The sequence below is a fragment of the Bradyrhizobium sp. BR 1432 genome (assembly GCF_051547705.1).
Classification (GTDB): domain Bacteria; phylum Pseudomonadota; class Alphaproteobacteria; order Rhizobiales; family Xanthobacteraceae; genus Bradyrhizobium; species Bradyrhizobium zhanjiangense.
On record NZ_JBPUGF010000004.1, the window covers coordinates 284,530 to 342,200 of the forward strand.

At 59.1% G+C, this 57,671-nt stretch carries 38 protein-coding genes (1 of these 38 running past the window's edge); 19 read left to right on the forward strand and 19 right to left on the reverse strand.

Annotated features, from left to right (window positions below; translation table 11 throughout):
• Positions 1-553: 553 nt before the first annotated feature.
• Positions 554-1,396: a helix-turn-helix transcriptional regulator gene (locus tag ACSKB8_RS42325; RefSeq protein WP_438111298.1), complete on the reverse strand. Its 843-nt coding sequence runs from the start codon at positions 1,394-1,396 to the stop codon at positions 554-556.
• 36 nt (positions 1,397-1,432) lie between these two features.
• On the reverse strand, positions 1,433-1,879 hold the full coding sequence (locus ACSKB8_RS42330) for a hypothetical protein (RefSeq protein WP_438111300.1): 447 nt from the start codon (positions 1,877-1,879) through the stop codon (positions 1,433-1,435).
• A 786-nt stretch (positions 1,880-2,665) separates the two neighbouring features.
• Between ACSKB8_RS42330 and ACSKB8_RS42335 the strand changes: the two genes are divergently transcribed.
• Complete coding sequence (locus ACSKB8_RS42335) at positions 2,666-13,582, forward strand: VCBS domain-containing protein (protein ID WP_438111301.1); 10,917 nt, start codon at positions 2,666-2,668, stop codon at positions 13,580-13,582.
• Positions 13,583-13,736: 154 nt separating this feature from the next.
• Here the strand turns inward: ACSKB8_RS42335 and ACSKB8_RS42340 are convergent, their stop codons facing one another.
• Positions 13,737-13,991, reverse strand: a complete 255-nt coding sequence (locus ACSKB8_RS42340; RefSeq protein WP_438111303.1) for a hypothetical protein — start codon at positions 13,989-13,991, stop codon at positions 13,737-13,739.
• Between the two features lie 610 nt (positions 13,992-14,601).
• Here ACSKB8_RS42340 and ACSKB8_RS42345 point away from each other — a divergent pair.
• Positions 14,602-14,880 (forward strand): hypothetical protein, encoded by a 279-nt coding sequence (locus ACSKB8_RS42345; protein ID WP_370988180.1) that lies wholly within the window; start codon positions 14,602-14,604, stop codon positions 14,878-14,880.
• Between the two features lie 101 nt (positions 14,881-14,981).
• Here ACSKB8_RS42345 and ACSKB8_RS42350 read toward each other — a convergent pair whose 3' ends face one another.
• Positions 14,982-15,719 carry a metallophosphoesterase gene (locus ACSKB8_RS42350; protein WP_438111789.1) on the reverse strand — a complete coding sequence of 246 codons (738 nt, stop codon included), beginning with the start codon at positions 15,717-15,719 and terminating at the stop codon, positions 14,982-14,984.
• Positions 15,720-16,319: 600 nt separating this feature from the next.
• On the opposite strand from ACSKB8_RS42350, the gene ACSKB8_RS42355 reads away from it, so the two are divergent.
• Entirely contained in the window at positions 16,320-17,750 is a 1,431-nt protein-coding gene (locus ACSKB8_RS42355) for an undecaprenyl-phosphate glucose phosphotransferase (protein ID WP_370988182.1), read from the forward strand.
• 955 nt (positions 17,751-18,705) lie between these two features.
• Here ACSKB8_RS42355 and ACSKB8_RS42360 read toward each other — a convergent pair.
• The 4 genes from ACSKB8_RS42360 to ACSKB8_RS42375 form a co-directional block, all read right to left on the reverse strand.
• The gene (locus ACSKB8_RS42360) at positions 18,706-19,341 is read right to left on the reverse strand and encodes a hypothetical protein (protein ID WP_438111305.1); all 636 of its coding nucleotides are present in this window, start codon (positions 19,339-19,341) and stop codon (positions 18,706-18,708) included.
• A 395-nt stretch (positions 19,342-19,736) separates the two neighbouring features.
• Entirely contained in the window at positions 19,737-20,789 is a 1,053-nt protein-coding gene (locus tag ACSKB8_RS42365; RefSeq protein ID WP_438111307.1) for a hypothetical protein, read from the reverse strand.
• 137 nt (positions 20,790-20,926) lie between these two features.
• Positions 20,927-21,568 carry a hypothetical protein gene (locus ACSKB8_RS42370; RefSeq protein WP_438111309.1) on the reverse strand — a complete coding sequence of 214 codons (642 nt, stop codon included), beginning with the start codon at positions 21,566-21,568 and terminating at the stop codon, positions 20,927-20,929.
• A 55-nt stretch (positions 21,569-21,623) separates the two neighbouring features.
• Entirely contained in the window at positions 21,624-22,526 is a 903-nt protein-coding gene (locus ACSKB8_RS42375; RefSeq protein ID WP_438111311.1) for a CpsD/CapB family tyrosine-protein kinase, read from the reverse strand.
• Between the two features lie 581 nt (positions 22,527-23,107).
• Here ACSKB8_RS42375 and ACSKB8_RS42380 point away from each other — a divergent pair.
• Entirely contained in the window at positions 23,108-23,419 is a 312-nt protein-coding gene (locus tag ACSKB8_RS42380; RefSeq protein ID WP_438111312.1) for a hypothetical protein, read from the forward strand.
• Positions 23,420-23,635: 216 nt separating this feature from the next.
• On the opposite strand, the gene ACSKB8_RS42385 is transcribed toward ACSKB8_RS42380, so the two are convergent.
• The 3 genes from ACSKB8_RS42385 to ACSKB8_RS42395 form a co-directional block, all read right to left on the reverse strand.
• Positions 23,636-24,040 (reverse strand): Wzz/FepE/Etk N-terminal domain-containing protein, encoded by a 405-nt coding sequence (locus tag ACSKB8_RS42385; protein ID WP_438111314.1) that lies wholly within the window; start codon positions 24,038-24,040, stop codon positions 23,636-23,638.
• A 642-nt stretch (positions 24,041-24,682) separates the two neighbouring features.
• Positions 24,683-25,666: an NAD-dependent epimerase/dehydratase family protein gene (locus ACSKB8_RS42390; protein ID WP_370988188.1), complete on the reverse strand. Its 984-nt coding sequence runs from the start codon at positions 25,664-25,666 to the stop codon at positions 24,683-24,685.
• Positions 25,667-25,891: 225 nt separating this feature from the next.
• The gene (locus tag ACSKB8_RS42395; RefSeq protein ID WP_438111316.1) at positions 25,892-26,341 is read right to left on the reverse strand and encodes a hypothetical protein; all 450 of its coding nucleotides are present in this window, start codon (positions 26,339-26,341) and stop codon (positions 25,892-25,894) included.
• Between the two features lie 443 nt (positions 26,342-26,784).
• Between ACSKB8_RS42395 and ACSKB8_RS42400 the strand changes: the two genes are divergently transcribed.
• A complete protein-coding gene (locus tag ACSKB8_RS42400) occupies positions 26,785-27,885 on the forward strand; it encodes a glycosyltransferase family 2 protein (RefSeq protein ID WP_438111318.1) in 1,101 nt (366 codons plus the stop codon).
• Between the two features lie 25 nt (positions 27,886-27,910).
• On the opposite strand, the gene ACSKB8_RS42405 is transcribed toward ACSKB8_RS42400, so the two are convergent.
• Complete coding sequence (locus tag ACSKB8_RS42405) at positions 27,911-29,191, reverse strand: hypothetical protein (protein ID WP_438111320.1); 1,281 nt, start codon at positions 29,189-29,191, stop codon at positions 27,911-27,913.
• A 138-nt stretch (positions 29,192-29,329) separates the two neighbouring features.
• On the opposite strand from ACSKB8_RS42405, the gene ACSKB8_RS42410 reads away from it, so the two are divergent.
• The 6 genes from ACSKB8_RS42410 (at position 29,330) to fcl (ending at position 36,868) form a co-directional block, all read left to right on the forward strand.
• A complete protein-coding gene (locus tag ACSKB8_RS42410; protein ID WP_438111322.1) occupies positions 29,330-30,559 on the forward strand; it encodes an acyltransferase family protein in 1,230 nt (409 codons plus the stop codon).
• Between the two features lie 108 nt (positions 30,560-30,667).
• Entirely contained in the window at positions 30,668-32,077 is a 1,410-nt protein-coding gene (locus tag ACSKB8_RS42415) for a glycoside hydrolase family 16 protein (RefSeq protein WP_438111324.1), read from the forward strand.
• 104 nt (positions 32,078-32,181) lie between these two features.
• Complete coding sequence (locus tag ACSKB8_RS42420; protein ID WP_438111326.1) at positions 32,182-33,282, forward strand: glycosyltransferase family 61 protein; 1,101 nt, start codon at positions 32,182-32,184, stop codon at positions 33,280-33,282.
• 13 nt (positions 33,283-33,295) lie between these two features.
• Complete coding sequence (locus ACSKB8_RS42425; protein WP_438111328.1) at positions 33,296-34,843, forward strand: lipopolysaccharide biosynthesis protein; 1,548 nt, start codon at positions 33,296-33,298, stop codon at positions 34,841-34,843.
• Between the two features lie 5 nt (positions 34,844-34,848).
• The gene (gene gmd, locus ACSKB8_RS42430) at positions 34,849-35,931 is read left to right on the forward strand and encodes a GDP-mannose 4,6-dehydratase (protein WP_438111329.1); all 1,083 of its coding nucleotides are present in this window, start codon (positions 34,849-34,851) and stop codon (positions 35,929-35,931) included.
• Positions 35,912-36,868 carry a GDP-L-fucose synthase gene (gene fcl, locus ACSKB8_RS42435; RefSeq protein WP_438111331.1) on the forward strand — a complete coding sequence of 319 codons (957 nt, stop codon included), beginning with the start codon at positions 35,912-35,914 and terminating at the stop codon, positions 36,866-36,868. The genes gmd and fcl overlap by 20 nt, the downstream gene beginning before the upstream one ends.
• A gap of 94 nt (positions 36,869-36,962) precedes the next feature.
• On the opposite strand, the gene ACSKB8_RS42440 is transcribed toward fcl, so the two are convergent.
• Positions 36,963-37,763: an FkbM family methyltransferase gene (locus tag ACSKB8_RS42440; protein ID WP_438111333.1), complete on the reverse strand. Its 801-nt coding sequence runs from the start codon at positions 37,761-37,763 to the stop codon at positions 36,963-36,965.
• A gap of 427 nt (positions 37,764-38,190) precedes the next feature.
• Here ACSKB8_RS42440 and ACSKB8_RS42445 point away from each other — a divergent pair, with 427 nt between their 5' ends.
• Together ACSKB8_RS42445 and ACSKB8_RS42450 are read left to right on the forward strand one after the other, a co-directional pair.
• Positions 38,191-39,168 (forward strand): polysaccharide pyruvyl transferase family protein, encoded by a 978-nt coding sequence (locus tag ACSKB8_RS42445; RefSeq protein ID WP_438111335.1) that lies wholly within the window; start codon positions 38,191-38,193, stop codon positions 39,166-39,168.
• On the forward strand, positions 39,074-39,319 hold the full coding sequence (locus tag ACSKB8_RS42450; protein ID WP_438111337.1) for a polysaccharide pyruvyl transferase family protein: 246 nt from the start codon (positions 39,074-39,076) through the stop codon (positions 39,317-39,319). The genes ACSKB8_RS42445 and ACSKB8_RS42450 overlap by 95 nt, the downstream gene beginning before the upstream one ends.
• 10 nt (positions 39,320-39,329) lie before the next feature.
• Here the strand turns inward: ACSKB8_RS42450 and ACSKB8_RS42455 are convergent, their stop codons facing one another.
• A complete protein-coding gene (locus tag ACSKB8_RS42455) occupies positions 39,330-41,045 on the reverse strand; it encodes a putative Ig domain-containing protein (RefSeq protein ID WP_438111339.1) in 1,716 nt (571 codons plus the stop codon).
• 228 nt (positions 41,046-41,273) lie between these two features.
• On the opposite strand from ACSKB8_RS42455, the gene ACSKB8_RS42460 reads away from it, so the two are divergent.
• The gene (locus ACSKB8_RS42460) at positions 41,274-41,867 is read left to right on the forward strand and encodes a glycosyltransferase family 25 protein (protein ID WP_438111341.1); all 594 of its coding nucleotides are present in this window, start codon (positions 41,274-41,276) and stop codon (positions 41,865-41,867) included.
• Between the two features lie 288 nt (positions 41,868-42,155).
• On the opposite strand, the gene ACSKB8_RS42465 is transcribed toward ACSKB8_RS42460, so the two are convergent.
• The gene (locus tag ACSKB8_RS42465) at positions 42,156-43,205 is read right to left on the reverse strand and encodes a glycosyltransferase family 2 protein (protein ID WP_438111343.1); all 1,050 of its coding nucleotides are present in this window, start codon (positions 43,203-43,205) and stop codon (positions 42,156-42,158) included.
• A gap of 107 nt (positions 43,206-43,312) precedes the next feature.
• On the opposite strand from ACSKB8_RS42465, the gene ACSKB8_RS42470 reads away from it, so the two are divergent.
• Entirely contained in the window at positions 43,313-44,509 is a 1,197-nt protein-coding gene (locus ACSKB8_RS42470; protein ID WP_438111345.1) for a glycosyltransferase, read from the forward strand.
• Here the strand turns inward: ACSKB8_RS42470 and ACSKB8_RS42475 are convergent.
• Positions 44,498-45,496 carry a glycosyltransferase family 2 protein gene (locus ACSKB8_RS42475; RefSeq protein WP_438111347.1) on the reverse strand — a complete coding sequence of 333 codons (999 nt, stop codon included), beginning with the start codon at positions 45,494-45,496 and terminating at the stop codon, positions 44,498-44,500. The genes ACSKB8_RS42470 and ACSKB8_RS42475 overlap by 12 nt on opposite strands.
• A 251-nt stretch (positions 45,497-45,747) precedes the next feature.
• Between ACSKB8_RS42475 and ACSKB8_RS42480 the strand changes: the two genes are divergently transcribed.
• On the forward strand, positions 45,748-46,137 hold the full coding sequence (locus ACSKB8_RS42480) for a hypothetical protein (protein ID WP_438111349.1): 390 nt from the start codon (positions 45,748-45,750) through the stop codon (positions 46,135-46,137).
• A gap of 409 nt (positions 46,138-46,546) precedes the next feature.
• Positions 46,547-51,784: an Ig-like domain-containing protein gene (locus ACSKB8_RS42485; protein WP_438111351.1), complete on the forward strand. Its 5,238-nt coding sequence runs from the start codon at positions 46,547-46,549 to the stop codon at positions 51,782-51,784.
• Here ACSKB8_RS42485 and ACSKB8_RS42490 read toward each other — a convergent pair.
• The gene (locus ACSKB8_RS42490; RefSeq protein ID WP_438111352.1) at positions 51,771-53,240 is read right to left on the reverse strand and encodes a lipopolysaccharide biosynthesis protein; all 1,470 of its coding nucleotides are present in this window, start codon (positions 53,238-53,240) and stop codon (positions 51,771-51,773) included. The two genes, ACSKB8_RS42485 and ACSKB8_RS42490, sit on opposite strands and share 14 nt — an antisense overlap.
• Before the next feature lie 425 nt (positions 53,241-53,665).
• Between ACSKB8_RS42490 and ACSKB8_RS42495 the strand changes: the two genes are divergently transcribed.
• Both ACSKB8_RS42495 and ACSKB8_RS42500 read left to right on the forward strand, forming a co-directional pair.
• Positions 53,666-55,303, forward strand: coding sequence for a hypothetical protein (locus tag ACSKB8_RS42495; protein ID WP_438111354.1), 1,638 nt, complete (start codon positions 53,666-53,668; stop codon positions 55,301-55,303).
• Positions 55,293-55,751 (forward strand): thiol-disulfide oxidoreductase DCC family protein, encoded by a 459-nt coding sequence (locus ACSKB8_RS42500; protein WP_244551273.1) that lies wholly within the window; start codon positions 55,293-55,295, stop codon positions 55,749-55,751. The genes ACSKB8_RS42495 and ACSKB8_RS42500 overlap by 11 nt, the downstream gene beginning before the upstream one ends.
• A gap of 54 nt (positions 55,752-55,805) precedes the next feature.
• Here the strand turns inward: ACSKB8_RS42500 and ACSKB8_RS42505 are convergent, their stop codons facing one another.
• A complete protein-coding gene (locus ACSKB8_RS42505) occupies positions 55,806-56,960 on the reverse strand; it encodes a glycosyltransferase family 2 protein (protein ID WP_438111356.1) in 1,155 nt (384 codons plus the stop codon).
• A gap of 633 nt (positions 56,961-57,593) precedes the next feature.
• Positions 57,594-57,671, reverse strand: the 3' portion of a protein-coding gene (locus tag ACSKB8_RS42510; RefSeq protein ID WP_438111358.1) for a hypothetical protein. 213 nt of this gene lie beyond the right edge of the window; the window shows 78 of its 291 coding nt (coding positions 214-291); the start codon falls outside the window, past its right edge; the stop codon is at positions 57,594-57,596.

Consider the following 57,671-nt stretch of genomic DNA (forward strand, 5'->3'; position numbering starts at 1 on the left):
CACCGATCACCCTTCACTTTGCATACGTTGCAATCGTAAGCGAATGATTCTGGACAATGCTACGGCAGCTTAGAGTGACGCGTTCATCAGCAGGCGGCCTATACAGGCCCGGCTTGTTGATCGTTCGGGCCAAGGATTGACGCAGAGAGAGCCACGCCGACCACACAACTTTAAATAAGATGGAGGGGATCATCCGTGGGGAGAGAAGGCCTATTGATCGCCGCACCGATAGCGTCAAAGATCAAAAGTGGGCTAGAGGCAGAGCCGAGGGAACGGCTGATGCCAAGAACTCTTCGAGAGCAACTTGACCAAGTTGAGTGCGATATCAAACTGTACATGGAATTTGATAAGGCAGAGAAAGACCGATTCAATCGCGAGTCTTACTTGTGGACCGCGGAGGATCGCATCGAGTGGCAGGAGATGCAATCCGACAATGCTCAGCGACTCCGAGAACTCTTCGAAGAGCGTGACGCATTGCGTAACCAGCTGGACCTGTAGCGACCTTTGTTTGAGGACGCCGAAGAGTCTTGCAGCGTTGATAGTAACGTTCCGCTCACGCCAGTTGAGAAACGAGAGTGACCAGCTCCGACTGGCGGTGCGCTCCCGTCTTCGAGAAGATCGCTTTCAGGTGATTGCGAGCCGTTTCGCGCGAAATGCCGAGGTGTTCGGAGGCGCTGTCGATCGATGCGCCGGTTGCAAGCAGCGCGGCCAATCGAGATTCGGCTCGTGTGAGGTCGAAGGCTTGGCCGATGAGCGCCGGGTCTGGCGCTGCGCGTGGGACGAGGTTGGATAGGATCAGCACGGCACGCGCTCCGAGGAAGACGGAACGCGCCGCGCCGTCCACTGGCAAGATGCGCAAGACAACCGGCGGCTTTGTCGTCCGACGAATGAGGATCGGAGAGGCGGGGATAGCGATGGCGTCAGGCGTAGACCGGATCAAGCTGATCAGCTGATCGAGTTTCGTCATCGCCTGCTTGTCGCGCAGAACGAGACGCCGCTCCCTGATGCGGATCTCATCGTCAAAGCCACAGTCGGCCACCTCGTTCGTGCGCAGGACCATTCCCTCTCGGTTGAGGACCAATGCAGGTTGACGAACACGGCTGAGGACGTCGGTCATCGACGTCAGCGCGACCCTGCCGACGGCGGTCGCGAGCGTGGCGGTCTCGGTGAGGCGCGGCGCCAATTGCGCGAGCAATTGCTTGTCGCGGGCCTCGAACATGCCCTCGGGTCCCGTTCGCTGGATCGTCAATGCCCATGCTGCGGTATCGGCCCAGAAGCCTATGCCGGCGAACCAACGGTATCCGAACGGAAATAGCACCTCGTTGTACATGGGATCGGAGCGGATCTGCTCCAGGGTCATCACGTCGAGGTCGGTCACGACCTCGCCCGCCATCATGCGCGGAAACCCCCTGGCGCGGGGATCCCTGAGATGCTAGTTATTCCTGAAGTAGAATTGGGTCCCTTCGTCGATCGATTCGGTGCGTGGGACGTCTGGGGTCCTGATGTCGCTCTGAAGCAGGAGTGCCGCCGACGCCCCGACCGCCTTGCAGATGTCATCCATGATGTCGCGCCACGCATCCGGATTCACCGCGGCTTCGCCAAGCCGATCGATGACTTTCGACAATTCCTGATCGTCTATCTTATTGGTCCTCAAGAGCGGCCCCCCTCCGCCGTGCCCAAGCATTCGTTGCAGCCGGCGAGCTTCGTTGCACGCCGTGCAGAAGGTCCACAACCGACCCTGGGCCCCCTCGAACGCGCTTCCCTGGTCCAGGATGTTCGTGAGGCGGCAGCTCGAAGCAAGCCCTGCTGCCTGCTTTTCCTGAAGAATCGCGGTCGACGAAAGTCTAATGAGATCGGCGCCGTGAGGCGGCGCCAGCAAGCTCTCAATGACCCATTCGGGTCATGCGTCGAGACGTGCCAACGCTATTCCATTGGCGAGGAATAGCCTTTGATCGAGGAATTAAGGCCTTGAGCCAGTTTGTTGCAGGTTTTCGGTTTCCGCTCATGCTCTGTTTCTGTGGGGACGCCTCGGCGCGTCAGAGTGTCGCAGTGCGGTCTGCAGCACGCGACGCGGCCCGGGGGCCGGCGCTGTCAACGGTAGCAATTCGTTTTATCAGCAGCTTGAGCGATCTGGCCCGATCGCGACAGGTGGAGAGCGCGCACATTTCATTTCGGTGCGGATTGCGCCGTGGCCCAGCGATGCGTCGATGCTTTGGCTCGGTGAGATGGCCGGTCGTTGCAAATCGGAAACGCATAATTTCGCAGCTGCACCGTTCGGTTCGCGTCCTGCTTAAGGTTAGCAGCTGTGCTGCCTTGACGCCGTCGCGCAACAATGGAAACAATTTGCAATTGTCAAAAATCGTTTGACGCTCCGCGATACGAATTCGACGTTCGACGCAGTATCACGATGCCTCGTCGAGCGGTACTTCAGTAGAACAATAACAAGACCAGTTCATTTCCAACTCGCGCCGTTGGGCTGACGGCGAACTTGAAAAATCAAAGAGGTTACGAAGGGGCTCACCATGAGGGACCGCACGACGTTACGCGTCGCGTCCATATCGCGTTCCACCATCGACGATTGAAGATTTCTCCATCCGCATAACGCAAGCCGCTGCCGCGCGCTCGCGAGCAATGCCTGTTGCCCTATCGAGAAAGATGAACCGCCATGATCATCAACGGCACCGACGCAAACAATCAGATCGCCGGCACTAACGCGGCTGACGTCATCAATGCAAAAAACGGCGACGATATCGTCAACGCCGGAGCAGGCAATGATCTCATTCAGGGCGGCAACGGCAATGACAGCATAAATGCCGGTGCGGGCAACGACCTGATCGACGCCGGAAATGGCAATGACACGGTGGATGGCGGCACCGGAAATGACGTCATTCTCGGCGGCAACGGCAACGATACGCTGCTCGGTGGGACGGGCAATGATCTGATCGGCGGCGGAAACGGCGACGACATCATCGACGGCGGCGCGGGTCGTGACATCGTCAGCGGCGAGAATGGCAACGATATCCTGATCTACCGCGCTTCGGAGAATGTGGGTTCTTGCGATATCTATGACGGCGGCAAGGGCCAGGACACGCTCCGCCTCGTCGTCACGCAGGAACTGGCGAACTCGGCTTCGTTCAAGTCCGATCTTGCGGCAATCCAGGCGCTTATCGCGCGCTATGGCAGCGCGGACTACGCGTTCAGGAGCTTCAATCTGGCCATCGTCTCGATCGAGAAGGTCGAGGTCGTCATCGAAGGCGCGACCAATCATGCGCCGGTCGCAGTCGCAGATATCGTCTCCGTCACGGAGGATGCGATGACCGTTGCGAGCGGCAATTTGCTCGCAAACGACACGGACGCCGATGTCGGCGACACCCGCATCGTATCGGCGGTAGCGGGAGGCGCGGACAACGGCACCACGATCACCGTCGTCAGCGCCTATGGAACGCTGGTCGTCACCAAGGCGACCGGCGCCTACACCTATACGCTCAACAATTCCAGCGCGTCCGTGCAAGCGCTCGCCGAAGGCCAGCAGGTAACGGATCAGTTCACCTACACGAATGCCGACAACCATGGAGGCACGGGCTCGTCGACGCTCACGGTGACCGTCACCGGCAGCAACGACGCGGCCACGATCACCGTGTCAGGGAGCCAGGATATTTCGGTGATCGAGGCTGGCGGCGTTGCCGACGCAGTGGCCGGCGATCCCAACGCGTCGGGCCAACTAGCGGTGCACGACCTCGACAGCGGCCAAGACCATTTCGCCGCCCCGGCCTCCCTGGCCGGCACCTACGGCAACTTCACCTTCAATCCAGCGACCGGTGCCTGGACCTATACTCTCGATCCTGCGAAATCAGATTCGCTCGTCGCAGGGCAGCACGTCACCGACACCCTGACGGTCGCCTCGGCCGACGGTAGCGCCACCTCTGATATCGTGGTGAACATCACGGGCGCCAACGACGTAGCCGCGATAGGCAATCCTGCAGAGCACAACGTCACCGAGGACAGCCAGCTGACGGCATCGGGGCAGCTGTCCATCAGCGATCCCGACCAGAACCAGGCCGCATTCCAGGCTGGCGTCATTACGGCACCGGGCAATCTCGGTGCGGTGGCACTGTCTGCCGACGGTCACTACACCTATTCGGTCGATAACGCGGCGATCCAATATCTCGGTGCCACCGACACCAAGACGGAGACCTTCACCGTCACGTCGGCCGATGGCACGACCAAGGAGATCAGCTTCGATATCCACGGCGCGCAGGACGCGCCGAGCTTGAGCATTCAGGACGCATCTGGCGCCGCCGACGGAGAGATCACGCTCAACGTCGCGGCCAGCAAAGTCGACCAAGGCAGCACCCTGTCGGTCAAGATCGAAGGTGTGCCGACGACGTTTGACGTCGAGAACGGCGTGGCAATCGGGGACGGCACCTGGCTCGTGACCGGCGATTCAATCTCCGAGATCGTCTTGATCCCGCACAATGCCGTCGGCAGCACGACCCCGTTCACGCTGAAGGTCACGGCCATCTCCGACGACGGCGTGCATCAGGCGACGAACTCGGCCGACCTCACGCTGACCGTGACGCCCGGCGCCAACGAAATCAACGCGTTGGACATCGACGGCTACATCGGCGGAGCCACGGTCTTTGCAGACGCCAACAACAACGGAATTCTCGATGCGGGCGAGGCGTTCACGACGACCCGGGCCGACGGCAGCTTCACGCTGTCCGGCGGATCCGGTCCGCTCGTGAGCATCGGCGGTGTCGACATCTCGACGGGACTGCAGGTCGATGGCGTGCTGAGGGCGCCGGAGGGATCCACCGTCATCACGCCGCTGACGACGTTGATCGCTGCCTTGATCGACAGCACGTCGCTGACGGCGGACCAAGCCATGAACGCCGTGGCCGCCGCCTTCGACCTTGACCTCACCGGTATCGACTTGAGGTCGTACGATCCGGTGCCTGACGCGGTGAACAGCGATCCAACGGCGACCGCGGTGCTTGCGGCGGCCATCCAGGTCCAGAGCACGGTGGCGCAGGTCTCGGCCGTCGGCGTTGCGCCGGATACGGTCATAGCCGCAATTGCGGATGCGGTTGCGACCGCTCAGGCCGATCCGGACAATCCACTGCCCTTCGATCTCAGCTCGCAGGAAACGGTGCAGAGCGTAGTGGTGTCCTCCGGCATCGACGCGGCGGCTGCCGCGACGGTTATCGAGGTCGTTGCTGCCGCGAACGACAGCATTCAGTCGGCGACGAATGTCACTGAACTGGCGCAGGCCGGCCAGGTCGCTCAAGGCGCGGCCGCCGACCAATTGGCCGCGACGAACTTTTCCGACCCGGATTCGGTGACCGAGCTCACCACTCTCTACGTCGACAACCTTGACCAGCAGGTCGAGAATGCCGTGCTCACGCCCGTCGGCAGCGCCCAGTTCGGCTCGCTCGGCGATGACGTGCTCTCGGGTGGGGGCGGCAGCGATCTGATCGACGGTCAGGACGGCAACGACCGCATAAGCGGCGGCGCCGGGAACGACATTCTCTTTGGTGGCGCGGGCAAGGATTATCTCACGGGCGGTGCCGGCGACGATGTTCTCGACGGCGGCCCAGGATTCGACCGCGCCGTCTATACCGATGCGACCGGCGGAGTCACGATCAATCTCGCGGCGGGAACAGCGTCCGGCGCAGGAGTGGATACGGACACGCTCGTCAATATCGAAGCCGCCATCGGCAGCGAATTCGCCGACATATTCAACGGCGCCGGATTCACCGGCGACGCGCGTGCTCCGGGCAGTCCCATCGGCTACAACGAGTTCGAGGGCAAGGGCGGCGACGACACCATCATCAGCAATACCAACAGCCAGGGGGCGGAGCTCACGCGCGTTTCCTATGTGAGCGCGACCGGGGCGGTGACGGTGGATCTCGCGGCCGGCTATGCGCAGGGTGATGCGTCGGTGGGCCACGATACGCTGGTCGGTTCCGGCTTCAACGGTGTCTGGGCCTCGGCCCATGACGACACGATTCTCGGCAGCAACAATCCGATGTTCACCGCGGAAGTGTACTCGGGCTTTGCCGGTAACGACTATATCGACGGTCGCGGCGGCTACGACCGCGTCGACTATAACGTCGATCCGGCCACGGCGACGGGAATCACGGTCAATCTGGCAGCCGGCATCGTGACCGGCGACGCCACCGTCGGAACGGACACGCTGCGCGCGATCGAGGCAATCCGCGGCACCAACTTCGCGGATACCTACAATGCCTCCGGTTTCGGCTCCAACAGCGTCAATGCCGGCTCGAATGGGACGTTCAACGAGTTCACCGGCAATGGTGGCGACGACACCATCACCGGCAATGGCTTTACGCGGCTCGGTTTCAACAATGCGACGGCGGGCGTCCAGGTCGACTTCGTGACCGGCATCGCCACCGGTAATTCATCCGTCGGCACCGATCATTTCACGGGCGTCAACGCCGTCCAAGCATCGATGTTCGATGATTCCCTTTACGGCGGCGCGACCAACGATACCTTCACCGGCCTTGCCGGCAACGATCATATCGACGGCCGCGGTGGCTTCGACGTGTCGTCCTACAACAACATCTTTTTCACCACGGGGAGCATCACCGTCAATATGGCGGCCGGCATCGTCACCGGCGATGTCTCGAACGGCACGGATACGCTTCGTTCGATCGAAGGCATTCAGGGCACAAACTTCAACGATACCTATGACGCGACCGGTTACGGCGTGACCGGGGACAACATCGGCAACAACGGGACCTTCAACCAGTTCGAAGGGCTGCGCGGTGACGACGTCATCACTGGCAACGGCAACACTCGCCTCATTTTCGCCAACGCCACCGGCGGCGTGACTATCAATCTCGTGGGCGGCACCGCCAGCGGCGATGGTTCGATCGGTCACGACACCTTCACCGGTGTCAACAGCGCCCTCGGCAGCAACTTTGCCGATATCTTCGACGCGACCGGATTCTCTGGCCCGAGCGGGACCTCGTTCCAGGGGCAGGGGGGCGACGACCAGATCATCGGCAACGGCACGACGCAGATCCAGTACAACAACGCCACCGGCGGTGTGACTATCGATCTCGCGGCTGGTTCTGCCAGCGGCGACGCGTCGGTCGGCCACGACAGTTTCAGCGGCGTGAACAGCGCCATCGGCGGCAATTTCAACGACGTCTATGACGCAACGGGATTCACCGGCGTCAACGCAAATTTCAATTCATTCCAGGGCAACGCCGGAAACGACAGCATCACCGGCAACGGCAACACCCTGATTCAGTATGGCAGCGCGACCAGCGGCGTGACCATCAATCTCACCGCGGGTACGGCTGACGGTGACGGCTCGGTCGGCCATGACACCATCACCGGGGGCGTCTTCAACGTCTTCGGATCGAATTTCAACGATACGATCGTCGGTAGCGCCAGCAATGACGGCCTCTCCGGCAGTGGCGGCAATGACACGCTGGATGGCCGAGCCGGCAACGATTTCCTTAGCGGCGGAGCCGGTGCAGACACCTTTGTCTATGCGAGCGGCGGTGGTTTCGACTTCATCCAGGATTTCGTCCATGGCCAGGACAAGATCGATCTGACCGGAGTCTACGGCATCTATAGCCTCTCCGATCTGCAATCGCACGCGGAGCAGAGCGGCCCGAACACGATCATCACGTTCAGTTCCGGTGACGGGCTCACGCTTCAGAACGTCACTCTGAGCAGCCTGACGGCGAGCGATTTCCTGTTCGGAACGCCGGCCGCGCCGATCGTCGGCGACGACGACGCCAACAGCCTCGTCGGAACGGCAAATGCCGAATCCATCAGCGGCCTCGGCGGCAACGATCGCCTTCAGGGCCTGGGTGGCAGCGACCTCCTGGATGGCGGAGCGGGCTTCGACCGCGCCGTCTATACCGACGCGACCGGCGGTATCACGGTCAATCTGGCAGCAGGCGTCGCCTCAGGATCGGGCGTCGGAACCGACACGCTCGTTGGTATCGAGGGGGCGGTCGGCAGCAATTTTGCGGATACGTTCAACGCGGCTGGATTTACCGACTCGACCGGCCTGCCCGGCGTGGCAGCCGGTCAAAGTGAGTTCGAAGGACGTGGCGGCGACGACAGCGTCATTGGCGATCTGAACGCCCTGGGGCAGGCGGTGACGCGATTGTCCTATCTGAGCGCGACCGGTGCCGTCACGGTCGACATCGGCGCAGGCACCGCCGACGGCGACGCCTCGGTCGGTCACGACACCTTCTCTAACGTCTCGACCATCTGGGCCTCGGCCTACAACGACACCATCTATGGCAGCGACAATGCCGCCTTCACCTACGAGACTTATGAGGGTCGCGGCGGCGACGACTATATCGATGGCCGCGGCGGCTACGATCAGGTCACCTACAACTCGGATACGACGACCACGTCAGGCATCTACGTTCACCTGGCCGCGGGCGTTGTGAACGGTGATGCGACCGTCGGCACCGACACGTTGCGCAACGTCGAGGCCGCGCGCGGCACCAATTTTGACGACACCTTCGATGCGACCGGCTTCGGCCAGGTCGGGGCGACCAATGTCGGCTCCTCGGGGGCCTTCAATGACTTCGCCGGCGCCAGCGGCAACGACACCATCATCGGCAACGGCTTCACCCGCCTCAACTACCAGATCGCCGCCTCGAGCGTCAGCGTCGACCTCGAGACCAGCGCCGTCGGGACGACGAATGCAGTCACCGTCGCCGGCAGTGCCACGGGTGCGACCGAGGGAACCGACACCTTCACCGGCGTCAACGCCGTGCAGGGCTCGACCTTCTCGGACACGTTGCTCGGGAGCAGCTTCAACAACAACTTCACCGGTCTTGGCGGCGACGATTACATCGACGGTCGCGGCGGGTTCGACGTTGCCATCTACAACAGCCTCAGCACGGTCACGGGCGGTGTGACCGTCGACATGGCGGCGGGCACGGCGACCGGCGATGCGTCGATCGGCAGCGATACGCTGCGTTCGATCGAGGGCATTCAGGGCACCGGCTACGCCGACAGCTACGACGCAACCGGCTACGGCCAGAACGGTGCTTCCAACGTCGGCAACAACGGCAGCTACAACCAGTTCGAGGGCCTGGGCGGCGATGACGTCATCACCGGCAACGGCAACACCCGCATCATCTATGCCAATGCGACCGACGGGGTGACTGTCAACCTTCAGGCCGGAACCGCCAGCGGCGACGCCTCGGTCGGGCACGACAGCTTTACGGGTGTCAACAGCGCAACCGGCAGCAATCTTGCCGACAGCTTCGACGCGACGGGATTCGTCGGGTTCAATGCGTTCCAGGGCCAGGGCGGCGACGATACCATCATCGGCAATGGCAACACGCAGATCCTGTTCGGGAATGCGACGTCCGGCGTGACCATCAACCTCACGGCAGGCACGGCCAGTGGCGATGCCTCGACCGGCCATGACAGCTTCACAGGCGTCAACAGTGCGGTCGGCGGTAGCGGCAACGACACGTTCGACGCGGCCGGCTTCGTCGGGGCCAACTTCTTCCAGGGCGGCTCCGGCAACGATACCATCACCGGCAACGGCTCCACCCAGATCCAGTACGGCAGCGCCACGTCGGGTGTGACCGTCAATCTCGCTGGCGGTACCGCGGACGGCGACGGCTCGGTGGGTCACGATACCATCACAGGAGGGGTGACCAACGTCGCGGGCTCGAACTTCAACGACACGATCACCGGCTCGGCCAGTGGCGACCAGTTGTTCGGTAACAACGGCAACGACCTGATCAACGGCGGTGCAGGCAACGATTTCCTCGGTGGCGGTCTCGGCGCCGATACCTTCGTCTACGCCACCGGTGGTGGCGCGGACACCATCGGCGACTTCTTGCAGGCGCAGACCGACAAGATCGACCTCACGGGCGTCGCGGGCGTCTCCAGCTTTGCGCAGGTTCAGGCGCTTGCCACTCAGGTTGGGCTGAACACGGTCATCGACTTCGGCAATGGCGACAGCCTGACGCTCTCGAACGTGACGCTCTCGAACCTCACGGCGGCCGATTTCATCCTGGGGCAAGGCGTCAACCTCACTGGCGACGGCAATGCGAACACGCTGACCGGCACGGCCTATGCCGACAGCCTGAGTGGCCTCGGCGGCAACGACCGCCTGAAAGGCCTCGATGGCAATGATTTGCTCGACGGCGGCCTCGGCTTCGACCGCGCCGACTATACCGATGCAACGGGCGGCATTACCGCAAGTCTCGCCGCAGGCTCGGTGACAGGTCCGGGTGTCGGAACTGACACGCTCGTGAACGTCGAGGGCATCGTCGGCAGCAGCTTTGCTGATACGTTCAACGCGACCGGCTTTGCGGGCAACACCGGCATTGCCGGCACGAATCTCGGCTTCAACGAATTCGAGGGCCGCGGCGGCGATGACAACATCACGGGAGCCACCAACAACCTGGGTGCGCTGCTGACGCGCATCTCTTACGCCAACGCGACGGGTAGCGTGACAGTGGATCTGGCCGCGCATTCGGCGACGGGAGATAGCTCGGTCGGGACCGATACCCTGGTGGGCTCGGGCTTTGCCGGCATCGTCGGCTCCGGATTTGCCGACCAGTTGCTGGGCAGTACCAACGGACCGGGGACCGTGGAGACCTTCGAAGGTCGCGCCGGCAACAACTCGATCGATGGCCGGGCCGGTTTCGACCGGGCGGACTACGCGCTCGATCCAGCAGCCGTGGGCGGGATCAACGTTCAGCTCGCTGCGGGAACCGTGACGGGCGACGCCGCGACGGTCGGCACCGACACGCTTCGATCGATCGAATCCGTGCGCGGCTCGAACGACGCGGACGTCTTCAACGCCACCGGCTTCGGTGCAGGCAGCACGAATGCCGGCTCCAACGGGACCTTCAACGAATTCATCGGCATGGGAGGCAACGACAGCATCACCGGTAACGGCAACACGCGCATCGCGTTCACCAATGCGACCGGTCTCGTGACGGTCGACCTGCTGGCGGGCACGGCGAGTGGTGACGCATCCACGGGCAGCGACACCTTCAGCGGCGTCAATGCCGTGATGGCCTCGATGTTCAACGATGTCCTTTATGGAAGCAACAACACTGCAGCTACCGAGACGTTCACTGGCCTTGCCGGTGACGACTCCATCGATGGTCGCGGCGGCTTCGACGTCATCAGTTACAACAATATCTACTTCTCCACCGGCCCGGTAACCATCGACTTCACGGCCGGCACGGCGACCGGCGATAGCTCGATCGGCAATGACACGTTCCGCGGTATCGAGGGCGCGCAGGGCACCACTTTCAACGACGTCTTCACGGCGACGAATTTTGGTGCGATTGGCTTCCAGAATGCCGCCGTCAACAACGTCGGCAACAACGGCAATTTCAACCAGTTCGAAGGCTTGGCCGGCAACGACACCATCACCGGAAACGGCAACACCCGCATCATTTACGCCAGCGCGACCAATGCCGTGACGATCAACCTGCAGGCGGGAACTGCAACCGGCGGCAGCTCGATCGGCGCCGACACCTACACGGGTGTCAACAGTGTGACCGGCAGCAATCAGGCCGACACTTACAATGCGGCGACATTCGTCGGATTGTTCGGTACCTTCAATTTGTTCGAAGGCCTCCTCGGCAATGATACCATCACCGGCAACGGCAATACGCGGGTCTCTTATTCCCAGGCAAGCGGAGGCATTTCCATCGATCTCTCGACGGGGACGGTGAGCGGGGCCGCAGGCGCCGACGTCATCACGGGTGGCGTCAACAGCGTCCAGGGTTCCAATCTGGCCGACACGTTGGTCGGCAGCTCAAATGACGAGTTCTTCTTCGGCGGTGGCGGCGCCGACACGATCAGTGCCGGCGGCGGCAATGACGGCATCACCGGCCAGGGCGGCAACGACACGATCGACGGCGGCGCCGGCACCGACATGGTGATCTTCAGCGGGACGCAATCGCAGTACACCGTCACGACGTCTGGACCGATTGTGGTTCAAGACAATACGGCGGGCCGTGACGGCACCGACAGCCTGACCAATGTCGAAGTTCTGCAGTTCAGCGACGGCATCGTGCTGCTGTCGTCGGGTGCTTCGGGCAGTCCGATTGATCTCTCGACGCAACAGCAGATCTCCGGCAGTGCGCCCGTCATCGGAACGGCCGGTGACGATTATCTTCGTATCGGGAGCAACATCTTCGGCCATCAGATCAATCTGGGGGGCGGGGTCGCGGACACTGTCTTGCTCAACGGCAGCGTCTTCGGCAACGGTTACACGCTCAATCTTGCCGGCGTCGAGAATTTGGTCGGCAGCAATGGCGACGAATTCGTCAACCTGACGAACAACGCTGACGGATTGGTTGTAAACCTCGGTGGCGGCAATGACCATCTCAGCCTCGTGGGTGGTACCAACACGCTGAGCCTCGTGGATGTCGAGGGGATCGCCGGATCCGATTTCGGTGCGACGCCTGGCGTCAATGACGTGCTCAACTTGTCGACGACAGTCACTGGCCTGGAGATCAGCCTCGGCAACGGCGACAACACGATGAATCTCGCCGCCGGCGCGAACTCGTTCGTGAATATCTTCGATGTCAATCACGTCAACGGAACCGCGGGTGATGACACTCTCAGCGTGACCGGTGCGATCTCTGCTGCGAACGGGGTCGCAATTGACCTCGGCAATGGCGAGGACACCATCGTCCTTAACGGAAACTTCGCTGCATTTGCCGCGGTCGGTGTCGAGCACATCAACGGCAATGCAGGCGACAATTCCTTGAGCTTGACGGATAATGTCGACGGCATTGCCATCGACATGGGCGGTGGCAGCGATCTGGTTTCTCTCGCCAACGGCGTCAATTCGCTCAGCATCGTTGGCGTCGAAAACCTCAACGGCAGTGATTTTACCGGCAATCTCAACCCATCGGACGACACGGTCACACTCCTGAACACCGTATCCGGCGTCACGGTCAATCTCGGCGAGGGTACAGCCAACGTGCTGAATCTCGCCGCAGGCAGCAATTCGTTCGACAATCTCTGGAACGTGAATCTGCTCAACGGGAGCTCGTCGAATGATACCCTGACGTTGAACGGCAGTCCGGCGAACGTGATCGATCTCGGCGACGGCAACGACAGCTTGACCTTCAACGCGAACGTCTACGACATCACGGTAAGCAACGTCGAAAACATCAATGCTGGCGCGAATTTCGACAGGATCACGATCGGCAATACGTCAGGCAACACGACGATCACTGCCGGCGCGGGCGCGGATGAGATCTTCGCCAGTGCGGGCCACGACAGTTTCCGTTTCGCCAGCATCGCAGATTCCGCCGCCGGTGCTGCCGACACCATTCACAATTTCGATGCGGGCAACGATAGCTTTACCTTCTCAGGCATCAGCATCGCCGGCGGTCACATCGAGTATGTGGACAGTGCGGCGCTCCTCGGCGCCGACCAGGCTTCGGCCCATTTGCAGAGTTTTGGGCCTGGCAACGACTACCTCCAGATCGATATCGACGGCGACGGCGCCAGTGATATGGACGTTAGCCTGCAAAACGCCACTGGCACGCTGCACAATGGCAACTTCCTCATCACCTAGGCTTTGGAGGCGTCGGCGTCGGGGCCCTATGGCCCACCGCGGCCGCCGGATATATGCGGCGCGCCTCAAAACAAAGACCGCCGCCATCCGGTTGCCCGATGTGGCGGCGGTCGTTAGTCCAGCCTGGCTCGGCCTCAGCCAAGCGCTCTCGAATTTACCAGGCGTACCAGTATCCCCACCAGCGCTGGGACACGGGCCGTGCCTGCGCCTTCATGGCCGCGACTTCCTCGACCGGGCGAAGCTGGGGACCATAGATCGCGGGCGGGTAGACATCATCCCACAGCACAACTCCGCCTTGGACGGAAGCCGCCCGATGATGCGCCGGACCAAGCGCGAGCTCGGCGGCTGGCGCCACGGATGCCGTCAAGGTGAGGCCAAGGGCAGACAGGGCAATGCATGGAATAAGCACGCGGAAGTTCATTGGATTGAATCCCTTCTAAATGCGATGCGAAATAATGCGACGGCTCCCGGACGGTTGCAAGGGCATCGGTCGACCGATCAGCCCGAAATTTCCCATTGCGGGAGGCGAGGTCAGCTCGAAGCGCTCCTGTTCGACGATAAAGGCCCGGCCCGCAAGGTCGCAAAGGCTTCTCTATATAGAGAGAGTGATCGTTATATAGAGAGAGTGATCGTTGCCGACCGAGATGAGAGGTGGGAAAGGACGATCTGACACGGCACCGCATTGCATGCACACAAGAAGTCGAGGCGTGAACAATCTTTCGGCGCCGGGAGCCATCGAGAATCATGATGTCGACACACTGCTCGGTCTTGATGTGTCCCCGGACTATCCGGGACGACTCTCCATGGCTTCTGCATTTGTCTCCGCTTCCATTTTTGGCGCTGGCCTCATCTTGGGATATGCGCTGCGTGCTTGGCGCGTCCAGCGAAGGGCTGCAAGTTCCGGTGAGACCTCGACTCCCACCTCAACATTCGGCCATGCCCGACGAGCCTTTTAGGCACCGTCCGGCTCGTCGGCGGGCACGCGGGGGTCTCACTGAAACGAATGGGGGCATGACGAGATGAGTGAACCCAAGAAGGACGCTCCGCGGCGATACATCGTGGATGGCGCGGGACAGCGTGTTCTCGTCGGCCTGACGATTTCGGAGACGGTCGAGTTCGAAACGCTGGACAATCCGGATGCGCGATTGCGCGCCGGTTTACCTGACCAGGAGCGTCGTCTGCAGCAGAACGAGCACGGCGCGCGTTGGCTGGAGCTCTACGTCAAGCATGAGCGAGCCTGGAACGATTGGATGGCCGAGACGCGTGCCCGGCCGCAGAAGCCCTGCTTGCTCAATTAGGCAAGTCCTCAATTAGCAAGGCGCTTCACCTCTGGGCGCCGAGGCCCATTCGACCCTCGTCGCGGAAGAGGCTTTGGCAGATGGCAAGCGGTTGCCAGATGTCACACCGCGAGCATGCGGCTTCCCTGGATGCTCATCAGGGTGAGATTGCCGGTCGCATAGGCGCCGGTATCGATGTTGGCGCGGTTATTTCGCACATCGGCGTTCCGCACCGGCGTGTGACCGTGCACGACATATTTGCCGAAATGCTTTTTGCTCTCCAGGAACTCCTCGCGAATCCACAAAAGATCGTTCTCCTGCTGTTCGGATAACGCCACGCCCGGTCGAACGCCCGCATGCACAAAGAAGAAATCCCCGCACGTAAAGCTCAGCCGCAGATTGTCCAGGAATTCCAGATGCTCAGTCGGCATTGCGCAAATCAAATCGCGCAAGATCGACGTCGGCTCGTCGCGCTTCAAGTCCGGCGGGGCGAGCCCGTAAGACATCAATGTCTGGCTCCCCCCGACGGCAATCCAGTCCGCGAACAGTGAAGGGTCTTCGAACACGCTCACCAGAAATGCCTCGTGATTACCCTTGAGGAAGACCGCATTGCCCCGGCGACTACGCTCGACCAGGATGTCGAGGGTGGCGCGCGTGTCCGGGCCGCGATCGATGTAATCGCCCATGAAGACCTCGATCGCATAGTGCGGGCGGCTGCGAGCCACGTCGGCGTCGATCACCCGCAACATCGGCTGGAGCAAGTGCGCACAGCCGTGAATATCCGAGATCGCATAGATGCGAATTCCCTCCGGCAGGTGCGGCTTGTGGATTGGCCGACGTGGTCGGGCGAAAGATATCATGGCGCACAATCGATGAGGTGGTCGAGAAAATTTCCCCAAGTCGCCGGCACCTGAGAACTCCCCCATCTGACGCGAACAATGTGCGGTGAATAGGGTAGCGTCGTCGTTCTCCGGCTTGATCACGCCAAAAGAAGGGCGGAACTTTTTGCCTACCTGTTTGCAACGGGTCGAGCGAAGAGCGGTCCGTGGAAATTGCATCGCTGAACTTCAGAGCGCGGCAAAGATGCATGCCTCAATGCAAATCCTACGATGCCCTCGTAGTCAGAAATTGAAGTTCCCGCAAATACTGTTCGCAGTCTCGCAACGGATCGGCGCCTCAAAGATGAGCGAAGACGCGCTCGCGCGAGCATTAAAGCATCGTGTTGGATGTGGAACTCAATTCAAAATAGGGCAGCGCGTCGCCGATATGTCAGCACTGTGACGAGATTTTCAGCGCGTCGGATTATCACTTCTCGTTCGACGCGACGCATCAGTGCATCGCAAAAGTTTTGCATGCAGCGCCACAATGTCGCTGCGATCACTTAACACCCTTCGTCTGGGAAGCGGCAAATCTTCAGCATCACAATGACCGCCAGGCACTCTCCACACGTAGAGGATCGAATGGTTGTTGCAACTTATGGTTCTGAAAGCACCTATGCGGTGTCCTCCGCACGGGGCACGGCTCTTCAGAGGCCCTTTCAGCTTCTCGTCATCGCGGCCGACCTTTTGCTGATCTTGCTCTGCTACGCGGTGGCGTCGGAACTGTATAGCCTCGCTACGCCGTCATCTGGAGACGGAGCGCCCATCGGTGCCGGACTGATCGTCAGCGCAGTGTTCGTTGCGATCGCATATTTTCAGGGTGTGTATGCAACGCACCGTTTGCTCAGCCTGGTCTGGCAATTGCGCAAAGCGGTGATCATCTGGCTGGTGTCACTGACAATCCTTGCTGTCGCGGCGTTTCTATTGAAATCGTCGGACAATTTGTCCCGCGGCACGTTCCTTATCTTCACCGGCGTTGGCGGCGTTGGGTTGCTCAGCCTGCGCTTTGCGTGGCAGTGGGCGCTCGGCACGAGCTTTGCCAAGGGCAGATTGGTCGATCGCAAGGTTGCCCTGCTCAGCCTGAAGCCGCTTGATTTCACCTCGAGCCGTTTCAAGGACCTGCGCAAGAACGGATTCGACGTGGTTCGCCATTTCGTGCTTCCCGCTAACAGCCATGGGAACGGCTGGGAGAGGCAAATCCGCGATGTCATCCTCCAATCCCGTGCAGCAGATGTCGAGGAGTACCTGTTGGCGGTTGACTGGAACGAGCTGCCGTCGTTGCAGCAACTCGAACTGCACCTGCGCGCCGTACCACAGCCGATCCGTCTGTTGCCGGATAACTCGATTGCAGATCTGGTATCGCGTCCGTTTTTGCCGGTCAGCGGCACGGTGGCAATCGAGATTCAGCGACCACCGCTCAGCGTGTTTGAACGTCTCCAGAAGCGCTGCCTCGACGTCGGCCTGGCGTTGTTTTCGCTAGTGGCCCTGGCGCCGGTGCTGATCACCGTCTCCATTCTGATCAAGCTGGATTCGCCTGGGAGCGTGATCTTTCGACAGTCGCGCCGCGGCTTCAACGGCAAGCCGTTTGACATCTGGAAATTTCGCAGCATGTACGTGTGCGAGAATGGTCATTCGATTGCTCAAGCAACCAAGAGGGACGCGCGCGTCACGAGGATTGGGCGCTTCCTCCGCATGACCAGCATTGACGAGTTGCCCCAGCTCTGGAACGTGCTGCGCGGCGACATGTCGTTGGTCGGACCGCGCCCACATGCGCTTGCCCACGACAACTATTATGACGAGATCATCAGCAATTACGTATACCGCCACCACATGAAGCCGGGTCTCACGGGCTGGGCTCAGGTTAATGGTTTCCGGGGCGAAACGCCGACCATCGACCTGATGGAAAAGCGGGTAGAATATGACGTTTGGTATGTAAGGAACTGGAGCATTTGGCTCGACCTGAAAATTATGGCGCGCACGGCGGCTACCGTCATTTCCCAGGAGGCGTACTAGGTCAGCGCAGGCGTCATTGGCGGCGCGGCGCGGACTCATAGGCGCTGAGCTAGATGCGGATTGAGGCGAGAGCTCCTTTTGGAGCCCTTCAGCCGTCGCGCCAATCACCAAGTTTTAGGTCTTATGCCTACGCGCCCTGTTCCACAGCCGCATGATGGCCTCCCGTATTGCGATCAGCCGGGGCATCAGGACGAAAAAGACTCCCGTTGCGAATGATCCGAGAGCGTGGCGAAGGGAGAACTGTTCGTTGTGATCGAGCTGGTCTTGATGCTTTTCGATCGGGACGGGCGCAAGGATTGTTCCTGACCTGTTGAGCCGCGATCGCGCCCCGCGGGGAGGAACCACGATGAGCACGAATAAAACGTTGAGCAGTAGCCAGATGCTTAATATGGCAAGTACCGTCATCCAGTATATGGCAAGTACCGTCATCCAGTCCCACCGAAATGCAAGAGTATGGGGTCAAATTAACCGTCGGAACCTCAGAAGGAAAGGGTGCACAGCGCTGTTGCAATGTAAGCCGGCTCCTTTCAGCCGACGAGTTCCCGGAAATGCTCTATCTCGATCACCTCACGCCCGCCTTCATCAATCCGCGCAAACATCGGCTACGACAATGACCGTCGTTTGTGGACTCCGTACCACTACGGTTGGCGCTGGACCTATGGATCGCGCGAGCGCTAGGTGAGTTCGCCGGCGGCGGCAACCGCCCCCGTATTGCGCAAGAGGATTGATCGTGAAAAGAAAACGCGCGGCAGCGCGCCAATCATAACCGTTTTCCTGAACGATCGAAGATCTGTAACCTATGAGCGAAGCGGTCAACTCCGGCATCACCCAAGATCGACCGGTAAGGCTGGGTTCGGGTGAGTGCAGCGAAGCGAGTGCTTGTTCCGGGCGAAGTTCGCGCCTCGTGTTTTGGTGCCGACAGCTCCCCGCACTTCATCAGGTGTCCTGTCCGAATTCAACCGCGCAGTGTCGCCAGGAAGGACGGATCGATCAATTCAACGGCATCCTCAAGGAAAGCCTTGCCCAGTTTTGATGCCCGCCGATAAGCGGACACCAGTGCCGATCTCGACCCAGGTCGGCGAATTAGGATGAGCCGGACGTCATTGCGTACGAGGTCCTTGACATCGGGAAGGGCGAGTGCGTCGAAGCGGGCCGCCATGTCGATCCGCACCGGCATCAATCGCGCGTCGTTTGGTGCGACAAAATATGCCATCTTCAGGGCCTCGACCACGACCGGATCGTACGGGTCGCGCTGGACTTGAAGCAGAGCCAGTGCCAGCCATAGTTCGGGTTTGTAGGGAGAGATCGACAGCGTCCGCCTGACCCGGCCGAGAGCATCGGGCGCTATTGATCGCAGGATCGTGGCCCTTTGCTGACCGGACTCGATTGTCTGTAGCGCGGCGATCAATGCATAATTGCTCTCCAGCTCTGATCCAAACGGCGAGCGCGTTCCCAACAATGAGGGGGCGTCTCCAGTCCACCGCGCCCCAATCTCGGCCGCATCTGCGGGAAATGCTATCCGCCCCAGCGCCGTCACCTCCGCTACGGCCGACACGATCGCATAGGATCCGACCGTCAAGGCCGACGCCATCAGAAGAATGCGAAATCTGCTCGATGAACTCATTCTCGATGCCCAATGTTACGGTCGCGCGGATGCCGCCGAGTGGTTGGCGCCACTGGTCCGTCCCACGGATTGTGCAAGTCCAACTCCGACCATCACCGCCACGATCGCTCGAATCGTGGGGTTTGAGAGACTTGAGTCAAGAAAGCTCTCGCAGAGTACAACGACAACGCCGGCGGCCGCGGCGGCCGCGAAGAAGGAATCACGTCCTCGCCGAACGGCGCCGCGAAAGCTAACGAGGAAGAACTGGGCGGCGAAGACTACCAGGATGGCGCTCGCCAATCTTCCCGCCTCGACAGCCATTAAGACCGCGGTGGAAGGAGGGTCTGCCAGCGCAGCGCCGAACTCCTGATAGGCTCTCGAAGTCAGCCTAAAGGTTCCGAGACCATTGCCCCACGTCGGTGCATCAGAGAGCAGGTGCTTTGCCGGCGCAACTGCTTCCGGGGGAGGCTGACGAATCCAAGCAGGCCCAAGCCTCCGGATAGAGTGTGCGGCACAGCCATCGCGCTGGCGATCGCTGCAAGGACCAAGAACAATAGCGCCGAAGGCCAAAACCGAAATCCCAAGCGCCGGACAGCGGCTATGAACACGAGGACCATCAATCCGCAGCCAGTAACCGCCACCAATGTGTGTTGCTCGAGGGTCGCAAGTGCGGCGAATGCTACGGCAATTCCTAACAGGCCGCAGAAAACGCCGACCCAGAGTTGGGGCGAGGCCAGATTGTGGATGTTCTGCTGGTGCAGGTGGCGTTCGAGTGCCCGGGCGACGAGCGCGCCATTTGTCAATATCGCAAGAGCGGCTGCTGCCGGAAACAGGTTCGTAGCTGCGCCGGATTGGGGAATGATTCCGGCGAATAAATCGAGCCGGCCGAGTAGGAGCTCGACTGACATGAGGGTCGTCACTGCGCTCAATACGAACAGGATCGTTTCGGCCATACGGCGATCCCTGGCGATGATGATGGTCGACACCAGGAGCGACACATCGACCAGAAAGAGGAACAGGCTTTGCAACGTCGCGCCCGTATCAACGCTGATGCGGCCCGGCAGCGATGGCTGATTCAATGCGATCGAAGTCGCCGACCAGATCGGGTTCGCAAGCGAAGACATCGGAAAGATTTGCAACGTCATCCAGACGACCGGAAGCAAGAATATGAGGAGAAATTGCTTCAGCAACTGCGCGGCCGACGCGATTTGCGCCTCCGGACCTCTTGTTGCCATTGCCATCATTAACGCAGTAGCAAGTGAAATCACATGCTGTGCGAAGGACCCGCTTGTGATGGCCAAGATCGGAGTCGCGGCCAGCAATGTGATCAAAAAGCAGGAAGCGATGAGCAATCGGAGAACCGTGAGACGTGGAAGCGGGAATGGAGTGCAGCATTGCACAAGTGGGACATTGATACGCGTCGCATAGCCGAGCATGCGAGGCCACCGTCGTCTCGGTGATGGATGGCCGGATAGTTGCCACTATAAAGCATCATCACACGCGGCCTGCCAACTGGTCACATGCAGTCGATTTGCGGGATTCGCCCGGCATGACAGTTCCGTGACCGGCTAAACTATCGAGCATAGCAGTACTGCGACAAGTAACGGAGAGCCGTCGCCAGTCCAGCCATCGGCACCGCGCCGCGGATCGCGCTCGGTGTGGTCCCAATTTCAACCGCAAGCTCGTTTGCGGTCTGCCAGTCGCTGGCAGCAAGCTTCGAGGCGTCGGCGGGTAGTAGGAGCGCCACGCCGCCCTGGATCACAGATGCCTGGAACTCTGCGCGCTTCTCTCCTGCTATGAGGGCTACGTTCGGTCGCGCCGAGCGGGACAGTGGCTCGAGTACAATGAGTACAATTTCGATGCCACTCTTCCCGCATTGCAGGCTCAGACCAGCAAGGCGCGTATCCGACTTGGCACTATCGACGACATGCATCACTGAAATGGCATCGGCGCCGCCGTCTGGATTTTTGCTCTTAACTAGTCGCCATCCGCTCTCAAGCTGTGTCGATTGGCTGCCGGACTCGATCTGCTTGAACGCCTCTTCGTCGCAACGTCGACGCTGCTCGGCGCTGATGCCAGACCCGCAGTTCAGAATGCCCGGACGCACCGGCTCGGCTCGACCAGGAGCCGTCGTCACCAAGAGACCAGCACCGAGCAGAACTGAGCGCACCATCAGAAGCGCCGACCTAACATGCGCTAGCGCCAAATCATTCATGTTGTATCCAAGGGCCCTGTAGTGCTGCCCACCGCTCCGGATCAAGTATCTGACGTCAATCGACGTAACCATACCTCTTGTAGTATCGATTGCGATAGTAGGCTGCGCCGTACGTATCGTAGCGGCTCATCACCGACACGTTCACCTTGTTAAGAACCGCACCGAGCATCCGCTCGCGCACAACCGGCGTTTCGCCTAGCACGCGCTCGACGATATCGATTTTCGACTTCGCCCATTCGATGACAAGGATATAGGAATCAGCCAGCCCCCTGGTCGCCCGAACGTCGACGACCGGCGCCAGCGGGCTAAGATCGAGAACGATGCGATCAAAGTGCTGCCGTAGTTGCTGGAACAGATCGTCCATCTGTTGCGAGGCCAGCAGGTCGCTCGAATTCGAGAAGCGGGATGTGATAGCACAAGGAAGAAAATGTAGATTCGTCTGCGGGTCGATCCAGACCACGTCCCTCCAGTCGGCTTGGCCGATGACGACATGGATTAAGCCGTCCTGCGCAGCCGGAGTAAGCCTTGCGGTGAGGCTGGGGTTGCGGATGTCGCCATCGATCAGCAGCGTACGGCAGCCGCTTTGCGCCAAGGTCTGCGCCAGCGCTTCGCTGACGGTTGACTTTCCCTCGTTCGGAAGAGCGGAGGTAATCCCCAGGACCTTGTTGGACCCTGCACCGAAATTTGCGAAATCGCTGGCGAGCTTGATCGACCGAAATCCCTCCGCGAAGCGTGAAAACGGGGCATTGATCACGTGCCGCCCGACGCTCTCCTCGGTTGAAAGCAGACGGTCGCGATGCGACTGTTGGTGGCTGAACGCGGGCGCGGACCCGTGGAGTGGCAACGTCGTGCCGGATGCCCCGTGAACTCGGTGATGCCTGCTGCGGTTTGGGCTTGTCGCGTTTGCCGAATCGCCAGGCCGCTTTGCCCGATTGAGCGGAATTCGCTTTGATGGCACCCTGCTCTATGACCGGAATCGAAGCGAGACAGCGGGTATCCACGAACTGCTCGACCTGCGAAACGGTACGGAAGACGCGATCCATCATATCAAGCAGGATTGCGACGAGAGCTGCGAGAATCGACCCACCCACAATCGCCGCAAGCAGGATGAGTGTCGTTCTTGGCGACGTCTTGTTGGGAAGAGTCGACGCGGCCTGACTGATCACCCTCGCTTCGGTAACGGGAAACGACTGCTGCTGAACCGAGACCATGTACAGTTGCAGGAAGTTGTCCGATAATGCGCGAGCGCTCTGAGCGTTGCTTTCCAGATCCCTCAGGATGATTTGGGCCTGGCTGGTATTATTCGAGACCGCGATCGTATCGTTCAAGCTCTTCTGGCTGGACTCCTCGCGCGCCTTGGCAATTTCAAGGTCACTCTTGTAGACCTCGGCCGTGCGTCGCAGTTCGTCAATGATCGAGCGTCGGATTTCTCGCATCTGGTTGCGTAAATTGACAACCGCCAGATGTGTCGATCCATACCGGTTCGACCAATCGGCCTGCTTGGCCGCGTACTCGAGATAGGTCTGGCGCAATTTGGTGATGACCGGGTTGGCCATCGTCTCGCTCACAGTCGCCAGTTCATTCAGAATGACCTTGGAATCGTCGGTGTCCGCATTCAATATCGCGGTGATGCGTTCGAGCTTAGCTTGTGCCTCCGCACGCTGGCTACGCGCAGCCGTCAGCGAAGTATTGATTTCAGCGAGTTGCTGCTCGGTGAGCAGTCGCCCGCCGGCGTCGACGATGTTGTTCTTGGCCTTGAAATCCGCGACGGTGCGTTCAGCGGAAGACGCCTGCGACCGCAATTCCTTCAATCGGTCCTGCAGCCAGACCGCCGCCCGTCTCGAGGCCTGATATTTCGATTCCAACGAGTCCACGATATAGCCGTCGGCGACCGCGTTGGCGATCCGTGCTGCCAGGTCCTGCGACAATGCCTGAAAGGAGATCTCGATAACATAGCTCACGCCGACGCGCTTGATGCTGAGGCCGCTCGCAAAGCGAGCGAGTGCCGCGCGCAGTATTTGCTCTTCCGTGGGCGGGGTCGACTCGGAGAATATTCCGGTAATCGCGCTACTGATGCTGCTGAGCAATCCGCCACCGTCGCTCATGAAGTCTGCCGAACTCCGCAAGTTTCAGGTCCTTGATGACTTTGGAGGCGATCGCCTCGGACTTAAGAAGTTCGACCTGACTGTCGACCATCGCCGAGTCGATCGGGTTGTCTGCGCCGCTCGCAGGCGCTTGCGTCTGCAGGCCCTGCATCTTGCGGCTGTCGATCATCAGGATGGCCGTTCCGGTATATCGCTTCGGCGCCGTGAACACGTAAACGCCGGCAAGACAGATGCACAGGAGCAGCGTGAAAATCATCACTGGATACTGGCGGCTCACCAGCGCAAGCGCAGAGGAGATGGTCTGCTCCAGCGATGGAGCCTCCGGTGCGGTGGTTTCAATCTCGCGAGATGTGATCTTTTGAAGCATCCGGCCCGCCTACTTAAATCTCTGTGAATGCGGCATCAGGCTGGCCGTGCCGCGGCTGAACTCGTGAACGTTAAAGTGTCACGTAGAAGTTCCTGCTGGTAAGAATTCGACACGTCGGATGTGGTGGTCGACGTCGCAGCGCTCGAGAGTTGACCAGTGCCATCGAGGCTCTCGGCGAAACACCTAGCCAGGTCGTTCGACACGTTGTTGGTCAGAGAAGTTTCGGCAACGCTGCCGGCCCTTTGTCGGTGCTGCTCGCCGCAAAATCGTCACAATGCCCATCTCCGTCAACTCTGCCAAAAAAGCGACTTTCAAGATCGAGACGAATTACGCCGCCTGAGAACGGGTCGCCCACGAATTGGGCAGGGTTCCACGAATCTCACGTGCCGAGCCGGTGGACAGGGTCCGACCGGCCTCGAATTCTGCAATGCAATATCGACCTGAGTGTGACGGACAAGCATGAGGATCTTGCAACTGCCACAGGCAAGGCGAATCCGGTCTCGCGGTTGCGACTGAGCACGTGACGGCGGAATGCGAACGAGTCCGGTTTCGGAGCATCCACTATGGTGGCGAGGGTCGGCTTCGCAGTTCCACGGTGAATCCCCGATCGATCGGGCACTCGAAAGATCAAGCAACGAGACCTCAATCAAAATCCTTGATGGAGGATTCCCGATTCCAATCCACAAGCGAGCTTGCCAGATCGTAGTCGAATTTGAACCCGCTTGCGATCAGATGCTTCGGCAGAATGTTCGTAGAAAACCACAACTTCTTGATCCGGTCACGATTGATGCCGGTCTTGATGCCGACAGCCTGCAGCACCTCGAATGGAAGCACGGCGAGATTCATTAGCCATACCGGAATCGTTATCGTCGGCTTGGGGTACTCGGCAGCTTGAGAGAAGGCGGAGCAAATCTCGCTGATGGTGTAACGGTGCTCATAGCAGAAGTTGTAAATCGACAGACTGTCGTTGCGAGACGCCATGAAGAGCATCGACGAGACCAGGTCCTTCACGTAGCCGCACGACTTGATGGTGTCGGTGCGGCCGGGATAGATGAAGGCCCGCCTTTCGAGAAGCCTCGACAATCGCGTGAAATTGCCTCGCTCGTAGCGCCCATAGATGACGGCGGGGCGCACGATGGTAAGCCGCCTGTCCGGGTCCTCCGACTGCCATAGACGATGGATTGCTTCGGCCGAGAGTTTGGAACGTCCATAAGCACTGACCGGGACTGGCGTCGCATCTTCGGTAAGTGGGGTTTCCGTCGGACCGTAGACCGATATCGAACTGGTAAAGATGACATTCCGGCTGCCAGTGTCTCTCGCAAATCGGCAGACGTGCACCGCACCTAGCACGTTTGTATAATAATAGTCGCCGTCCGGATGACCCGGGGTGACATGGACCGCAGCCAGGTTGAAGATGTCGGCAGGCACCCCGCCACCGAGCTTCGGGTCGATTGGCTCACGGACATCATGATGGACATACTCGACGCCTTCGACGCACGCCCTGGGCTTCCCGATATCCACTGAGACGATACGGTCGTAGCGGCCGGAAGCGAGCATTCGCGTCATCAGATGTGTACCGATGAAGCCTGCGCCTCCGAATACAATAGCCTGGGTGGGATGGGACATGTGCGCGAGGGTCAACGTGAGTGAAGGTGCTGAATCAACTGCGACGAAGTTCGGTCAAGGCTTGCTGACGATCGAGCACGCGCATTGAAGAACTGCACGCCCCGCCGTTGCAAGAGTTGTGCCCGCACAGACCAAGATCGCTTGACGCGCAGTACGCCCGCTCGCGACCGCGAGCGTTTTCGCCGCTGGATATCAATGAAGCGAGCAAATCGGGGCAGCAATTGGTTAGTCGTGCGTTTTTGATGCGGCGATAACAAGATCGTTACAGGCAGCGCGTGTGAACGCGGAAACATCAGTTCCATCTTGGCGATCCCGAATGCGGTGGCGTTGGTTCAAGCGGCAACGCGCACATTTCTTGTGAGCGTTCAACCAGGGGTGTTCGTCTGAATCAACGACTGAATAGAGCTCGCGATACTCAAATTGAAAGTTCGTTGATCCGGCCGCAATCCCCAGTAGTCTCTGCAGCTTCTGGTAGCCTGCGAGCGGAACGACAATGCAGTCGGAACTTCCCGCGTAGCAAACCCGAACCCTGATCGATTGACCGCAAATGTTTTGAACCAGCACAATCTGCTCGATGATCTTGGGATTGTTGGCTTGGGGGTGCGTCAACGGATTGACCGATATGCAAAGCTTTCCGTCCGCTGTCGTGTGATTTGGAGCGAAAGTACCTTCCATCGGTCGAATCGAACTCGAAGGCCGAGTGGAAATGCCGGAGCCGCCATACATCGGAGGAGATGTGCGACCGAAGCCGGAAATTTGAGCATCGGCCGTCGTTGCGAGGAGCGAGGAAGCGATAGCTACACATATCGCCGCATAACCGTCTGAGCGCCTAGATCGGTTATCATGTATCTTCACTGCTCTGCACATCCATGATGGTTGGGGCCAGCTCTCGAAACGAAGCCGCGATTGTCGGCGGCAGGATAGATTTGCAGTTGCGGCAACAGAATGACAGGCAAAATGGTTCCCGGGATTGCAGGAGGAATCTTGCCTCTTCCTTGCGCTTGAAAACACGTGCTAGAGGCTGCACCTTCCTGGATTGGATGTCTGACGTCCGTCGACTGTGATGTTCTGTCGACGGTCATGCGACGTACTTACAACGCGAGTATTCTGGGCGGCGAATGTTGAAGGAGATACCAGGGCACGCTGTGTTGCCAGAAGTCGAACTGGCGACCCTGCCGCGCCTCTCGGTCGTCATTCCGAACCACAATTACGCAGCTTACGTGGGATCCGCGATCCGCAGCGCGCTGGACATACGATGGTCAAACGTCGAAGTGATCGTCGTCGATGACGGGTCGACGGACCATTCACTCGACGTCATCAACGAATTTGCAGACGAAGTCACGATCATCAGCCAGGCGAACGCCGGGCAGATGATGTCCTGTGTGAATGGCTTTCGCAGGTCGTCCGGCGATATCATCATATTTCTCGACTCGGACGACGCCTTGCGTCCTGATGTCATGACGGAGATCGTATCCGTCTGGTCCAAAGCCGCGAGCAAATATCAGTTTCAGATGCGCGTGATCGATGCCGACGGGCAGCCGACCGGAAATGTCCTGCCGCAGTACTTCTCCTGTCCGTCCTCGGAGGACGTCCGGAAGTGGATGGCAACCACCGGCGCTTATCCGACGCCGCCCGGGTCGGGAAATGCCTACCCGAAATGGTTTGTCGAGCGTGTCTTCGGCTTTGAGTCCGACTTCGTTGATCGGGCTCCGGACAGTTATCTTTTGGCGGCCGCTCCTGCATGTGGCGAGATCGTAACGCTCACCAAGCCGTTGGCAGATTATCGCGTGCACGGCCTCAATCACGGGGCTTTCCTTCAACTCGACGATACCCGCTTTGCGAGAGAGATCGACCTCACGCGGAGGCGGTACAAGTTCTTTTCCGAGATCGCGCGCACGGAGAAGCTGCCGGTTGCGCCCGATGCACTCAAGCGCAATTTGATATTTCTTTGTTTGCGGATAGCGTCGTTCAAGCTGCGGCCGGACCTTCATCCAATCGCAGCGGATAGCTCGTTGAGCATCGCTGTCGATGCGCTTGGAGCGGCTGCGTCGCCGCAAGGTTTCTCAAGATCGCAGCGCATATCGCTGCTGGCTTGGATCTTCTGCATCCTGATCAGTCCGCAGTACTTCCGTCGTGCCCTGGTGAGTTTGCGCTACGTGCCCGCCCAGCGGCCGAAATGGTTGCGCGCTTTGCTCGGTCGGTTCCGCATCATTCGATGATCAAGGCAGGGCTGGGACGCTTCGGTCAGACGGCAGCTTTGGGACGGATCGACCTCAGGCCGGCGCCTGGCGGCTGCGACCATACGCACAGCATTGCCATCATGATCAGGAATGGGGCCATGGCGAGGTTGCCGCCGCCGAGCTGATAGCAGGCCAGCATTGTCAATGCGAGCATCGAGTTGTCTTTCCTGAATATCGAGAGGATGAGATAGAACAGGAAAATCAGTAGCCCGATAATTCCGTAATCCGCGACGAGCTTGAGAACGGGATTTCCGCTGCCGCCAAAGTAGGCGGGCGACCGTTCCAACCCGCCGGGCCCGGAGCCGATAAGCACTCTGTCGGTCTGAAAGAGATAGTCCCAGGTCTGTAGTTGTGCGACGTAGCGAGCATAGCCGCTCGACTTGGTTGAACTGAATTCATCAAGCCTACTAACGATGGGATCAAAAGGTTCCGGTGCAACGAGGTACGTTGTGCCGATCACCAAGGCAACGGCCGCCCCGATGGCGATAACCCGCAGTGATTTGAGCGGAGCAATCAGGGGATAGGCACCGAGGGACACGACGAGCACCAGGAGGCCCGATCCGGACCGAGTGAGCACGTACGAGATGGCGTACAACGGAAGATAGGCAAGTCGCCGCAAAATGAACACATCGACGATCACACCTATAGCGAGCAGTTGGGATAGCGCTCCCGGCTCCATCGGGAAAAACCCGTTCGCGCGCCGATTCAAAGACCCATAAAATTCCACCGCATTTTGATTGTAGGCGGACTCGACGAGGACCGGATCGAGCGCCGGGATTGCATCCTTGAACGAGAAGATGCGTATTCCGCCGAATTGAAGAACGATCTGGACGATTGCCAGAACGGCGCACAGGCGAACATAGAACAGGAAGACGGGAAGGACCGCCTCGTTCGAGAATCTCGTCGAGGGTCCGAATAGGAAGATCGAATTCGTGACAAGAACCATCGCAAGTGATGCCGCACTGGTCTCGACACCGCGATCGGGAGATTCGGCTGCGGCGACCGCGCTGAAGAGAAGCCAGACGACGACGAGTCCGAATGCAAGAGTCTGCGGCCCGCGAATGCTCACCAGACCAACCCACCATCCCCACGCAACGAGCGCGAAGAATCCGAACAGCGAAAAGAAGATCTGTCCGGTTCCGATGAGGAGTCCGAAGCGCTGCATGCAAATGCACAGAATGAAGGCGATATGCGCGAAAATGACGCTGTTGGTCTCGTCGCTTGACGCTACTGCAGCGCGCTTGTTAGACGAGGTTCTGGCTGGGAATGTGTCGAGGCTCACCATGTTAGGACTCGTCGATTACTGCTTCTTGGCGCCTCGATTGGTGGGTACGTCTGAGCGCAGGGCAACGATCGCGGTCGATCTTGGTCTCGCTCGTGAGGCTGTTCACCCTCTATACTTGAGCCTGTAGTGACTTCCCATATGGAACACGACACGAGCGCAAGATTTAACCCTTACGTTCATGGTGCCAGAGGTTTGTTTTGCCTCATGGTATTCGTCTATCACGTCGTTCATTCCGGCCTCCCGACGTTCGATCTGTTTGCCAGGGGGCTGTTGGGAGAAGCGCTGCAGACCGGAAAATTCGGTGTCGAGTTCTTCTTCGGCATCAGTGGAATTGTCATTCTGCCAAGCCTGTATCGCGCATCGTCGGTCTTGACCTTTATTCTTGATCGCTATGCGAGGATTCTTCCTGTGCTCTGGGCGACCGTGATCGCGATCGCGATTTTTGGCCGGCTTTTAGGAAAGGGTCCAAGTCTGCTGCTGGTTGGTGCAAATCTATTGGCGCCGCCTCCATTTGTTGACATCATCCAGATCAATCCCGCCGCGTGGTCGCTCGGATACGAATTCCTGTTCTATGGAGTATGTGCCGTCGTTTTCCTGGTCAGCGGCGTCAGTCGGCCGCTGGCGCTGGCATTAGCCGTCAGTTCGCTGATGTTGGTCGTGTACTATCCCCGCGCGCTCCTGATGATTGGTGGCGTGCTCATTGCGGAGAAGTACCTATCGTCGACCTTGTTGCAATCCCTGGCGAAGTACCCGGCGATCTTCTTCGTGCTGTTCCTGACTGTCTGGAGAGGCCTCGAGCTGGCCAGCGCAACAGACTACGTTGGCTTTGTCACGCCGGCATATTTGTCATTCCATGACTGGATCTCTGCTTTTCCATTTGTTGTTCTTGGTGGCGTCTTCGGGACTATTTTCCTGCTTGGCATGTCCCGAGGAAACGGTCTGTTCGGAAGAATGCTGCGTTGGCAGGTGATGCAGTGGCTTGGAACGATCAGCTTCAGTTTTTATCTCTGGCCGCCGATCGTCATGGCCGGGGTCAAGCTGATCATGTATCGAACGGGCATGGTCGATGCATTGGGGAGCGGATCGCAACTGTTTTTCCTCCTGGTTTCGCTTCCGCCGTCGCTTATCGTTGCAACGATCAGCCATCGCTTCCTTGAAGTGAAGGCGACGGGACAAATTCGAAAACGGCTCGACAGGGCCTCGGAAGCGAAACCGGCAGTCCGGCCGATCAATCAAGCACTCGACGGCACTCAAGGAGGGAACCTGATCGGGAACAGTCAAATGTTCTTGATTGTTCGACAAGTCACCGCCCCAAAACGATCGCAAGTTGACTGTCTATTCGGGAAAATGCCGCAGCCGTGCGCTTGATTGTGCCGGCTTACGACGTGGCGCGTCACTATTGCCATCGTCTTTGCGCATTGGGCCGGCAGAGCGTTTCCCAGCCGGGCTAACAGCCGAACCGAAAGGATCTCGTTGATGATCGCAGCCGTGCGCAGGCAAGTCCTTTGTGTCGCCTCGATAGTCGTTGCACTCGGATCCGCAGCGCCGGCCTGGTGCGCTGGCTGGGAGCTGGTTTTTTCGGACGAGTTCAACGGCGACAAGCTTGATCGAACCAAATGGGCTACCCGATACATTTACAACAACGAAACGATGGATCGTTTCAACGATGAAAAGCAGCACTACCGCGACAACCACGTGGTGTCCGAAGGTGCCCTGAATCTGACTGCAAAAAAGAATGAGGGGGCGGACACGTTCGATTCCGCGATGATCCGTAGCCATCAGACATTCTACTATGGCTACTATGAAGCGCGGGTCTTTCTTCCGAATGCGCGGGGATCGTGGCCGGCATTCTGGCTCGAAGCCGATTACGACATCGATGGAAAGTTCTGGCATCCGCCGGAGATCGACATTTTCGAGTACGTCATCAATGGCGTGGAAGACAAGCCGAACATGCTGCACTCGAATGCCATGAGTAAAGATAAGTGGACGCCGCAGTCCTACACGTATGTAGACAACTCGTTCGTGCTCAGGTTTCAGGACATGGTCGGCAAGGAGGATCTGAACAAGGACTGGCATATTGCCGGCTTCGTTTGGGCTCCTGACCGCATTTCGTTCTTCTGGGACGGCCGTCTCATCTACACGCGCATGTACCAGTGGCTCAGGAAGGACGGCCAACTGGGGCCGCCGGCGCACATTGATCTCAATTACGCCGTCGGCGGAGCAGCCTGGGCCGGCCGGCACGGGGTCGATGATGCGGCTTTCCCGCAGACGTTCAAGATCGACTACGTTCGCGTCTGCCAGTTCACGACGTCCGAGCGGGGAAGCCGAAAATGCGGTCCGAGCGACGTGACACCGGATCCCAATGATTTTGGATATACGGCAGCGCTCAACGACATGCCCAAGCCGACATTCCTCAATGTTACGAATGTGGTAGCGGATAAGAAGCCGAATGCGGGGGTATTGTCGCTGAGCACAACCGATCCGCTCAAGATCGAAATTCCCATCAAGATTCCGGAAGACTATCCGACAAATCGAACGCTTCATGCGTACGTCTTCGATGCAACAACCGGCGCCATGGTCGCATCGGCAAAGAAGCCGCTGCAACAGGTCTCTCGCAAGGAAGGGGAAGATGGCGTCAGCGTGATCGAATTCGCGCTGCCCGCCGTGCCGCGCGAAGGGAACTATCTGCTGGGCAGCAAACTGACGGCTGAAGTCGCGGGCGAGGTCGGCCCCAAAGAAGTCCCCGTTGCTTGCGACACCACGGTGATCCAACCAAAAAAGCCAGATCTTGCCGTCTATTGTCGCTGCATGTGCGACGCTGATCGGAGGGGTGCATCCAGCGTGCGCACAACTCCGTGTGATCTGGATCAAGCCGAGTACCGCTGATTGCGATCGGTACGGCCGGTCTGAATTTTGCTTTGGCTGTGGCAGGTGGGCCGTCATGCGGGCTTGCCTGTCACGGTCAGTGTCTCTTGCAATGGTAGTCATCCATGAACTCAAAGGTTCGCGCCGTCAGGCAAATCCTCCGTGGCGCATTGCGCGGCAGCCCGAGCCGGCTTTGTGATCATCGCGCGTGGCGAAGTGAACATCCGCATACTTGGCTGACTGCCGTCGAGGAAGAGGTACTGGCGCGGAAGGCGCCGGTTCGATTCGGCAGCCGCGACGCAGGTTTCGGTGAAAGCGTTGACAACAGAATGCCAGAGCTGGGCATTCTCCGCCTGGACAAGGCCCGCATCCTCGGTCCCGACGGCTGGCTCGTGACGGAGGATGGATCGCTGCTCTACGAGAGCACCTGGTACGGATCGTCGTTCTCGCGCCATCCGCGATCAATTGCCTACGGCACGCCGCTGCCGCTAAGCGGCACCTGTCTCTCGCTGGCGAGTGATTTCGCCGGAGGAAACTATGGGCACTTCCTGCTCGATTGCCTGGGACGCTTGGCGCTATTTCAGAAAAGTGGCCTCTCGCTCGATGATGTCGATTATGTCTATTTGCCCAAGCCTGGGTCCGAAACGGCAGCCAAGCTCGTTCGCCGGCTTGGAATTCCGATGCACAAGTGCGTGTGGGCAGGCCAGGAGGATATCCAGGCCGATCTCGTGATCGGCACTTCGTTTCCAGGCTTGCGACGGAATTATGCGCCCTGGCTTACGGAGTTCTTCCGCTTGCAGGTAGCCAAGTCGCCGCTTCGTCACGACAGGCGCGTATACGTTCCGCGCAAAGGACAAAGGAAGGTCGCCAACGAAGAAGAGCTGATGCCTGCACTGAAAAAGTTCGGCTTCCAGATCTACGACTTTGATGACGTTGAGGATGAAGCGGCGTTTTTCTCAGAATGCTCGATTGTCGTTGGCGCACATGGTGCGGGGCTGACCAATCTCGTATTCTGCTCGCCTGGAACGAAAGTCCTGGAGTTGATCCCGTCAGACCACGTGCATCCCTACTACTACACGATCGCAACGTCCGCCGGCGCGGACTATTCTTACATCGTGGGGGACAGCAAGGGAACGCGCCCGCCGGGAGCGTTTGGGCCCAGTCCATTCGATTTCGAGGTTGCGCCTGACATCTTCGAGCGCGCACTGGAAACCATCTGTCAATGAACGAGCATTGAAAATGGTCGCTATTGGTGCGCGTACGACGCTCCCTTTGTCGAAAAATTCAATCGCCATCGGAGCTGCTTGGATCGGCGTGAGCCGGCTGGTGGTTGCCAGTCTCGGCTTCTTGAACACGCTCATATTGGCGAGAATGCTCACGCCGGAAGATTTCGGCCTGGTTGCCGTCGCGACGGCCATCATTGCTGTTCTGACGTCGATGACTGAACTGTCCCTGGCATCGGCGCTCATTCACCACAAGGATCCAAGTGAAGATCAATTCCACGCCGCGTGGACGTTGAGCCTGGCTCGTGCTTGCTTGCTGGCACTCTTGCTGTCGTTGCTCGCCTATCCGGTGGCATTGTCCTACGGCGATGGCCGCTTGATTCCGATCCTGTTGGTCCTGAGCTGTTCGATCGTGATATCCGGCCTTCGAAATCCGATGCTTGCGATGATGCAGCGTCAACTCGTCTTCTGGCAGGAATTTGTGACGAGCAGCAGCCGGGCGCTCGCAACCATCCTCGTCTCCTCCGGGATCGCCATTTGCTTCAGGAGCTACTGGGCGCTTATCGCCGGAGCCGTCGTCGCCAACTTCATCGATGTCGTCGCCTCTTATCTGATCCAGCCGTTCCGGCCGAAATTCCGGATAAAGGGTAGCCGCTCCCTATTCTCGTTCTCTGTGTGGCTATCGCTCGGGCAGGCCGTCAGCACGCTGAACTGGCGTTTCGACCAGATCATCATCGGATATTTTCTCGGGAAATCCGCCCTGGGTGGATATGTGCTTGGCAGCGACCTGGCCGCCACGCCGACAAGAGAAGCAACAAATCCGCTCGCCGGGACGCTGTTTCCCGCGTTCGTGAGGCTGAGGGACGACAAAGCCGCTCTTCAGCGAGCTTATCTGTCAGCGCAATCAATGCTGTGTGCGATCGCCTTTCCGGCGGGGTTCGGCTTCGCGTTGATCGCCGATCAATTCGTTCCGCTCGCACTGGGTGAAGCTTGGGCAGGCGCGACGATCGTGATCCAGCTCCTCGGTGGTGCAATTGCGTTGCACACGCTCAGCGCGACCGTCCAACCCCTTGGTCTGGCCCTTGGCCAGACGCGCAGGTTATTTCATCGCGACGTTGCGATCCTGATCGTGAGGCTGCCTTTCATTGTTGCGGGCTTGTGGGTAGGGGGGTTAGTTGGCCTGCTGGTCGCCCGCGTGGTGGTTACCCTCGGCGGTGTCGTCTACAACATGGTCCTGGTCCGCGAATTGATCGACACTTCTGTCTCCCGGCAATTTCTCGTGAATTTGAGGACCGCTTTGTCCACCTGCACGATGATCATTGTCGGTCTTCTGACGAATTGGGCTTTCATCACATCTTTTGGCCATGAGTTTCACGTCTATGCTCGGTTGATCGCTGTTGTTCTCGTGAGCGCTCTTGCCTATGTCGGGTCACTCTTTGGATTCTGGCGAGCGACAGGCGCGCCGGCCGGGCCCGAGCGTGAGATCCTGCGAATCCTCGGCGCAATCGCCAACAGGTTTGGGAAAATGGGAAAAATCGTCGATGATAACCGAGCAGTCGGGTGAGCAATATGAATGAAAGGTCGAAGCGGCGCGTCGCGCTGATTACGGGCGTCACCGGTCAGGACGGTGCCTATCTCGCCGAGTATCTGGTCGGCCTGGGCTACATCGTCCACGGCATCAAGCGGCGCTCGTCCTCCTTCAACACCGCCCGTGTCGATCATCTTTATCAGGATCCGCATGCCGGCAATGTGCCGTTCCTGATGCATTACGGCGACATGACGGATTCGACAAACCTGATCCGCCTGATGCAGCAGATCCGGCCAACCGAGATCTACAATCTGGCCGCACAGAGCCATGTGGCGGTCAGTTTCGAGAGCCCGGAGTACACCGCGAACGCTGACGCGATCGGAACGCTGCGGCTATTGGAGGCGATTCGCATTCTTGGCATGGAGAAGGAGGCGCGGTTCTATCAGGCGTCCACTTCCGAGCTCTACGGCCTTGTGCAGGAAGTGCCGCAGAAGGAAACGACTTCCTTCTACCCGCGCTCCCCTTACGCGGTGGCGAAGCTCTATGCCTATTGGATCACGGTGAACTACCGCGAAGCCTACGGCATGTTTGCCTCGAACGGTATTCTCTTCAACCACGAGAGCCCGATCCGCGGCGAAACCTTCGTCACCCGCAAGATCACGCGTGCCGTTGCCCGCATCGAGACAGGCCTCGAAGAGACGCTGTATCTCGGAAATCTCGAAGCCAAGCGCGACTGGGGCCATGCCAGGGATTATGTCGAAGGCATGCACATGATCCTGCAGGCCGACCGGCCCGACGATTTCGTGCTGGCAACCGGAGAGACTCGCTCGGTGCGTGAGTTCGTGGAGCTCGCCTTCGCCGAAGTCGGCCGCAAAGTCGAATGGCGGGGCAAGGGCGTCGAGGAAACCGGTATCGACAAGAAGTCAGGCAGGATCATCGTGCGGATCGACCCGACCTATTTCCGTCCCACCGAGGTCGATCTCCTGATCGGCGATCCCAGCAAGGCGCGCGAGAAGCTCGGCTGGAAATCTAGGACCCCGTTCGCGCAACTGGTCAAGGAAATGGTGGCTTCCGATTTGCTCGAGGCCAGGCGAGAGGTTACCAATGCCAAGCACTCCATTTGAGCTGGCCGGTAAGACCGTCTTTGTCGCCGGCCATCGCGGCATGGTTGGCTCCGCGTTGGTGCGGCGGCTCGCGGAGGAAAACGTCGAACTTCTGACGGTCTCGCGAAGCGAGGTCGACCTGCGTGACCAGGCCGCGGTCGATAAATGGTTTGCGGCAAGGCGTCCGCAGGCAGTGTTCCTTGCTGCCGCCAAGGTCGGCGGCATCGTCGCCAACAATACGCTGCGCGCCGAGTTCCTCTACGAAAATCTGGCGATCGCGACCAACGTCATCCACGCCGCGCATGTCAATCGATGCGAGAAGCTGATGTTCTTTGGCTCCTCCTGCATCTACCCCAAACTAGCAGTCCAGCCGATTCGCGAAGAGTTGATGCTGACTGGCCCGCTGGAGCCGACCAACGAACCCTACGCGATCGCCAAGATCGCGGGCATCAAGATGGTCGAGGCCTATCGCAGCCAGTACGGTTCAGACTTCATCAGTGTGATGCCGACCAACCTCTACGGTCGCGGCGATAATTATCATCCCGAATACAGCCACGTCGTCGCGGCGTTGATCCGCCGTTTCCATGAGGCCAAGACGTCGGGAGCGAAGAACGTCGTGGTGTGGGGCACCGGCACGCCGCGGCGCGAATTCCTCTTTGTCGACGATCTTGCGGACGCCTGCATCCATCTGATGAAGACCTATTCGAGCGGCGAGCTCGTCAACATCGGCACCGGCGTGGACATTGCGATCGCCGAATTCGCCCGCGTGGTCGCGGAGACCGTCGGCTATTCAGGCGAGATCAGCTTTGACACCTCGCGCCCCGACGGCACTCCGCGCAAATTGCTCGACGTCAACCGGTTGGCGAAACTGGGTTGGCGGGCCAAGACCCCGCTCGAGGATGGGCTCAAGCTGGCCTATCAGGCATATCTCGGCGAGAACCTGCAGGCGCGAGAGTAGGAAGCGCACTTCTGCCATTGCGAGCCAACGGTCACGCATCCGCGCGCCCGTCGTGCGCGGCTGGCGTGATTTGTCGGCGCGGCCACGGGGGCGATCACTCCGGAGCGAACCAGCATTTCGGCAGCACGACATCGTCCCTGTTTGCGACGTTTCTCCTGTCGAGGTCGTGAGGAAACTTTCTCGCAGGCGTCCGGCGAGCAGCGCGATCCTTGCGCAAGAACGAGAATTCCATGATCGGCGGTACCTTGAAGCCCCTGTACTCGATGGGTTTGAAGTAATTATTCGGATGAATGTGTACGACGTCGAAGTGCTTGGTGATCTTCTTGAAAACAGCGCCGATCAGCTTGAGACCGATGGGATTGAGAATTCTGTCCATGGAATGGAACTCGATGATCATGATCCTGAAGCGCTTCAGGTCGTTGCAGCTCGTTTCGATGAGAACCTCGTACTCGCCGCCTTCAATGTCCATCTGGAGGATGAGATCGCCGGTCCGAGGGCCCTTTCTCGACATCCAGTTCTCTAAAGTCATGAACTTGGCGTTGTTTTCGTTTCCGAGGAACTTCTTTTCGAAATCGAGCAGGTCATTGTGGATCGCCGGTGCATCCACCGAGAAGTCAGCGAGGAAACACGGGATGCCACGTTCGGCAAGGCCGAGCTCGAAGTCAGAGACGTTGTAGACCCCCGGCGAAAAGCAACCGACGCAGCCATCGAGGTCGTCCGGAACCAAATAGCCGCCATCAGCCGATCCGCCCAGTCGAATCAATTTCTTGTCCGTCACGACAGGGAAAAGGTCCCGGAAGAATTCCCTGAGCTCCTGCTCCTTTGAGGTGCCGGATATCATAAAGTCGTTATCAAGCAGGCGGGCCTTTACGTAGTCTTTCAACAAACCGATCATGGTGACTCCGAGCTCGCTAACGCACTGGGTGCAGGCTTGCTGCAAGAAGCGGCATTCCCGCAGGCTCGCTGCCTATGTTCGTTGCGATCAACACATTTGCCTGCCTTAAGACTTCAATAGATTCGATTCTTGTCATGAATATGTGCGGTGTTGTCGCTAATCGGCAGCGTTGCCGAGACTTGCCTTTTGGCTGCTAAGCCGATCTATTCCGTGCTCTGGAACCCGGTCAGCTTCCGCATCGGCGAGGGGACACCGAGAGAGGCACGAGAGCGTGATAGAGGCAGAAGCCGGCTGAGCGCGAAAGATCGAATGACTGACGCGGGAAGCTCGCAGCGCAAACGTCCGGCGTTCTCGCTGGCGGCAGGCAGATCCGTCATCGCTCAACCGCAGCGAGTACCTGGCGCAATGGCAGAAGTGGATTAATCGAATGGGAAGTTTTGCCGATGCATCGAAAGCCGTTCGATGCGGTGATGCGACCGACGGGACCGAACTCAGGACGATGGCCGAAACTCCCATGAAGGATTCTCGTACACTGATTGCAGAAATGCAGGATGAGATCGAAAAGGTCATCGGGCCTCATTTGGAGGGTGTCGAGAATTTTGCGCTAGTGGACTTCCCCAACCACTCGAATGTGGGCGACAGCGCCATATGGTTGGGTGAAGAGACATATCTGCAGAAGAAGCTAGGCCGAGCACCGTCCTACGTCTGCACCTATGACACCTGGTCAAAGGAAGAGTTTGAAAGAGCCGTTCCTGTCGGACCTATCCTTATCCATGGTGGCGGCAATTTCGGCGACCTGTGGCCTAGCCATCAGGAGTTTCGGCTCAGGCTTCTGTCGGAGTTTCCGGATCGCCAGATCATTCAGTTGCCGCAAACCATACACTTCTCCTCGAAGGCAAGTCTCAAACGCGCCGCGGAGATCATCAACTCGCATAAGAAATTCCGGATTTTGGTCCGCGACGTGCAAAGTTTGAATATCGCGACAACGGAATTTACTGCGCCCGTCGATCTCTGTCCGGACATGGCATTCTGCCTGGGGGCGCAGAGCTCGTCAGCGGCAGTAACCAGGAAATTGTTGCTGGCTGCTCCGAACCGATCACGAGAAGGTGGAGCACAAGCGTTTTCCGACGCTCCCAAACTTTGCAGTTGTCGAGGACTGGCTCATCGAACAACGAGGCTTGGGAAAGAGGTTGTTTGTCAAGGCGCTGCTCGAGACGGCGCTCCTCTTGCTCAAGGGCATGACGCCGTCGGAGCTCGACGTGCGCATTCGGTGGTTTCACCTGCTGGCGTCGAACCGTGTAGCCCGTGGAATGAGGCAGGTTGGATCGTCGGCCTACGTGATCACGGACCGGCTTCACACGCATATCTTTTGCGTGTTGCTGAATGTGCCGCACTCGGTCCTTGACAACAATTATGGGAAAATCAGCACGTTCGTCGATGCGTGGAGCAAGCCCTTCGAAAAGTTGAGCCGGCCACTGAGCACGAGTGTGGACGACGCCCTCGCAAATTTTCTGGATATCTGCCAGGGCAGTTCGGCCCCGACGGATCAAGGTTGAGGGTCGAGCATCATCCTCCGTACGGGCGGTTCGCCGGATCGTGCGCGTGGACGGTCAACGTTGTCGTCCTCTTTGTTGTCTGGCCCGCATTGTTTGCGCAGGAGATTGTCAGGCTGGTGACCCCTGGCGTCGTTGGAGCACCATTGATCAGTCCGGTAGAACGGTCAAAAGCGAGCCCCTGCGGCAGTCCTTTGACGGACAATATCTTCGGCATCATGACTCCGACATCGCACTCCCCATAGATGTCGTGGCGGTAGCTGTCGCCTGCGGCGGATGAAAGGGGGCGCGTCGTCACGCGCGGACCGCGATTGATGGAGAATCGCAGTGGCTCCATCGTTGAGCCGTCAGGCTTGTAGCCATAAACGACGACATGAGACCGCCCGGCATTGCCCTTGGCAGTGGTGAAGTCCGCCTTGATCGTGCGCGATGTCGCATCGTACGAAATGCCTTCCGGGAATTGCGTAAACGTCGTCTGCTCCGTCATACCCGGTTCGGAGCTGTCATAGGGTACGACCTGGACGAATTCGGTAACGCTCGCATCACCCCAGAGGGCCTTGGCGCTCGGCAGCACAATCTTGCCGTTGCCGTCGTAATCGACATTGAGATCTGCGACCGAAACCAGCGGCTTCCAATGCTTGACGCCTGTCGTGCGCCAGCCGCGGATCCAGTCGACATCGAGATAGGCGCCGGTCGCCGAGCTGGCCCACGCTGCAGCGTCATACGCCTCGCCCGCGAACGTGTTATTGAATATGTGTGACGTCAGCAGCACAAATGAGGGCATATTTTTGGTATTGGAATCCACGCCGGCAAACTGGGATCGAAGGGCGCCATCGACGTAGAGTTGGGTGTTTCCGCCGTTTCGAAAAACAAAGCTGAAGACGTGGAACGCGCCGTCCATATAGTCGAATGGTCCGGCGCTGTTGTCGGTCGAGATCGCCCCCGAGGTATGGACGATATTGCTGAAGTGCATCCCTTGGGAGTTGCACTCGAGATCCCACTCGTTGCCGGTTGGATTAAGCACGGGTGCGACCGAATAGGTCCAGAACGCGGGATGAAAGCCGGCCGGATTTGTAAGCCTGGGGCTGAACCGGGCACGCATCTCGATGATGACGGCGTTGGCGGTCGGGTAGTATGCAAACGCCCCGGCGGTATGGATCATCGCGGATAGGTGCGGCCGCACGCCTCCGTTGATGGACCGGTCGGTCGGCGTAAGGAATGCCTGCTCGCGCGTTGTTGCCTTGCGCGCTCCGAGGCGCAGCACCGAGCCGGAGATCGACATGTTGTCGAAGCCAACCGCGACGCCGCGGTTGCGGTCCTTGTAGCCGGTGGTCAGCGGGTTGGCATCAAAAGCGGTCCCGAGCGACGTGGTATTGCCGCGGATGCCTGGATGATAGGCGCCAGTCGGGAAGAACTTGCCGCGAGGGTTTGCCGGACCCACGATATCGAGAGTGTTGAATTCATCACCCCAGGACAGCGTATAGCCGGCATACAACCCACTGCCGTTCTGGCCGACGACGGCGCCGCCGACGACCTGGCTGCGTTGCTTAAACAGCGGGATGAATTGCAGGCGCTGTCGCAAACCATCGTTGCTCAGGCCAAGATAAAGTACTGAGCCACCGACAACCAATGATGCGACGAACAATGCTGCCATGGTGCTGGTGAATTGATGCTTTGATGGCATCCGCGCCTCTTTGCTTGAGACCATCGCGACTTTCGCGATGTACATGTTTCACTCGTCTGTGAGGAACCGTTGGTTCGATCCAAGGCATCCGAATGCGACCGCTTTAGGTATAGCCGCAGATTTCGCCGTGCTTTACGAAACAAGAATGTGAAATGGCCACCAGCATGGCAGCCGCCGGGCGCCGCGTCCTTGTCAGCACAGACCGGTTCGCGGTAATCGTTTGGAGATCACGTGCAATACGGTTCCCAATCAACGCGTCGGACTGATCAATCGATGGGCAGCAATCTCAGAATTGTGGCGATTAGTTTGGCCGGTTCCGTGCGCCGCGAGCGCGCGAGTGCAAATCTGGAGTTGCTTGAGATTCCATGGACCTTCTTTGATGCCTTGCGTGTGCCCGCCAAGGGGCTCCCGCAATATGATGAGGCGCTGGCCATCCGCTTTTGGGGCAGGGGCCTTTCACGTGCCGAGATCGGCTGCGCAGCTAGTCATATGAGCATCATGGCGCAAGTGGCAGCGTTAGACGCCGACGATTCATGGACACTTGTGGTCGAAGACGACGTCATTCTCGATGCCGGGTTCAGCTTTCGATCGCTTCCGGACATCTGCAAGGCGGCCGAGATCGGCTATCTCCGGCTGTATGGGCGACACATGGCGCCGTGCACGCACGTGGCCTGGCTGGATCAGCGGGAATTGGTGCGGTTTGAGCGTGCGCCAATGGGAACGCAGGCTTATCTGAATCTCCGGCCATGCCGCGCGTCGATTCATCGACAGCGTGACAACGATCCATCGGCCGATCGACTGGGAGATGGATCGCTTCTGGGCAAATGGCCTCCACAATTATGCCTTGTTTCCTTTTCCGTGCCTTGAGGTGACGCTGACGTCTTCGATCGCAAAGGCGGCGGAGTCGGTCCGCGAGCCTACTGCGTTTGACAGAGCGGCTCGGTTTGCGTGGAAATCAAAGGAATATGTTCTGCGCCTGTCGGAAAATATCCGCCTTCGCCAGTCCGACAGGCGGATTCGCGCCCGCCTCGCCGGCGCAACCAGTCTTTCCGGGCCAATGCCGGAGACAATTCGTACGATCGAAAGCGTGTGATCGACGCCTGGAGGCGTAGGACGAGATCTGACGAGGCGGGTTGCCTTTGCGGCGTTGCCCACTCAGGCGGGCTTGCGCCGGATGACACTTCCGAACCTGACGAGCGGCCTCAAGAGTTCTGCCCTGTTGAAGCGGAGCATGATCAGCTGATACGCAAGCCAGGAAGGGCTCAAGAACAGCCCTGTGAACCAGACGATATGAGAGGCGGCGGCGCGCCAATGTGTTGTCGTGGTCAGCGCAAGCCATATCCCACGGCGCAGAAGTGAACTCGATGTGTCCGCGTCCTGCCGAACATAGCGCAATCCCAGTTTACGCGACGCGAGGCGATAGTTGACAAAGACGATCTCGTTATCGATCGGCCGTGCCGCTTGCACGTGCATGGACTTCTTGTCGCAATGCGCCTTCAGGATATCGAACTCTGCGACACGGAACCCGATCTGCCTAGGAAAATCCGGAAACCGCTGCGCCCGGCCCTTCGCGTCATTTCGGCTGATATTTCTGCCATGGAGCCGATATTGCCCCAGGGTTTCCTGCACCGTGACCACGTCTCCGTAAAGAGGCGCGATCGTGTTGAGGGCGCCGTCGTATCCCACGGGCGGATTGAGCGGGATGACCTGTCGAAGAAACTCTCGGGAGTACGCATTTCCCGACATGACTGGCCAGATGTACGTTCCCGACCGGGTAAATTCTGCGTGCACATCGTCTGGCGCGTAGGATTTAGGAAACGCACAAAACGAGCGCCCAAGTCGCCTGCCGGCGCCATCGATGATGTCCAGATTGAACTGAACTTTCGAAACACCTTCACGCCAGTGCGCCGCGACGTTTTCGACCGCCGTCGGCATCAGGATGTCATCCGCATCGAGGAACAGGAGTACATCGCCTATCGCTGCGCGATACCCAACTTCGAATGCTGCGATGTTGCCCTGATTTGCCTGAAATATGGCTCGAATCCTGTCACCATAGCCGGCGATGATCTGGCGGGAACCGTCGATCGATCCGTCGTCGATGACGACGATTTCGTCCGCCGGACGGGTCTGATTCAACGCGCTGTCGATTGCCAATCCGACATACCGTTCGTAATTGTAGACAGTTATGACGATGCTGATCTTCAACGCGTGTCGCTCACAATTTGCAGGTGACAGAAGAGGCTATCAATCCATGCCTTGATGAGCCAGAAGTAATTTCACGGTCCGCAAAGCATGGTTGGTGAGGCAATCGCATGAAAATCGCTCTGATCGATCCGTCGCTGTTTACTTGGCCATATGATCTTAAATTAGCCAAAGGATTGACCGATATTGGGCATGCAGCCAGCATTGTCGGGCGCCAGCTCGGGCGGAAGCCTTCCGTTGATGAAGACCTGTTTCTCGACCGGCATTTTTATCCGGGATTGCAGTCGCGCTTTTTCAAGAAACTTCCACGCAACGTGCAGCTGGGGCTGAAGGGCCTCAGTCACGCTGAATCAATGACACGGCTGATCAGGCGGTTCAGGAGAACGCCGCCTGATGTGATCCATTTCCAATGGGCCCCGCTGGCGATCGTCGACAGCCAGTTCATTCCCAAGTTCAGGAGGGTCGCGCCAACGGTTCTGACCGTTCATGACTTGAATCCGTTCAATAACAATCCGAGCTCGCGGATACAGCGAATTGGCGCGTTCAGCATTCTGCATTGCTTCGACCATCTTATCGTTCATACGACCGTTGCACGCGATCGCCTGCTACGCGTTGGTATCCCGGACGAAAAGATATCCGTTATCGCGCACGGATTGCTGACGGATCATATCACCCGACCGGCCGACGAGACCTCGGCCGGGAACGGGCGCGTTCAAATACTCCTGTTCGGCAAGATAAAGCCCTACAAGGGCGTCGACGTCATGCTTCGTGCGCTTGCGCTGCTTCCCCGAGAGGTCAGGGCGCATTGCGTGGTGAAGGTCGTGGGCTGGCCGGAAATGGCGATGGAGCCGCTGTTTGCGATGGTGAAGGATCTGCAGCTCGAAGACCATGTCGAATTCGACCTGCGTTTCGTTCCGGAAGATGAAGTTACCTCACTGGTCGCGCGCGCTGACATCCTGGCTTTTCCGTACCGGGATATCGACGCATCGGGTGTGCTGATGCTGGCGATCGCGGCGGGACGTCCGATCGTCGCTTCGAACCTTGGAACGTTTTCGGAATGGCTGAGCGATCGGGCAGAGGGGACGCTCGTTCCTCCAGGTGATCCCGCCGCGTTGTCCCGGACGCTCGAGCGCTTGATCAGCGACCCTGATTATCGAAACCGCGAGAGTTCAAGGAATGTTGGATCTGCGAACTCGGTGCCGACGTGGACCTCGATTGCACGCCTGACCGAGGCGGCCTATGCGAAGGCGGGCCGGCGTGTGGGCGCGCCGGCCAGTGCCCAGGTTCTACAGGGTTCAGGAAACTGAAGGGGTCATCTGCCAGGTGGCCTGGCGGATCGACAGGATGCCCCAGAAAAAGCCAAGTGCCCACGCGAAGTGCATCACGACAGCGGCCGGCAGTGCAAGCAGCCCGCAAATAGAGCGATGTTTTACTGCAATCATCATTGCAGTCAGCGCCAGTATCGCCAGATAGGCTGCCGGCAATGTCAACAGCAGCGGCGCCACCGGCGACAGCACGATGGCGCCAAGCGTCAATGCAACATGCGTGGGCACCACGAATTGACGCAGTCGCAACGATCCGGGATGCCGCCTCACGGTTCTCGATCGACCGCGACCGTAGTTGAAGTACTGCTTCGCCAGGCTCAGAAAGCTCGACCGCGGTCGATATGAAAGGCGGATGTCCGAATCCAGAAATATCCGGCCGCCGATTGCACGCAGCCTGCAGTCAAACTCTGCATCTTCATTATGAGCGAAGGTTTCGTCGTAACCACCAGCCCTGCGGAACGCGTCGATGGTCATCGCCGCATGATGCCCGTGATCGACAAAGCCGCTTTGCTTTCCGCCGCGATGTGCCGATCCACCCGAACCGACCTTTGTGTCCGAGACCCAGGCGACGGCCTTCTGCAGGCAACCCTCGCCACGCGAGTCCATGGGAACCACGACCGAGTTGGCCTTACGCTCGTCCAGAGTCTTGAGGAGGCTCGAAACATAATCCGCTGGATATCCGCAATGGGCGTCACACCGCACTAGGACCTGCGCCGCAGCACCATAGACCTGTACGGCTAGATTGACCCCGGCACTCTGCAGCCGCTGCGGATTGCGCAACAGATGGACGCCGCCAATGTCTTTGGCGAGCTGGCGGACAATGTCGGGCGTCCCATCGGTGCTGCCGCCATCTGCAACCACTATTGTGCGACCTGCGTGAAGACTGTCCCCGGCCAGGTTGCGGACAACCGTCTCGATCTGGGGGGCCTCGTTCAGTACCGGTATGACAATCAGGACTTCTCTGGACACGATTTAGCTGCCGCTTGCGGTTGTTTGCTTAATCCGTTGGCAGGCGCGGGAATGGTCGTTGATGCACGCCAAAGGACGAACCGACGGTCCGTCAAAAGAATGGCCAACTCGTGACTGCTTCCTTTAATGCATCGGTTGCAAGTGGGCTTACCGATGGCGCCTTAAAATGGGCGATCTATTCTGCGTGAATCGTGAATAGTGCGTGCCCCGATCGCTCGAAGATCGGAAGCGAACCGGACTGGGAGCGATATGTGAGAGCTGCTGTTGTTGTTGCCGTCGCTTTGTTGCTAGCCTTCTGTCATCCTGCATCGGCCGATCCGATGACGTTGGATTTTTCATGGCGCGGGGCGCACGGCTGTGTCACGCTGTTCCCAAATCCGGAGATACGTCTGCGCAACATTCCCGCCGGTGGCACTTCGATGACGCTCACACTTGCGGAAGGTGCTCGCGAAATGGGAGGCCAGAACGTTCCGGTTCCTGGTAATGGCGTTGTGCCGTCTGGGACGATCCGGACATTTGGTCCTTGCAAGCCGGGTCTGTATGAATGGACCGCCCTCGTGAAATCATCGACGGGACAGGTTCTATCGGAAGCGCATCAGGCGCGATTCTATCCCTCGGACCAGACCGCAGCGAAGCAATAATTTGGCAACGTCAATCCACGTATTGCACCGTTTCGGGCCTTTGTGGCAGCTCCAGCTCCACGCGTCCGCATGCCGCCGATTGATCGTACCCACGTTGTTGCGACTCCATTCGGCCAACGATGGTGACATACGGGTTGATGGGCGATCACATACTATCGGATGTAAAATGCGGTTCCCTAATCGGAACCCAGCGTGTGGCGCCCGCCCAGGGAACGACGGGCAATGCACTGAGCGTGCTTGTTGCAAGGCAGCGCGGACTTCACATGAGCCCGTAGCATTCCGGTGTCGCCGCAGAAATCTCCAGCCGTCAGCTGATTCTCTCGTCATGCGTCAAATTGCGTCGAATCCATAAGGCTCTTTTGAACGCGTGCATAGTTGTGTGCCACGTAAAGGGAGCACGTAATCCATCATGACCACTATCAATGGAAGCGCCGGTGCCGACGTTCTGTTTGGCGGTACCGGAAATGATGTTCTGACCGGAGGAGCAGGCAGCGATACTTTCGTTGTCTCGAAGGGGTACGGCTCCGATACCGTCACTGATTTCCAGGCGGGCTTAGGTGGCGATGTGCTGCGAGTGCAGAACTACGGCTTTGCGACGTTCGCGAGCTTCCTGGCAGCGGCCACCCAAGTGGGCTCCGATACGGTCGTCACGCTGTCGTCCACCGAAACCCTGACGCTGCAGAATGTCGCGCTTTCGACCTTGGTTGCAAGCAATGTTGTGCTGGACAATCCGCTGCCAGCGAGCGGAACGGCATGGAACTGGGCGGGTACCGTCCCCGCAGGCGGCACGCTGACGACCGGGGCGACAAATGACGGCATGGAGGCTGGCGGCACGGGCGTCACGCTGATCGGCGGAGCAGGGGACGACACCTACTATGTCTATGATCACAACACCAAGGTCGTCGAGCAGGCCGGAGAGGGTATCGATACGATCCGTGTCTGGAACATCAACGGATACAGCCTCGTCAATGCGCCGAACGTCGAGAATCTTGTCCTGACAGATAGCGTTCCGTCTCCCGCCACCGGTAATGACCGCAACAACATCATTGTCGGCAACGCCGGCGACAACATGATCGACGGCGGGCGAGGCAACGATGTGCTGACCGGTGGGGCCGGTCGCGACACCTTTGTCGTGACAGCGGGCAACGGCAATGACACCGTCACCGACTTTCAGGCGGGCGCCGGCGGGGACGTCCTGCAGCTCAACAACACCGGCTTCAAGACGTTCACCGATGTCACGGCGGCCATGAAACAGGTCGGCACCGACCTTGTTCTGAAACTCGCGAGCGGCGAAACGATAACACTTGAAAACACCAGCCTCCAGAATCTCACGACCGCCAATATAAACATCGTCAGTCCGCTGACCGGATTGGTCCAGACCTTCAACGACGACTTCAACACGCTCTCCGCGGGCCAGGATCCGAGCCTGACCTGGCGCACGAGCTATGCCTGGAGCGGAGCCGCAGGGTACGGGCTGGCCGGCGAACAGGAAGTGTATGTCGATCCCAGCTTTTCCGGACTGCCGGCCACTCAGGCATCAACGTCGCTCGGGCTTAATCCGTTCTCGATTCAGGACGGTCACCTCGTCATCACGGCGCAACCGTTGCCTACGAGCGCAACGCCTTATACAGGCAGTGCCATATTTTCGTCGGGCATGATCTCGACCCAGAACAGCTTTACCCAGACCTACGGCTATTTCGAGATGACGGCCACGCTGCCCAGCACAAGCGGCGCGTGGCCGGCGTTCTGGATGCTTCCCAGCACTGCCAATAACCTCAACACGGAAATCGACGTGCTCGAAGCATTTGGTCAGGATCCTGACCAGGCTCATTGGGCCATTCATTCGCCCTACGCGCCTGCGACGAATGGGGGGTGGGCAAATACAGCCAACCTGACCAGTGGAGAGCACACGTTTGCGCTCAAATGGACCCCTTACGACTTGACGTTCTTCGTCGACGGGAAGGAGGTCGCACAGCAGGCGACGCCCTCCGACATGAATACGGCGATGTACATGATCGCCAATCTGGCGATGGGCGGGAGCTGGCCGGGCAACGCCGCTCCAGGATCGACGGCGACGATGACCATCGATTCAATCAAAGCCTATCAATTGCCGGAGTACACGCTTGCGAACTACACCCTGCTCACGAGTGGCGCACCGACCAACACGATCGTGGGAAGCGCGGCTGCGGACACGCTGAGCGGCACATCCGGTAATGACCTGATCGGTGGTGCGGGAGGCGCCGATGCCATGACCGGCGGTGCCGGCGATGACACTTATGTCGTGACCGATTCCGGTGCGAAGGTTATCGAGGCCTATGGCGGAGGCATCGACACGGTAAACTCCTCCGTGACGTATACGCTTTCGAGCTACGTCGAGAATTTGACGCTCACCGGTTCGGCGGCCATCAACGCCACCGGCAATATTCAGTCCAACATCATCATCGGCAATTCCGCGGCGAACGTGATCACCGGCGGGCTCGGCAATGATATCCTGACCGGCGGCGGCGGTGCGGATACCTTCGTGGTCAACTCCGGCGATGGTTCGGACATCATCACCGACTTTTCTCCGGGATCGGGTGCCGCGCACGACGTCGTCCAGCTCAACGGCTTTGCCTTCACCTCATTCGCCGACGTGCAGGCGGCGATGACCCAGGTCGGAAGCGACGTCTATCTGAAGTTGACCAGCCAGGACACCCTGGTGTTGCGCAACACGACGGTCTCGGCATTCACCAGCGACGATTTCCAATTGCCAGCAACACTCCCGGTCGGTGGGACGATCACGTCCTGGATCAGCGGGAAAGCGAGCAGCCGCATGGTGTACGGTACCGCGGCAAACGACAAGCTCTCGGCGGTCAATATCGATGACACGCTCGTCGGGTGGAACGGCGACGATTCCTACGTCATCGGTAACGCGAACCAGAAAATCGTCGAGAATCCCGGCGGCGGCATTGACAGCGTGGAGGCGTGGACGTCGTACACGTTGCCGGCAAACGTCGAAAACCTGACGTTGATGATGGGCGGGCTCGCGGGCGTCGGCAACCAATTGGCAAACCGCATGGTCGGCTCGAGCGGTGACGATTCCCTGGATGGCGCGGGCGGGAATGACTGGCTCTCCGGAGGAGCCGGAAACGATACGTTCATTTACAATGCAGGCAGCGGCAACGATACGGTCGCCGATTTCCACGTCTTCACGACCTCGACTGCCGAACACGACAAGCTGATTCTGAAAGGATACGACAGCGGCGCCTATTTGACCCATGTGAACGACGTGTGGACCGTTCACTACGCGGGTGGAGCAGATACGCTGCGCATTGCGGGCGTCACCAGCTTGACGTCGGCCGACTATTCATTCGTTTCCGCGACGAATTCGCCGATGGCGATGACACCTATCGCCGTGCCGACGATCTCGGCTGTCAACGACAGCGGTTCGATCGTGTCGGGCCTCATCAATACAAATCATCTGGTCCTCACGGGTCGCGCGCAGGCAGGTGTAACCGTCAAGGTTTTCGACGGGACAACTCAGATCGGCACGGCGATCGCCGACGGCAACGGTAACTGGAGTATGGCGACCGCAATGCTGGCCGAAGGCGGCCACGCCTTTGCCGCCGCAGCGATGGACGGTGTCGGCAATCTCACCGCGCTCTCAGCCGGGGTGAATGTCACCATCGATACGGTCGCCCCGAACGTGCCCAAGCTCGCGTCGTTCTCGCCAGACAGCAACGTTGCCGGCGATGGCGTCACCAATGTCAACCACGTGAATTTGACTGGAACCGCGGACGCCGGGAGCACGGTGCAGGTCTTCGACGGCGCGACGATGATCGGAACGGCGATCGCCGACACCAACGGAGCCTGGTCCTTTGCCACCGCAACCTTGGCGGACGGTAATCACACCTTTACCGGCAAGACCGCGGACGCCGCCGGCAACGTCAGCGCTTCGTCCGGCGCGTTGAACGTCACGGTCGATACGCGTGCCCCGGTTGCACCTATCCTGACCTCGGGCGCACCTGGAGCTTCGAGCGCAATAATCGTGTCCGGCACGGCAGAAGCCGGAAGCACTGTCCGGCTGTACGAAGGCTCGACCTTGCTCGGCACGGGGATCGCGGCGACGAATGGGGCCTGGAGCGTCACCACCGGATCGCTCACGGCAGGGCAACACAGCTTCACCGCGACCGCCACCGACATCGCCGGCAATTTGAGCCAGCTTTCGAACGCTTTCAGCTCCGCCGTCGGTACGGTGATCGAAGCGGCCGGCACGACATCGCTTATCAAGTCCGGAAACAACTTTTACCTTTCGACGGCCGGCTCATCGGTGATCTTGAAGAATGGCGGAACCGCGGTTGTCGCGGGGCAGCTTGGCGCATGGGTGCCAGTGGCTGCGGAAGCGTCGTCGAACGGCTATCTCGTCGCGTGGAAGATCCCCTCGACCGGCCAGTTCGCGGTCTGGAGCACCGACAGCAACGGCAATTTCGTATCCAACTATCTGAACAAGGTGTCCGGAACCGACCCGGCTCTTGAGTCGACCGAGACCCTCTTTCACCAGGATCTCAACGGTGATGGCGTGATTGGTCTTCCACCAACGCCCGAGAAGGTTTCAGGCACGACAATCGAGGCGTCCGGCTCAACCAGCCTGGTTCTGGTCGGCTCGAATTACTTGCTCGACGCGATGGCCAGCGGCGCGGGACCGACCTTGAAGTACGGTGGCGTAGCGGTTGTGTCGGGACAGTTCGGCGCTTGGACGCCGGTGGGCGTGGAGCAAACGACCAGCGGCTATGATGTGGCCTGGAAGATTCCGGCCACCGGCGAACTCTGTGTGTGGACTACGGACAGCAATGGCAACTATGTATCGAACCTCCTGAACAAGGTGGCCCCGACCGACCCTGCTCTTAAAGCGGTCGAGATGACTTTTTATCAGGACCTCAATGGCGATGGTGTAATCAATACGTCATCGACCATCCTCAAGATCTCCGGAAATGTCGTATTGAATCTGGGCAATATGTCACAGGCCGCGACGGTCGACCCCGGCGCCACGCTCGAATTGTCCGGCGCCGCTTCCGGGTCGATCACCTTCAAGGCGTCGACCGGCAATCTGGTGTTGGACCACGCGTCGCAATTTACGGGAACGCTCATCGGTCTGACGGGTGACGGCACCGCGTCCAATTCCAATCATATCGACCTGAAGGACATCGCGTATGGAGCGGGAACGTCGGCGTCCTTTTCCGGCGATACAGCCGGTGGCGTGTTGACCGTGGTCGATACTCAAAATCACACGGCACATATCTCGCTTGTTGGCGACTACACCAACTCCACGTTCAATCTCTCGAGCGACGGATCCGGGGGCACGCTGGTCATCGATCCTCCGAAGGCCAGCTTTGATTTTTCGGCGGTTGCGCCGTCGCAGCCTCCTCCTACCGCACCGGCCGTCGGCCCCGCGCGCCCGCGAGACGACGGGTTCGTGTTCGAGCAGTCCGCTATCCCCACCGTATATGAGTTCAGCAACGAGGCTTTTCATGAATCGGCCAAGGCAAGGCTCCTCGTGGCCACCACTTATCCAGATGTTAACTCAAGCCTTCATCAGGTCGACGCCGTTCACGCGGTAGCCCCGATTGATGCCCATCTGGCGGAGTTGCATGACTTCATCCTTCGCTGAAGGTCTTTGCCTTTCGAAAAACGTTGCGTAATACGCGTTTCGCAAGTTCCCGTTTCCGCGCGAAGAAGGTCATGGGGAGGAGATATGATGCATAGGCAAGCGCCAGCAGCATAACTAACCCAGCGAAAGAGTTTCCATCCAGCAATGAGATGATCGAAATCCTTGTGACGGCCGCCGCAACGCCACAACCGATCCAATGTGGGACGGTCGTCTTGACCAGGCTCCTAGTCGTCACCGGGCCATGACGACCGATTGACATCGCGTAAAGCGGCAGCACGACGGTGCAGTTCACCAGCGTATACGCCGCCGCGATTCCGAGGGCGCCCCAGGGAAGACCGACGAGGAATGAGGTCACGTTGATCAGGGCGGTCCAAACGCCGAGCCTGAAGTACTCCTGGCCACGGCCTTGACTGAGGAACAGCCAAGCTGCCGTCGCGGTTGCGACCTGGATCAAGCCCGCAACGCCAAGCCAAGAAAAAATCGGGGCTGCACCCACCCAATGCTCCCCGAGGAGAACTCTGAAGAGCGGCTCCGAGAGCAGGATGGCGAAGACGATGCCCGGCTGACATATGAGCATAACCATGGAAAGGGCATCGTTGTAGGTGCTGAGATATCTCTCCTTATCGAAACGAAGCCGCGAAAGCAGCGGGACAATCACCTGACCGATGGGGTTGTGTAATTGGACGATCGGCAGCAGCAACAGCTTATAGGCCCGATCGTACAGGCCGAGTTCGTCGCCGCCTCGAAATTTGCCGATGAGAATGTTGTCCGCATTTCTCGAGAGATAGTTGACCAGATTGAACCCTGATACGTGCAGGCCAAATCGCGCCACGTGCCGCGTCTCGCTGTCCAGACGGGCATATCCGGGGCGATAGCCAGAATAGACCCAGATCCCGACTGTCGAAATGAGCGTGAGAACGAGCGTGGACAGATAAAGTGCCCAATAGTCTCTCAAGATGATTACGGCGACGATCCCGGCGACAACGGAAGCGGTTGTCGCAGCGACATCCAGGATTGCCAGGGTCTTGAACCGGGATTCTCTGGCAAGTAGCGCCGCCGGAACGGTCGCAAGGCCAGCAATGAAGCTTAGGCCGGCAATTGCGATCATGAGCTGTTGAAGCCTCGTATCGCCGTAAAACAGCGCAACCGGATGCGCGCTCAACGCCAGAACGAGAGCAGATGCCGCGGAAGCGAGCACCGATAGCCAGAACAGCGCATCGATCTGGCCCTTGGCGATTTCCGTGCGTTGAATGATGGCCTGTCCAACGCCGACGTCCTTGATGAGCCCGAGGAACGTTGCAGCCGTCGCAGACATGGCCAGCAGGCCGAAGTCGGACGGGGCAAGATTTCGCGTCGAGAATATCGTCAAGACAAAACCGGCCGACAGTTTCCAGGCCTGGGACCCGCCCGTTATGAGGATGTTGTTTACGGCCCGTGACTTGCTGTCTTTGTCCAACGAGCTCACCCCCGCGATCTCAAACAGTTCTTGCGCGGTCTTGCGCCTGCCAAAAAATGCCGCGGGAAATCCAGCGCGCCGAACGATGGCGGTTCCGATCGTCTCCGGCTTTTAGCTTGGCCTTGACACGAACGGAAGACGTGATCGGGCGAAGTGGGACCGGCGTACCTGGGCGAGCCTGGTCGAAGCTGATTTCAAACGATGGCCTGACCATCACCAATGTCAATGCGGAGACTTGTGGTCACATCAATGCCCGCAGTTTGTCATATTTCAATTCGCAGTGCTGAGGTTCCCGTGAGATGATTTTGTGCACTCACACCAGGAGAAGGGCAAGCTGCGATTGCGATGTTTGCAGACCGCTCGTGATTCTATAATGTTCGGCTGATCTCGATGGCGAAGCTCCGGAGGTCCGAGACGGGATGACGTTGTATACCGTTGCATCACAGCAAGGAGCGCGGTCTGGCGTCGCGTCGCTTGCGGGACCTCTCTTCCTCCTTGCAGTAGCCGTCATTCTTTCTGCGATTTCGCGGCGGGCCGTCACGCATCTCGCGCGCTGGTCTGACATTTACGCTCTGGTGCTGGTTTGCTTGGCATTTGCCGGCGCGCTCGCCTTCAGCTCCATTCGCTACCGTGATTTCTCGCCGCCGCCATTGCGGATCACCGCCTTCGCGATCGGAATGACGATCTTCGTGCAGTTGCTGTTCGATTCATTGGGGCCCTTCGCAGGGCCTCCCAACATCCTGTTCGGTTCGAGCGACAAAGCACTGTTCTTCCGCTACGGTGCGGTGCTTGCGGTTGTGGCAGGAATAGCCGCGATCTGGCGTCCTTCATTTCTGGTGCCGCTGTTCTACTTCTATCATGCATGGCGCGAAATGGTGAGCGTCGTGTCCGGCATCTTCGTGACTGAGACCGATTATCTCGGGATGCTCGACGTCGGTAACTTCGCCGTCCTTGGCGTACTCGGCACGATCGTCCTCACCAGCGCCTGGGTGATCGATCGCGTGCCGTGGCTGCGAACTTTGTTCGCTTCCGCAGATAACGTGAAGCAGCTTCGCGATCGCGCCTATGGCTTGATTTGGGCGTGCGCCGTCGGGGCGCATCTCGGCAGCTATTTCTGGTCGGGAATCTCAAAGCTGCAGGCTGGTGGCGAGAGGCCATGGACCTGGCTGCTCGCAAATCCCACGCAAACCTCAATCCTGATGGGACTCGAACGCGGCGACGCCCCGCTCGGCCTATGGCCGGGCGCGTTGCAGACGATCTGGGACGCGATCGCGAGCAACCAGCTGATCTTCAACGTTTTCGTGCTGGGTGCCCAGCTCCTGTCGCCCCTGGCTGCGATCTCGGCGCGCGCGCTGTCGTTCTTCTGCCTGCTGTTCGACATCTTCCACATCGGCGTGTACTTCACGCTCGGGGCTCTGTTCTTCTTCTGGATTGCGCTCAACCTGTTCATCGTAGCCGCGGCGCGCACGCTGCCGCGTGATGGATTCACCCCGGCGATGAAGGTTGTGATGGTCGTGACCGTCATCTGCGGCCGGTTCTTCTTCTACACCAATCATCTCGGATGGCTGGACGGGCCGAAGCTGGCAAGCCCGCGGCTTTTCGTCGAGACCCGCGATGGTCGCCAGGTTCTCGCGCCTTCCACGTATTTCGGCATCTACTCGTACATGATCGGGACCGGAACCATGTACATCCCTGAGAATCATTTTCGGGCTCGCGTTGGCGGCAACAACCACGATCTTGCGACTTGGCATGACGCGACCACCTGCGGCCCGGAGATCCTTCCGCGTCAGGACACAGGCGTACCCATGGAGGCCGTGGAAAAATTGGTCCACGAGACGGATCGCTTTTTCCGTGTCTATCCCTGGGTGAAGGACAACAACAGCTTTTATGCCTATCCGCACCACATGCTGTCCAATCCATGGCTGTATGGCGAATTCAACAAGCTGACCATGGACGATATTGTCGCCTATCACTATGTGGTGGACTCAGTATGCCTCGGTCTGGCGGAGGGCAAGCTTGTGCGCGACGTTCGGAAGCGTACGGATTATCGAATTGACCCATAGTGATGACGATATCTGGGTGGTATATGACGGCGAATGCCCCTTATGCAGCCGCTATGTTCTGCTGTACCAGTTGCGGGAGCGTGGACAGCGCATTCACCTGATCGACGCGCGTTCGGAGCATCCAATCGTAGGCGATATCCGCGCCCGCAATCTCGATCTCAATGAAGGCATGGTGGTTCGCTGGCGTGGGCGGCATTACTATGGGGCCGATGCAATGCATCTGCTGGCAACGCTTGCCGGGGAGGCGACTGTCTTCAATCGCCTTAATCGGCTCGTGTTCTCCCGGCCACGCCTCGCAAGGGCACTTTATCCGGCACTGGTGCGCGGAAGGAAGCTTCTCCTTCGGCTTCTCGGCCGCAAGCTGATCGATGAGATCAATGCTCCGGAACAGCGGCTACCGGTCGGTCCTTCCGACGAAAACATCAAGCACAACGACGGGGTCCGATGACGTTTGGAGGAAGGCTCCAGCGCGCCTCCTGTGTACAAGAAGCGGTGGGTCAGGTTATCGCGTCGCGGCCTGATAGGCCGGAGAGAGACGCATCAGATCGCAACGGACAAGATCGTCGGATGATTGGTAGATCAGGCTTTTCGGATAGATGAGCTCGAATGACGGATTCTGATCGAGCCGCTCCGCGTAACGCTGATACTCGACCGATCCGAGATAGTAATTGCCCTCGCGGACCGCGATTGCGACCTTGTCGGTGAAGTCGTGGAGAAATTTGAAATGGAGCAGGGCGCCTGTGACATCGCCTGGCTTGCCTGGTGGGGCCATCAGGTGACCGGCGGCGATATAGCGACGGCCGGGCAACCAGCGCGCGAGCGGCACTTTAGTGAGCAGCGGTGGCTGCCAGCGCGTGATGTTAACTGCAGGCAGCAGCCGCGCCAGCCCGTATGGCTCAAGCAACCGCACAAGTGCGTCGTAAAGAGCGATCTTCGGCGGCATCGGTTCGTCATAAAACAACCTTGCTCGCGCACCACCCACCAGGTAGTTGGTCGGAAAGCCGCGCCGACGGCGCTTCAAATAGGTATCTGAATCGAAGTAGGGGCAGAACGCGACGAGGCTCTCACCGGCATGGTAGCGCTCCGGGCCACCGAGCCAGCGTGGATACATATCGACCATCTCCGCAGTCATGCAATCTGCGCCGGTGCTCTCCAGATATCGGCACAGCCATCGAAGATCAAAATTTTCGCAACCGGGATAGACAAAGAGTTCGTCTGCGTCGAGCGTCAGCGCCCACCGTCCTGGCGCGAATTGGTCGAGCACGGCGCTGGTCCAACGCGCGCCACCACTTGATTCTGCAAAGGGCTCTCGGATCTCGAACACGTGAACATCCGGCTGATCGAGTAGGAATGCTCGCGTGCCGTCATCCGAACGATCATCGATCGCGAGGAAACGTCCGACCCCGAGCCGGCGATGGTGGCGCAGGAAATCGGGTAATCGCAGCATTTCGTTGCGAAGCTTGCCGACAGCCACGATCTCATCGGCGCCGAAGTCGAGCGGCCTGCTATCAATCCGGTGAATGACTGGATCGGGATGCTTGGCCCGTGATCGCGTTGGCGTCAAAAGTGCGACAGCCGCTTGACCCCTTACGATCGACCCTTGTAACGCGTTCCGCGCGCGGTTGCCGCCCGCCGCTGCTCTCGCCAGCAATTCCATTTTAGATTTTCCAGCCAACCGATCACATCTGCATTATCTACGATAAAGACGGCGAATATAGGTGCTATGGACGGTCACATTGTCCCAGCGGGTTGATCTAGCCTCATAAGCCCACGGCGAGCTACAAATGTGCGCTTCTTATTTGCAATCGAGGACTATCGGCCGGCGGTTTCGCGTCGGTTCCAAATAGATCGCATTGCCATTCATTCCCAAACGTCTTGAGCATAAAGTCATAAAGTGAAGTGTCGCGCCAGCTTGTCGCGGATTCGTGTCATCCAAAAGCATTTGGCCTTTGTGCAACACAGCCATTCCGCTGCGGTTTCAAGGAGCCGAATTCAAGGTCAAAGGAAGGAGCCTCCGCCACGCATTCATACGCGTATTCAGTTGGGTGCAGGAGATCTGTCGAGCCGTTGAGAGCAGATTAGAGTTGTGGCCAACGGTTTCTGCGGAGCATCGCTCGTGCAGGGGATCATGCCGCGTAAACGAAGCGGCTCACAAGCACACCGGCAGGAATGCGGCCCTGCGGCATGATCTGCATGGCAATTAAACAGGTGCGGAGCTTCTACAGGAGGATGTCACAATGCACGGACCATGCGACAACATGCTCGCTGGCCGCTCATGATAGGGGGCTGACTAGACTGCGATTTGCGATTCAGGCATCTGCGGTGATGCCTCCGACTGCACCTGATCGAGCACCGAGAGGTTCGCGAT

Excerpts from the sequence above, each read along its gene's own strand:
- ACSKB8_RS42485 (WP_438111351.1), top strand. The coding sequence starts at position 46,547 with ATGACCACTATCAATGGAAGCGCCGGTGCCGACGTTCTGTTTGGCGGT.
- gmd (WP_438111329.1), top strand. The coding sequence starts at position 34,849 with ATGAATGAAAGGTCGAAGCGGCGCGTCGCGCTGATTACGGGCGTCACC.
- ACSKB8_RS42390 (WP_370988188.1), bottom strand. The coding sequence starts at position 25,666 with ATGTCCCATCCCACCCAGGCTATTGTATTCGGAGGCGCAGGCTTCATC.
- ACSKB8_RS42470 (WP_438111345.1), top strand. The coding sequence starts at position 43,313 with ATGAAAATCGCTCTGATCGATCCGTCGCTGTTTACTTGGCCATATGAT.
- ACSKB8_RS42405 (WP_438111320.1), bottom strand. The coding sequence starts at position 29,191 with ATGGTGAGCCTCGACACATTCCCAGCCAGAACCTCGTCTAACAAGCGC.
- ACSKB8_RS42395 (WP_438111316.1), bottom strand. The coding sequence starts at position 26,341 with ATGGAAGGTACTTTCGCTCCAAATCACACGACAGCGGACGGAAAGCTT.
- ACSKB8_RS42400 (WP_438111318.1), top strand. The coding sequence starts at position 26,785 with ATGTTGAAGGAGATACCAGGGCACGCTGTGTTGCCAGAAGTCGAACTG.
- ACSKB8_RS42455 (WP_438111339.1), bottom strand. The coding sequence starts at position 41,045 with ATGTACATCGCGAAAGTCGCGATGGTCTCAAGCAAAGAGGCGCGGATG.
- ACSKB8_RS42380 (WP_438111312.1), top strand. The coding sequence starts at position 23,108 with ATGACCGGGTTGGCCATCGTCTCGCTCACAGTCGCCAGTTCATTCAGA.
- ACSKB8_RS42385 (WP_438111314.1), bottom strand. The coding sequence starts at position 24,040 with ATGCTTCAAAAGATCACATCTCGCGAGATTGAAACCACCGCACCGGAG.
- ACSKB8_RS42505 (WP_438111356.1), bottom strand. The coding sequence starts at position 56,960 with ATGGAATTGCTGGCGAGAGCAGCGGCGGGCGGCAACCGCGCGCGGAAC.
- ACSKB8_RS42445 (WP_438111335.1), top strand. The coding sequence starts at position 38,191 with ATGGGAAGTTTTGCCGATGCATCGAAAGCCGTTCGATGCGGTGATGCG.
- ACSKB8_RS42440 (WP_438111333.1), bottom strand. The coding sequence starts at position 37,763 with ATGATCGGTTTGTTGAAAGACTACGTAAAGGCCCGCCTGCTTGATAAC.
- ACSKB8_RS42345 (WP_370988180.1), top strand. The coding sequence starts at position 14,602 with ATGAGTGAACCCAAGAAGGACGCTCCGCGGCGATACATCGTGGATGGC.
- ACSKB8_RS42460 (WP_438111341.1), top strand. The coding sequence starts at position 41,274 with ATGGGCAGCAATCTCAGAATTGTGGCGATTAGTTTGGCCGGTTCCGTG.
- fcl (WP_438111331.1), top strand. The coding sequence starts at position 35,912 with ATGCCAAGCACTCCATTTGAGCTGGCCGGTAAGACCGTCTTTGTCGCC.
- ACSKB8_RS42425 (WP_438111328.1), top strand. The coding sequence starts at position 33,296 with ATGGTCGCTATTGGTGCGCGTACGACGCTCCCTTTGTCGAAAAATTCA.
- ACSKB8_RS42370 (WP_438111309.1), bottom strand. The coding sequence starts at position 21,568 with ATGAATGATTTGGCGCTAGCGCATGTTAGGTCGGCGCTTCTGATGGTG.
- ACSKB8_RS42450 (WP_438111337.1), top strand. The coding sequence starts at position 39,074 with ATGAGGCAGGTTGGATCGTCGGCCTACGTGATCACGGACCGGCTTCAC.
- ACSKB8_RS42360 (WP_438111305.1), bottom strand. The coding sequence starts at position 19,341 with ATGGCGTCGGCCTTGACGGTCGGATCCTATGCGATCGTGTCGGCCGTA.
- ACSKB8_RS42350 (WP_438111789.1), bottom strand. The coding sequence starts at position 15,719 with ATGATATCTTTCGCCCGACCACGTCGGCCAATCCACAAGCCGCACCTG.
- ACSKB8_RS42365 (WP_438111307.1), bottom strand. The coding sequence starts at position 20,789 with ATGCTCGGCTATGCGACGCGTATCAATGTCCCACTTGTGCAATGCTGC.
- ACSKB8_RS42415 (WP_438111324.1), top strand. The coding sequence starts at position 30,668 with ATGATCGCAGCCGTGCGCAGGCAAGTCCTTTGTGTCGCCTCGATAGTC.
- ACSKB8_RS42355 (WP_370988182.1), top strand. The coding sequence starts at position 16,320 with ATGGTTGTTGCAACTTATGGTTCTGAAAGCACCTATGCGGTGTCCTCC.
- ACSKB8_RS42335 (WP_438111301.1), top strand. The coding sequence starts at position 2,666 with ATGATCATCAACGGCACCGACGCAAACAATCAGATCGCCGGCACTAAC.
- ACSKB8_RS42410 (WP_438111322.1), top strand. The coding sequence starts at position 29,330 with ATGGAACACGACACGAGCGCAAGATTTAACCCTTACGTTCATGGTGCC.
- ACSKB8_RS42325 (WP_438111298.1), bottom strand. The coding sequence starts at position 1,396 with ATGATGGCGGGCGAGGTCGTGACCGACCTCGACGTGATGACCCTGGAG.
- ACSKB8_RS42420 (WP_438111326.1), top strand. The coding sequence starts at position 32,182 with ATGAACTCAAAGGTTCGCGCCGTCAGGCAAATCCTCCGTGGCGCATTG.